Source organism: Saccharopolyspora shandongensis, from assembly GCF_900106995.1.
Taxonomy (GTDB): Bacteria; Actinomycetota; Actinomycetes; order Mycobacteriales; family Pseudonocardiaceae; genus Saccharopolyspora; species Saccharopolyspora shandongensis.
Window position 1 is genome coordinate 1 of the sequence record NZ_FNOK01000016.1, and the last position, 55,827, is coordinate 55,827.

General features: G+C 69.9%; 58 protein-coding genes (1 of these 58 only partly in view). 31 read left to right on the plus strand and 27 right to left on the minus strand.

The genetic code is table 11. The annotated features are described in order from the left end of the window. Positions 1-315, plus strand: a 315-nt coding sequence (locus BLW84_RS18410; protein WP_177226540.1) for a transposase, incomplete at its 5' end; no start/stop codon positions are given. A 148-nt stretch (positions 316-463) separates the two neighbouring features. Here the strand turns inward: BLW84_RS18410 and BLW84_RS18415 are convergent. From BLW84_RS18415 to BLW84_RS18435, 5 genes are all read right to left on the minus strand, one after another. Beyond that, the gene (locus tag BLW84_RS18415) at positions 464-1,342 is read right to left on the minus strand and encodes an aldehyde dehydrogenase family protein (protein WP_177226541.1); all 879 of its coding nucleotides are present in this window, start codon (positions 1,340-1,342) and stop codon (positions 464-466) included. Continuing rightward, positions 1,335-2,774: an aldehyde dehydrogenase family protein gene (locus tag BLW84_RS18420; protein ID WP_093266950.1), complete on the minus strand. Its 1,440-nt coding sequence runs from the start codon at positions 2,772-2,774 to the stop codon at positions 1,335-1,337. Before BLW84_RS18420 ends, BLW84_RS18415 begins: the two co-directional genes overlap by 8 nt. Further along, on the minus strand, positions 2,774-3,742 hold the full coding sequence (gene deoC / locus BLW84_RS18425; protein ID WP_093266951.1) for a deoxyribose-phosphate aldolase: 969 nt from the start codon (positions 3,740-3,742) through the stop codon (positions 2,774-2,776). The genes BLW84_RS18420 and deoC overlap by 1 nt, the downstream gene beginning before the upstream one ends. 77 nt (positions 3,743-3,819) lie before the next feature. Next, positions 3,820-4,638, minus strand: coding sequence for a transporter substrate-binding domain-containing protein (locus BLW84_RS18430; protein ID WP_093266953.1), 819 nt, complete (start codon positions 4,636-4,638; stop codon positions 3,820-3,822). A 10-nt stretch (positions 4,639-4,648) separates the two neighbouring features. After that, on the minus strand, positions 4,649-5,278 hold the full coding sequence (locus tag BLW84_RS18435; RefSeq protein ID WP_143060991.1) for a hypothetical protein: 630 nt from the start codon (positions 5,276-5,278) through the stop codon (positions 4,649-4,651). Positions 5,279-5,691: 413 nt separating this feature from the next. Here BLW84_RS18435 and BLW84_RS18440 point away from each other — a divergent pair, with 413 nt between their 5' ends. After that, positions 5,692-6,036 (plus strand): MerR family transcriptional regulator, encoded by a 345-nt coding sequence (locus tag BLW84_RS18440; RefSeq protein WP_093267143.1) that lies wholly within the window; start codon positions 5,692-5,694, stop codon positions 6,034-6,036. Positions 6,037-6,059: 23 nt separating this feature from the next. On the opposite strand, the gene BLW84_RS49120 is transcribed toward BLW84_RS18440, so the two are convergent. From BLW84_RS49120 to BLW84_RS47530, 6 genes are all read right to left on the minus strand, one after another. Then, entirely contained in the window at positions 6,060-6,455 is a 396-nt protein-coding gene (locus BLW84_RS49120) for an aminotransferase class IV (protein WP_245761226.1), read from the minus strand. A 993-nt stretch (positions 6,456-7,448) separates the two neighbouring features. Continuing rightward, positions 7,449-8,642, minus strand: a complete 1,194-nt coding sequence (locus BLW84_RS18450) for a hypothetical protein (RefSeq protein WP_093266956.1) — start codon at positions 8,640-8,642, stop codon at positions 7,449-7,451. Between the two features lie 30 nt (positions 8,643-8,672). Beyond that, positions 8,673-10,100, minus strand: coding sequence for a hypothetical protein (locus BLW84_RS18455; RefSeq protein ID WP_093266957.1), 1,428 nt, complete (start codon positions 10,098-10,100; stop codon positions 8,673-8,675). After that, positions 10,097-10,573, minus strand: coding sequence for a hypothetical protein (locus BLW84_RS18460; RefSeq protein ID WP_093266959.1), 477 nt, complete (start codon positions 10,571-10,573; stop codon positions 10,097-10,099). The genes BLW84_RS18455 and BLW84_RS18460 overlap by 4 nt, the downstream gene beginning before the upstream one ends. Beyond that, on the minus strand, positions 10,570-11,808 hold the full coding sequence (locus BLW84_RS18465; RefSeq protein WP_245761227.1) for a hypothetical protein: 1,239 nt from the start codon (positions 11,806-11,808) through the stop codon (positions 10,570-10,572). The genes BLW84_RS18460 and BLW84_RS18465 overlap by 4 nt, the downstream gene beginning before the upstream one ends. Before the next feature lie 76 nt (positions 11,809-11,884). Further along, complete coding sequence (locus tag BLW84_RS47530) at positions 11,885-12,991, minus strand: hypothetical protein (RefSeq protein ID WP_177226543.1); 1,107 nt, start codon at positions 12,989-12,991, stop codon at positions 11,885-11,887. Positions 12,992-13,289: 298 nt separating this feature from the next. Between BLW84_RS47530 and BLW84_RS18475 the strand changes: the two genes are divergently transcribed. The 3 genes from BLW84_RS18475 to BLW84_RS18485 all read left to right on the plus strand — a co-directional run bounded on the left by BLW84_RS18475 (position 13,290) and on the right by BLW84_RS18485 (position 16,144). After that, a complete protein-coding gene (locus tag BLW84_RS18475) occupies positions 13,290-13,748 on the plus strand; it encodes a helix-turn-helix transcriptional regulator (protein ID WP_093266962.1) in 459 nt (152 codons plus the stop codon). A gap of 106 nt (positions 13,749-13,854) precedes the next feature. After that, complete coding sequence (locus tag BLW84_RS18480; protein ID WP_093266963.1) at positions 13,855-15,360, plus strand: alpha/beta hydrolase; 1,506 nt, start codon at positions 13,855-13,857, stop codon at positions 15,358-15,360. A 151-nt stretch (positions 15,361-15,511) separates the two neighbouring features. After that, positions 15,512-16,144 carry a class I SAM-dependent methyltransferase gene (locus tag BLW84_RS18485; RefSeq protein WP_177226544.1) on the plus strand — a complete coding sequence of 211 codons (633 nt, stop codon included), beginning with the start codon at positions 15,512-15,514 and terminating at the stop codon, positions 16,142-16,144. A gap of 105 nt (positions 16,145-16,249) precedes the next feature. Here BLW84_RS18485 and BLW84_RS18490 read toward each other — a convergent pair whose 3' ends face one another. Together BLW84_RS18490 and BLW84_RS18495 are read right to left on the minus strand one after the other, a co-directional pair. Further along, a complete protein-coding gene (locus BLW84_RS18490; RefSeq protein ID WP_093266966.1) occupies positions 16,250-16,435 on the minus strand; it encodes a DUF397 domain-containing protein in 186 nt (61 codons plus the stop codon). Positions 16,436-16,456: 21 nt separating this feature from the next. Then, positions 16,457-17,317, minus strand: coding sequence for a helix-turn-helix domain-containing protein (locus tag BLW84_RS18495; protein WP_093266968.1), 861 nt, complete (start codon positions 17,315-17,317; stop codon positions 16,457-16,459). Between the two features lie 189 nt (positions 17,318-17,506). Between BLW84_RS18495 and BLW84_RS18500 the strand changes: the two genes are divergently transcribed. Both BLW84_RS18500 and BLW84_RS18505 read left to right on the plus strand, forming a co-directional pair. Beyond that, on the plus strand, positions 17,507-17,749 hold the full coding sequence (locus BLW84_RS18500) for an HC3 family zinc finger protein (RefSeq protein WP_093266969.1): 243 nt from the start codon (positions 17,507-17,509) through the stop codon (positions 17,747-17,749). After that, entirely contained in the window at positions 17,746-18,177 is a 432-nt protein-coding gene (locus BLW84_RS18505) for a hypothetical protein (RefSeq protein WP_093266971.1), read from the plus strand. Before BLW84_RS18500 ends, BLW84_RS18505 begins: the two co-directional genes overlap by 4 nt. Here the strand turns inward: BLW84_RS18505 and BLW84_RS18510 are convergent. Together BLW84_RS18510 and BLW84_RS18515 are read right to left on the minus strand one after the other, a co-directional pair. Then, a complete protein-coding gene (locus BLW84_RS18510) occupies positions 18,155-19,309 on the minus strand; it encodes an alkaline phosphatase PhoX (protein ID WP_093266972.1) in 1,155 nt (384 codons plus the stop codon). The genes BLW84_RS18505 and BLW84_RS18510 overlap by 23 nt on opposite strands. Positions 19,310-19,462: 153 nt before the next feature. Next, the gene (locus BLW84_RS18515) at positions 19,463-20,617 is read right to left on the minus strand and encodes an alkaline phosphatase PhoX (protein ID WP_093266974.1); all 1,155 of its coding nucleotides are present in this window, start codon (positions 20,615-20,617) and stop codon (positions 19,463-19,465) included. 210 nt (positions 20,618-20,827) lie between these two features. On the opposite strand from BLW84_RS18515, the gene BLW84_RS18520 reads away from it, so the two are divergent. Continuing rightward, a complete protein-coding gene (locus BLW84_RS18520; protein ID WP_093266975.1) occupies positions 20,828-21,961 on the plus strand; it encodes a glutathione-independent formaldehyde dehydrogenase in 1,134 nt (377 codons plus the stop codon). Positions 21,962-22,009: 48 nt separating this feature from the next. On the opposite strand, the gene BLW84_RS18525 is transcribed toward BLW84_RS18520, so the two are convergent. Further along, the gene (locus BLW84_RS18525) at positions 22,010-22,654 is read right to left on the minus strand and encodes a TetR/AcrR family transcriptional regulator (protein WP_177226545.1); all 645 of its coding nucleotides are present in this window, start codon (positions 22,652-22,654) and stop codon (positions 22,010-22,012) included. A gap of 85 nt (positions 22,655-22,739) precedes the next feature. On the opposite strand from BLW84_RS18525, the gene BLW84_RS18530 reads away from it, so the two are divergent. Beyond that, positions 22,740-23,693: a TIGR03564 family F420-dependent LLM class oxidoreductase gene (locus tag BLW84_RS18530; protein WP_093266977.1), complete on the plus strand. Its 954-nt coding sequence runs from the start codon at positions 22,740-22,742 to the stop codon at positions 23,691-23,693. 45 nt (positions 23,694-23,738) lie between these two features. Here the strand turns inward: BLW84_RS18530 and BLW84_RS18535 are convergent, their stop codons facing one another. Further along, complete coding sequence (locus BLW84_RS18535; protein WP_093266978.1) at positions 23,739-25,301, minus strand: FAD-dependent monooxygenase; 1,563 nt, start codon at positions 25,299-25,301, stop codon at positions 23,739-23,741. A 112-nt stretch (positions 25,302-25,413) separates the two neighbouring features. Between BLW84_RS18535 and BLW84_RS18540 the strand changes: the two genes are divergently transcribed. The 3 genes from BLW84_RS18540 (at position 25,414) to BLW84_RS18550 (ending at position 29,094) form a co-directional block, all read left to right on the plus strand. Further along, positions 25,414-26,118 carry a TetR/AcrR family transcriptional regulator gene (locus tag BLW84_RS18540; RefSeq protein WP_093266980.1) on the plus strand — a complete coding sequence of 235 codons (705 nt, stop codon included), beginning with the start codon at positions 25,414-25,416 and terminating at the stop codon, positions 26,116-26,118. A gap of 709 nt (positions 26,119-26,827) precedes the next feature. Beyond that, positions 26,828-27,451 carry a uracil phosphoribosyltransferase gene (upp, locus tag BLW84_RS18545; RefSeq protein WP_093266981.1) on the plus strand — a complete coding sequence of 208 codons (624 nt, stop codon included), beginning with the start codon at positions 26,828-26,830 and terminating at the stop codon, positions 27,449-27,451. Between the two features lie 290 nt (positions 27,452-27,741). Further along, positions 27,742-29,094: a glycoside hydrolase family 18 protein gene (locus BLW84_RS18550; RefSeq protein ID WP_177226546.1), complete on the plus strand. Its 1,353-nt coding sequence runs from the start codon at positions 27,742-27,744 to the stop codon at positions 29,092-29,094. A 94-nt stretch (positions 29,095-29,188) separates the two neighbouring features. Here BLW84_RS18550 and BLW84_RS18555 read toward each other — a convergent pair whose 3' ends face one another. Next, a complete protein-coding gene (locus BLW84_RS18555) occupies positions 29,189-29,779 on the minus strand; it encodes a TetR/AcrR family transcriptional regulator (RefSeq protein ID WP_093266984.1) in 591 nt (196 codons plus the stop codon). Positions 29,780-29,832: 53 nt separating this feature from the next. Here BLW84_RS18555 and BLW84_RS18560 point away from each other — a divergent pair, with 53 nt between their 5' ends. Together BLW84_RS18560 and BLW84_RS18565 are read left to right on the plus strand one after the other, a co-directional pair. Then, positions 29,833-30,039: a type II toxin-antitoxin system VapB family antitoxin gene (locus tag BLW84_RS18560; protein WP_093266986.1), complete on the plus strand. Its 207-nt coding sequence runs from the start codon at positions 29,833-29,835 to the stop codon at positions 30,037-30,039. 14 nt (positions 30,040-30,053) lie between these two features. Further along, entirely contained in the window at positions 30,054-30,434 is a 381-nt protein-coding gene (locus BLW84_RS18565) for a type II toxin-antitoxin system death-on-curing family toxin (protein ID WP_093266987.1), read from the plus strand. Positions 30,435-30,620: 186 nt separating this feature from the next. On the opposite strand, the gene BLW84_RS18570 is transcribed toward BLW84_RS18565, so the two are convergent. The 5 genes from BLW84_RS18570 to BLW84_RS18590 all read right to left on the minus strand — a co-directional run bounded on the left by BLW84_RS18570 (position 30,621) and on the right by BLW84_RS18590 (position 36,111). Next, positions 30,621-30,956: a hypothetical protein gene (locus tag BLW84_RS18570; protein WP_093266989.1), complete on the minus strand. Its 336-nt coding sequence runs from the start codon at positions 30,954-30,956 to the stop codon at positions 30,621-30,623. A 360-nt stretch (positions 30,957-31,316) separates the two neighbouring features. Next, positions 31,317-31,769: a flavodoxin family protein gene (locus BLW84_RS18575; RefSeq protein WP_093266990.1), complete on the minus strand. Its 453-nt coding sequence runs from the start codon at positions 31,767-31,769 to the stop codon at positions 31,317-31,319. Between the two features lie 2 nt (positions 31,770-31,771). Beyond that, on the minus strand, positions 31,772-33,403 hold the full coding sequence (locus tag BLW84_RS18580) for a phospho-sugar mutase (protein ID WP_093266992.1): 1,632 nt from the start codon (positions 33,401-33,403) through the stop codon (positions 31,772-31,774). Between the two features lie 122 nt (positions 33,404-33,525). Further along, complete coding sequence (locus tag BLW84_RS18585; protein ID WP_093266993.1) at positions 33,526-34,335, minus strand: purine-nucleoside phosphorylase; 810 nt, start codon at positions 34,333-34,335, stop codon at positions 33,526-33,528. 69 nt (positions 34,336-34,404) lie between these two features. Then, the gene (locus tag BLW84_RS18590; RefSeq protein WP_093266995.1) at positions 34,405-36,111 is read right to left on the minus strand and encodes a serine/threonine-protein kinase; all 1,707 of its coding nucleotides are present in this window, start codon (positions 36,109-36,111) and stop codon (positions 34,405-34,407) included. A 442-nt stretch (positions 36,112-36,553) separates the two neighbouring features. Here BLW84_RS18590 and mbhE point away from each other — a divergent pair, with 442 nt between their 5' ends. The 11 genes from mbhE to BLW84_RS18645 all read left to right on the plus strand — a co-directional run bounded on the left by mbhE (position 36,554) and on the right by BLW84_RS18645 (position 46,950). Further along, positions 36,554-38,932 carry a hydrogen gas-evolving membrane-bound hydrogenase subunit E gene (gene mbhE / locus BLW84_RS18595; RefSeq protein WP_245761228.1) on the plus strand — a complete coding sequence of 793 codons (2,379 nt, stop codon included), beginning with the start codon at positions 36,554-36,556 and terminating at the stop codon, positions 38,930-38,932. Further along, complete coding sequence (locus tag BLW84_RS18600; protein ID WP_093266998.1) at positions 38,929-39,474, plus strand: MnhB domain-containing protein; 546 nt, start codon at positions 38,929-38,931, stop codon at positions 39,472-39,474. The genes mbhE and BLW84_RS18600 overlap by 4 nt, the downstream gene beginning before the upstream one ends. Beyond that, positions 39,471-39,887: a Na(+)/H(+) antiporter subunit C gene (locus BLW84_RS18605; RefSeq protein WP_093266999.1), complete on the plus strand. Its 417-nt coding sequence runs from the start codon at positions 39,471-39,473 to the stop codon at positions 39,885-39,887. Before BLW84_RS18600 ends, BLW84_RS18605 begins: the two co-directional genes overlap by 4 nt. Beyond that, positions 39,884-41,419, plus strand: coding sequence for a Na+/H+ antiporter subunit D (locus BLW84_RS18610; protein WP_093267001.1), 1,536 nt, complete (start codon positions 39,884-39,886; stop codon positions 41,417-41,419). Before BLW84_RS18605 ends, BLW84_RS18610 begins: the two co-directional genes overlap by 4 nt. After that, complete coding sequence (locus BLW84_RS18615) at positions 41,412-41,963, plus strand: Na+/H+ antiporter subunit E (protein WP_245761229.1); 552 nt, start codon at positions 41,412-41,414, stop codon at positions 41,961-41,963. Before BLW84_RS18610 ends, BLW84_RS18615 begins: the two co-directional genes overlap by 8 nt. Positions 41,964-41,965: 2 nt before the next feature. Continuing rightward, positions 41,966-42,232, plus strand: coding sequence for an MrpF/PhaF family protein (locus BLW84_RS18620; RefSeq protein ID WP_093267003.1), 267 nt, complete (start codon positions 41,966-41,968; stop codon positions 42,230-42,232). Beyond that, entirely contained in the window at positions 42,229-42,576 is a 348-nt protein-coding gene (mnhG, locus tag BLW84_RS18625) for a monovalent cation/H(+) antiporter subunit G (protein ID WP_093267004.1), read from the plus strand. The genes BLW84_RS18620 and mnhG overlap by 4 nt, the downstream gene beginning before the upstream one ends. A gap of 152 nt (positions 42,577-42,728) precedes the next feature. Further along, the gene (locus BLW84_RS18630; protein WP_093267006.1) at positions 42,729-43,010 is read left to right on the plus strand and encodes a hypothetical protein; all 282 of its coding nucleotides are present in this window, start codon (positions 42,729-42,731) and stop codon (positions 43,008-43,010) included. A 488-nt stretch (positions 43,011-43,498) separates the two neighbouring features. Then, positions 43,499-44,749: an amidohydrolase gene (locus tag BLW84_RS18635; protein WP_093267007.1), complete on the plus strand. Its 1,251-nt coding sequence runs from the start codon at positions 43,499-43,501 to the stop codon at positions 44,747-44,749. Next, positions 44,746-46,137 (plus strand): amidohydrolase, encoded by a 1,392-nt coding sequence (locus BLW84_RS18640; protein ID WP_425441724.1) that lies wholly within the window; start codon positions 44,746-44,748, stop codon positions 46,135-46,137. Before BLW84_RS18635 ends, BLW84_RS18640 begins: the two co-directional genes overlap by 4 nt. Positions 46,138-46,284: 147 nt before the next feature. Continuing rightward, positions 46,285-46,950 carry a hypothetical protein gene (locus BLW84_RS18645; protein ID WP_177226547.1) on the plus strand — a complete coding sequence of 222 codons (666 nt, stop codon included), beginning with the start codon at positions 46,285-46,287 and terminating at the stop codon, positions 46,948-46,950. A 14-nt stretch (positions 46,951-46,964) separates the two neighbouring features. Here BLW84_RS18645 and BLW84_RS18650 read toward each other — a convergent pair whose 3' ends face one another. Next, positions 46,965-48,440, minus strand: coding sequence for an FGGY-family carbohydrate kinase (locus BLW84_RS18650; protein WP_093267009.1), 1,476 nt, complete (start codon positions 48,438-48,440; stop codon positions 46,965-46,967). 158 nt (positions 48,441-48,598) lie between these two features. Here BLW84_RS18650 and BLW84_RS18655 point away from each other — a divergent pair, with 158 nt between their 5' ends. After that, positions 48,599-49,312 (plus strand): HAD family hydrolase, encoded by a 714-nt coding sequence (locus tag BLW84_RS18655; RefSeq protein WP_093267010.1) that lies wholly within the window; start codon positions 48,599-48,601, stop codon positions 49,310-49,312. A gap of 34 nt (positions 49,313-49,346) precedes the next feature. After that, entirely contained in the window at positions 49,347-50,789 is a 1,443-nt protein-coding gene (locus BLW84_RS18660; protein ID WP_093267012.1) for an FGGY-family carbohydrate kinase, read from the plus strand. Here the strand turns inward: BLW84_RS18660 and BLW84_RS18665 are convergent, their stop codons facing one another. Further along, on the minus strand, positions 50,790-51,287 hold the full coding sequence (locus BLW84_RS18665) for a nuclear transport factor 2 family protein (protein ID WP_245761230.1): 498 nt from the start codon (positions 51,285-51,287) through the stop codon (positions 50,790-50,792). A 262-nt stretch (positions 51,288-51,549) separates the two neighbouring features. Between BLW84_RS18665 and BLW84_RS50655 the strand changes: the two genes are divergently transcribed. Further along, positions 51,550-51,765 (plus strand): WYL domain-containing protein, encoded by a 216-nt coding sequence (locus BLW84_RS50655; protein ID WP_483880103.1) that lies wholly within the window; start codon positions 51,550-51,552, stop codon positions 51,763-51,765. A 9-nt stretch (positions 51,766-51,774) separates the two neighbouring features. Here the strand turns inward: BLW84_RS50655 and BLW84_RS18675 are convergent, their stop codons facing one another. Next, positions 51,775-52,560, minus strand: coding sequence for a DeoR/GlpR family DNA-binding transcription regulator (locus tag BLW84_RS18675; RefSeq protein WP_093267013.1), 786 nt, complete (start codon positions 52,558-52,560; stop codon positions 51,775-51,777). Between the two features lie 80 nt (positions 52,561-52,640). Continuing rightward, positions 52,641-53,093, minus strand: coding sequence for a gamma-glutamylcyclotransferase family protein (locus BLW84_RS18680; RefSeq protein WP_093267152.1), 453 nt, complete (start codon positions 53,091-53,093; stop codon positions 52,641-52,643). A 201-nt stretch (positions 53,094-53,294) separates the two neighbouring features. On the opposite strand from BLW84_RS18680, the gene BLW84_RS18685 reads away from it, so the two are divergent. The 3 genes from BLW84_RS18685 to BLW84_RS18695 all read left to right on the plus strand — a co-directional run. Further along, the gene (locus tag BLW84_RS18685; RefSeq protein WP_093267015.1) at positions 53,295-54,698 is read left to right on the plus strand and encodes an NAD(P)H-quinone dehydrogenase; all 1,404 of its coding nucleotides are present in this window, start codon (positions 53,295-53,297) and stop codon (positions 54,696-54,698) included. Positions 54,699-54,826: 128 nt separating this feature from the next. After that, positions 54,827-55,225, plus strand: a complete 399-nt coding sequence (locus BLW84_RS18690; RefSeq protein WP_093267154.1) for a thiol-disulfide oxidoreductase DCC family protein — start codon at positions 54,827-54,829, stop codon at positions 55,223-55,225. Between the two features lie 235 nt (positions 55,226-55,460). Then, positions 55,461-55,827: the 5' end (the start) of a tetratricopeptide repeat protein gene (locus tag BLW84_RS18695; RefSeq protein WP_093267016.1), read on the plus strand. It continues 662 nt past the right edge of the window; the window shows 367 of its 1,029 coding nt (coding positions 1-367); it begins with the start codon at positions 55,461-55,463; its stop codon lies beyond the right edge, outside the window.

Here is a 55,827-nt window from a genome sequence, read left to right on the forward strand (position 1 = left end):
ATCCGCCAGCTCGACCGCAAGATCCACCTCATCGCCGACCGTCACCCCGTGCACCGGGCGAGACTGCTCAAAGACTGGCTGGCCCGCCACCACGACCGGATCGAGATGCATTTCCTGCCCGGATACTGCCCCGAACTCAACCCCGTCGAACTGCTCAACGGTGACATCAAACATCACGTGACCGCAACGACAAGCCCTCGCACCAAGTCCGAGCTGGCCGCAGCGACACGCACCCACCTGCGCCGTCGCCAGAACCAGCCCGACCACGTGCGTGCCTTGTTCGGCAAGGAAGAAGTCCGCTACGCCGCCGACTAGACACGCCACAATTGCCCTACCCCCCAATAAGTCAGGGCACCCACAGCCAGGCGGGCGCTGTAACTCCCGCAGGGGGGCCGCTACCGGCACCGCCACGCAGAACGAGGTTGGAAAAACCTCAATGAAATCGCGGACCTTCTTCGGTTCGTCAGGTGCCGACCGGGTGCCAGACGGTCTTGACCTCCGTGAACGCCCGGAGGCGCTGGAGGTCGGGCTCGCGGGCCCAGTCCGGCTCGCCGCGCACCGGTAGGACCCGCTTGACCGTGTCCGCCGCGGCCCGCGCGAGTTCGGTGCGCAGCTCCGCCGGGGCGCCCGTCGGGTCCAGGGCGTTGACGTCGGCGTGGGCGGCGAGCCAGGGCGCGAGTTCGGCCGCCTGGCCGGTCAGGACGTTGACCACCCCGCCGGGCACGTCGGAGGTCGCCAGCACCTCGGCGAAGGTCACGGCGGGCAGCGGCCGGTCCGCGCTGGCCACCACGACGCAGGTGTTGCCCGCCGCGATCACCGGGGCCACGACGCTGACCAGGCCGAGCAGCGCGGAATCCTGCGGCGCGAGCACGCCGACCACGCCGGTGGGCTCCGGGACGCTGAACGAGAAGTACGGTCCGGCAACGGGATTCGCGGCGCCGAGCACCATCGAGATCTTGTCCGTCCAGCCCGCGTACCAGACCATCCGGTCCACCGCTTGATCCACTGTGGACAAGGCTTGGTCGTGGGACAGGCCCTCCGCGGCGACGATCTCGGCGGCGAACTGCTCGCGCCGGCCCTCCATCACCTCGGCGATGCGGAACAGCACCTGGCCGCGGTTGTAGGCCGTCGCGCCCGACCAACTGCCGAAGGCCTTGCGGGCCGCCGCGACCGCGTCGCGGACGTCCTTGCGGGAAGCCTGCGCGGCGTTGGCGAGGAACGCGCCCTGCCCGTCGTGCACCGGGTACACCCGGCCCGACTCCGAGCGCGGGAACGAGCCACCGATGTAGAGCTTGTACGTCTTGGCCACGGCTAGCCGCTCCGGGGTGCGGTTGTCAGACATCGAGGTACGCCTCCAAACCGGCGCGGCCGCCTTCGCGTCCGAAGCCGGATTCCTGGTAGCCGCCGAACGGGGCGGTCGGGTCGAACCGGTTGAAGGTGTTCGCCCACACCACGCCGGCCCGCAGCTGCTGCGCGGCCCACAGGATCCGCGAGCCCTTCTCGGTCCAGATCCCGGCCGACAGGCCGTACGGCGTGTTGTTGGCCTTGGCGATGGCCTCCGCCGGGGTGCGGAAGGTGAGCATCGAGAGCACCGGCCCGAAGATCTCCTCGCGCGCGATCCGCATCGATTGGTGGACGCCCGAGAAGACCGTGGGGGAGAAGAAGAATCCCTTCTCCGGCAGCGGGCACGGGCTGGTCCAGCGCTCGGCGCCCTCGGCGTCGCCGCTGGCGGCCAGCTCGGTGATCTTGCTCAGCTGCTCGGCGGAGTTGATCGCGCCGACGTCGGTGTTCTTGTCCAGCGGATCGCCCACCCGCAGCGTCCGCACCCGGATCCGCAGCTTCTCGAGGAGCTCGTCGGCGATCGACTCCTGCACCAGCAGCCGCGAGCCCGCGCAGCAGACGTGGCCCTGGTTGAAGAAGATCCCGTTCACGATGCCCTCGACGGCCTGGTCCAGCGGCGCGTCGTCGAAGACGATGTTCGCGGCCTTGCCGCCGAGCTCCAGCGTCAGCTTCTTGCCGGACCCGGCCACGCTGCGCTGGATCTGCTTGCCGACCTCGGTGGAGCCGGTGAACGCGACCTTGTCGACGCCGGGATGCGCGACCAGCGCGGCGCCGATGTCACCGGCGCCCGGCAGGATGTTCACCACGCCCGGCGGGAGCCCGGCCTGCTGGCAGATCTCGGCGAACACCAGGGCCGTCAGCGGCGTGGTCTCCGCGGGCTTGAGCACCACGGTGTTGCCGCAGGCCAGCGCCGGGGCGATCTTCCAGGCCAGCATGAGCAGCGGGAAGTTCCACGGGATGACCTGGCCGGCGACGCCGAGCGGCCGCGGGTCAGGGCCGTAGCCGGCGTAGCCGAGCTTGTCGGCCCAGCCGGCGTGGTGGAAGAAGTGCGCGGCCGCGGTCGGGATGTCGGCGTCCCGCGACTCCTTGATCGGCTTGCCGTTGTCCAGCGATTCCAGCACCGCGAGCTCGCGGGCGCGTTCCTGGATCAGCCGGGCGATGCGGAACAGGTACTTCGCGCGTTCGCGGCCCGGCATCGTCGACCAGGTCCGCTCGAAAGCCCGCCGCGCCGCCCGCACCGCGATGTCCACATCGGACTCCGAGGCGCTGGAGACCTCGGCCAGCAGTTCCTCGGTCGCCGGGTTGATGCTCTTCAGCGGCTCGCCGCCGCCGTCGACGAACTCGCCGTCGACGAACATCCGGTAGCTGGGCTTGAGGTTTGCGATCTCCCGCGACTCCGGCGCCGGTGCGTACTCCCACGGGCTATCGATCATCAGTCCACCGCCACGTAATCGGGGCCGCTGTAGTGGCCGTCGAGCTGGGTGCGCCGCTGCATCAACAGGTCGTTGAGCAGGCTGGACGCGCCGAATCGGAACAGTTTCGGGGTGAGCCACTCCGGGCCCGCCACCTCATGCACGGCCACCAGGTAGCGGATCGCGTCCTTGGTGTTGCGGATGCCGCCCGCGGGCTTGACGCCGCGCAGCTCGCCGGTGGAATCCCGCCAGTCGCGGACCGCCTGGAGCATCAGGTGCGTCAACGGCAGCGTCGCGGCCTGGGGAACCTTCCCCGTGGAGGTCTTGATGAAGTCGCCGCCCGCGAGCAGCGCGAGCCAGGACGCGCGGCGCACGTTGTCGTAGGTGGCGAGCTCGCCGGTCTCCAGGATGACCTTCAGGTGCGCGTCGCCGCAGGCCGCCTTGACCGCCTGGATCTCCTCGAAGACCTGCCCGTAGCGGCCCGAGAGGAAGGCGCCGCGGTCGATCACCATGTCGATCTCGTCGGCGCCCGCGGCCACCGCGTACTCCACGTCGGCGAGCTTCACCGGCAGCGCGGAGCGGCCGGACGGGAACGCCGTCGCCACCGAGGCGACCTGGACGCCGGTGCCGTCGAGGGCCCGGACCGCGGTGGCGGCCATGTCGGAGTAGACGCAGACCGCCGCGACCTGCGGCGTGTCCGGTCGCTCCGGGTCGGGGTGGCGGGCCTTGGCGCACAACGCGCGGACCTTGCCGTCGGTGTCGGCGCCCTCCAGCGTCGTCAGGTCGATCATCGAGATCGCGGTGTCGATCGCCCAGCGCTTCGCGGCCTTCTTGATGCTCCGCGTCGCGAGGCCGGCGGCCCGCTGCTCCAACCCGACCTGGTCGACGCCGGGCAGGCCGTGCAGGAACCGGCGCAACGACCGGTCGTCCCGGATGGCATCGGCGAGCTCGGACGCGGTGAGCTTGGACAAGGGCGGCGACTGTGCCATGCCCGGAGTCTAAGCGCTGAGCCCGAGCCCACGCCGCGACTGGAATGATCACGCCAACCCGCTGCGGACCTGGGCCCTCACGGAGAACAGGCGGACTTCGCGTCGACCTGGGCCGGGCCGACGGCGTAGTCGTCGGGCTTCACGCCGGGGAAGTGCGTGTCGAAGTCGCGCTTCCAGTCGGTGCTGCTGACGTAGTTCTTGATGATCCCCATGATCTCGAGGCATTCGGCCCGGTGATTCTTGGGGATCGCGATCCCGTAGTACCCCTCCGGTCCGAATTCGGCCGCGAGCAGCGAGAACTCACCCTCGGACTTGCGGACGAAGCCCTCCAGGATGATCTTGTCCGTCATCACCGCTTTGACCTTGTGCTGCCTCAGCATGTCTATGCAGCCGCCGAAGCTCGGCGCCGTCTGCGGCTTCTGGTCGTTCAGCTCCTGCTCGATCAGATCCACCGAGGTCGTGCCGTCGGCCGTGCACACGTCGGCTCCGGAGAAGGAATGCACCTCGTCGGGTCCGTCGTAGTCGGAACGGACCATGATGCCGCTCCTCGATCGGAGGTAGGGGCCGACCATGTCGACCTCGGCTCGGCGCGGATCGGTCATCGAGTAGCTGGCGATGACCACGTTCATCTCCCCCGTTTGCAGCTTTTTCTCGCGCGTAGCGGAGGTGATGTGCTGAAAACTGGCGTCTCGATCGAAGTGCCGCGCGATCGTCCACGCGATTTGGATTTCGAAGCCATCGGGGGTGTTCGGATCCTGCGTGGGCCCGGCGAGACCGGGCTGGTCCGCCTTGACGCCGAACCTCGCGAATTTCGGATCCTGGAACAGATCGGAAGATCCGGAGCATCCCGCGACCAGCAGGAGCAAGGACAAGAGTGAAATCGCTCGTGCTTTCATCGGTTCCCCCTCAGTTGTGCAGTTCGGCGCTGGCCACGTGGACTTGCACTCGGCATTCCTGCCGGGCGTGCATCGTCACCGCGCCGTGAATTTCACGAGCATCGTGGACGGGTACGGTCGCGCTTTCCCCCGGCGGCAGCCGGATCGCGACGGGCTGGCTGTCCAGCTTGAGCGAGATCCCGGTGTCCGGGTCGGTGCGGCAATCCTGGATGCGGCTGCTCGTGGGCGCATCCGTGATTCCGAAGCCGATGGTCAGGTTGTCGCGGGACTCGTCGGTTGTGATGGTGAAGGTCGCCGCCTGGTCGTTCACCAGCTCGGTCGTTCCTTCGGGAGTCCCATCGAAGCGCACATTCGCGGTCACGTTCACGCTGCGCAGGTTGTCGTAGAGCACGTATCCGAGGGCTCCCGCCGCCACGACCAGGAATGCCGAAGCCAGCGCTATCCAGACCGAGTTCCTGCTTTCGGACGGGCTTGCGATCAGGGCGATGGTGCTGACCACCAGGCTGAGGATGGTGGCGATTTCCGGGCCGCTCTGAACCGCGAACAGCCACGCGCCGAAACCGAAGACGCACAGAAAGAACAGGAACGTCCAGAAGAATCTCCTGGACGCTATTTTCTTCAATTTTTCCAAGTTCGGCACGGCATCAACCCCCATGTGCGTTGCCGAGTCGATCTTGCTGCTGTTGAGTTGTCAACCGTCCCCCAGGAGTCGTCGGGACCGGCCGGATGGAATATTCCATCCGGCTGGCCTTCTTCGATCACGCTGACATGACCGGTGAACGAAGGTGAGCACGATCTTGTTCCGCGCGTCGAAGCATTGCGGCGAGCGGCGCGAAAAGATCGACCAACGGCCGAAAAGTCGCCCGCTTGGCCTAATCGACCCGGCTGTTCATCGAATCCGCAAAGGGCCAGCGGAAAGAAGGAGCCCGCCGATCACCTGCGATGGTCGGCGGGCCAGGCGGGGAGCTGTGATCACGACCGTCGGCTCGGCGTGCTTTGCCCGGTTGTTGGTGGCTCGGCTTTACTGGGTTCGGAAGGGGCGAGGTGGGGAACATGCTGATCGGGGAGCTGGCGCGGATCAGCGGCGTCAGTGCGCGGTTGCTGCGGTACTACGAGGCCCAGGGACTGTTGGAGGCCCGGCGTGGCTCGAACGGCTACCGCGAGTACGACGAGGAATCGGTGGTCGTCGTGCGGCAGATTCGCGCGCTGCTGGATGCGGGGTTGTCCACCGAGGTGATCCGCGCGGTGCTGCCGTGCGTCCGCGGCGAACTGCCGGAGTTCGAATGGTGCGTGGACGTGCGGGCCATCATGGACCGGGAGCTGGCGATCGCCGAGGAGCGGATCGCCGAGATGCAGCGCAGTCGCAGCAACCTCGCCGGTTACCTGGCGCAGTCCTGAGCCGGGACGGGTGCCGTCCCGGCTCACGGCGTGACGAGCGGTTCGGCTTGGTAGGCGCGGTGCAGCAGCTCCAGGAAGACCGGTGCTCCGGGCATCGGCACGGAGTCGATCCCGTGCACCGCAACACCCGGCGTCCAGGAGTTCATGACCACGGCCCCGGACAGCTCCGGCAGGTCCTCGGGCCTGATCTCCGCGGTGCGCTGGGGGACGCCGAGGCGTTCCAGCTGCCTGCGGACGATGCCCATCGTGGTCCCGCCCAGCATCTTCGCCTCGGGCCACACCACCGCGTCGCCGTCCCAGAAGGCCAGGTTCCAGATCGACGCCTCGCTGAGCCGGCCCCGGCGGTCGACGAAGGCCGCGTCGTCGAAGCCCCGCTCCACGGCTTGCCGCAGGTAGTAGGTCTTGGCCACCTCGCCCACGTGCTTCACCTCCGGGAGCTCCCCGCTCGTGCTCGACCGTCGCCAGCGTCAGCGGGCCCGCGGGGCCGTCGGTGGCCGGGGAGGTGCGGATCAGGACCTCGGGCGTCGCCTCGGGCCCGGCCACGGTGAACTCGCCCGCCGGCGAATACACGGTGACGAGCAACGAGAGGTCGGCCGGGGCGCCGTCCAGGGCCGCTCGCAGGTAGGACCGCACCTGATCATCGGGCAGCACCTGGCCGAACATCGTCAGCGAGGCGTTCCGCAGCCGCTCCAGGTGCAGGTCGAGGCCCCGCACCCCGCTGCCGCGGATCTGCATGGCGGTCATGTGGGCGAAGCCCGCGAACGCGAGCGGCGTCAGCTCCGCAGCGTTGGCCGGGCGGCCATTGCGGTGCACGACGAAAGAGTTCACGGGTCGCTCCAAGGATCGCGGGATCGGACTTGGCGGCGGTTTCGCCGACCGCCCCGTCCGGGCTTGGAAGCGACGCTAGGGCTTGACACCGGTTGGAAGGTCAACCCGCGGTGTGGTGGATCACAGCGCGGGTTCCGACGCGCAATTCCAATGAGGTTTTTCCAACCTCGTTTTGCGTGGCGGTGCGGGTGGCGGAACCTCAGCGTCCGCCTGGGCTGTGGGTGCCCAACCTGATGTATGTCCGATGCACGGCGGTTGGGCCGTCCTCGCCAGGCGAACGCTGAGAACCCGCGGCGGTGCGAGCTGCGTGGGTGGGCTATGCGCCTGCGGCGCATGCGACCGCTTCCGGGATACGGCCCGTTAGCCATCGCGGCTGCGGTCACCAGCCAAGATGAAAGACGCTCAATGGAAATTGGAGGTCCAATTTCCAATTGAAATTGCGGGAGTTTGTCCACAGGTACCGGCGTGTTGACGTCCGACACGCCGACGATCCGCAAGTTTCAATTGAAACTGCCTCCCCTGCGCCGGGGTGAGGCGGCGCGGGGGAGGCGATGTCGCTGGAGCACGGTCTGATCCGGGCGGGATCACCTGCGGTGGCCGTTGAGGCGGGCTCGCCGGGCCAGGGCCGGTTGGCGATTCCGCGCCGGGGACACCGGGCGCTCCCCTCGGGACGGTGCCGCCACTCCCGCCGGTTGCTGGCGGTCCCACGGGAGCAGTTGCTTGGAGCCCGTGCGGTCGGCCAGCCGCAGCGACTCCGCCGAGGTGATCCACTCCTCCGCCGGCTCCGCGACCTCCAGCAGCAGCGCCTCGAACTCGGAGCGGGTCGTCTCCAGGATGTGCGGCGCCGCCAGCCAGCGCAGCACGTTCCGCCCGGTCACCGCCATCCGCTGCCGCGGTGAGGTGACCAGCTTCTCGTCGAAGTAGCGGATCAGCACCTCGTCCACCACGTCCCAGGCGTTGGCCGCGCCGAAGAGGTCCTTGACGTCCTCGGAGTTGAGGATGCGGAAGCACTCGTCCATCAGCTGCATGACCTCGACCCGCAGCACGTTCAGGTGACCGTAGGAGGTGAACTTCAGGTTGTTGCGCAGGTCCAGCCCGCTGCGCCGCACCACGGCCATGCTGCCGAAGGCCATGTCGTGGGCCCGTTCCCGGATGACGTCGGAAATCCGCTTGTCCCGCCAGAACAGCGCGACCTGGTTGTTGAACTGCGTGAACAGCCGGTGGAAGTCGGTGTTCGGCCGGGAGTTCGCCGAGCCCAGCCCGCGCCCGTAGCCGAGCACCCGCCGGTAGGCGTTGATCCGGTCGCGCTTGGTGTAGCGGAGCACGTCGCGCCGGTCGAACCGGTACAGCCCGAACGCGCCCGGCCCGTCGGAGAGCCGGATCGCGCCGCGCTCGAACAGCTCCCGCAGCTTCTGCACGACGCGCGGCACGCCGATCCGCTCGTGCTGGTACAGGTAGTACAGGTCGGCGACGGCGAGGATGCGTTCGGACGCGATGGTCTCGTCGTAGGCCTCGACGCCGTGCGGCATGCGGGTCGCGCCGAGGTCGTCGGCCGCCTCACCGCCGATGCCGACCAGCTGCGCGAGGCCGCCGTCGGGCGACTTCGGCTCGTTCTTAGCCTCGACCTCGACGGCGAAGAGCATGTCGTCGATCTGCTTCAGGATCGCCTCGCCGACCTGCGGGTCGCTGCCCAGCTCGTTCGACAGGTTGCCGGCGACCTGTCTGCGCAGCGCGGCGACCCGGTCGAACAGTTCCCGGTATTGCTTTTCGGTGGCCATCATTCCTCCGTGCGGGGCGCGGGCGGGCCGCTATTCCGGCCGCGGGGCGGGCTTGGGCTCGGGACGCTTGCGCGGGCTGCGCCGCTTGGCTGCGAGGTCGGGCGACGCCTCGACCGTGGCAGCGGGTGCTCCCGGCACGGGTGCCGCGCTCGGCGGGAAAGGCCCGGGTGGCGGCGGCTCGGGCGCCGGTCCTGGTGGCGGTGAATCCGGTGGCTTGGGCCCGGAGCCGGGCGGCGGGGTCGGTGGTCCCGGCGGGTCGGCCGGTTTCGCGCCGTGCCGGATCGGCCGCGCGACGCGCACGATCTCCTGCAGGTGGTCGTGCAGCTCGTCGACCGCGCGCTGCACCCGGGAGCTGAAGAATCCCGGCGGCAGCGTCGCCCGGTAGTTGCCCGGCACGTCCTGCTCGTCGCCGTCGCCGCGCCGCGGCAGGTTGCCGACGAGCCGCTCCAGTCGCTCCGCGACCTGCAGGAACGCGCTGTCCACGCCGTCCTTGCCCGCGACCTCGATCAGCTTGCGGCCCTCGAAGCAGGTGAACTCGTACGTCCAGCGCAACAACCCGCCGAGCGACATCGAGCCGCCGTCCGGATCGGGGATGCGCAGCACCTCGCGGTCGCCCCGGTGGATGCTCACCGAGCTCAGCGCCGCGACCAGCTCCTCGGTCTGCACCGCGGCGGCCGACATCAGCTGCGACAGCGCCACGACGGCCGGGCCGAAGAACGGCGCCTGTCCGGTTTCCGGCTGGGCGAACGGGTCGATCCGGCCGCGGGCGTCCAGCCAGCCGCGGTACAGCGACAGCACCCAGTCGACCAGCGTGATGAACGAGGTCTGGATCCGCTCCTCTTCGATGGTGTTGACCAGCCCGCCGATCAGCCCGAACTCGTTGCGCAGCTCCCCGAGGTGCCCGCGCACCAGGTCCGGGTCCACCGCGGACGCCGGATTCCCCAGCAGTAGCAAGAAGAGCTGGTCCACGCGCGGCACCCGCAGCAGCGGGCTCTCCAGCTCCTTGCGGATCTCCTCCAGCTCGTGGCGCACCAGGCTGCGGAAGCCCTCGCCGTTCTCCGGATCCACGCCCGGCCGCAGCGGCTTCAGCGAGTCGAGCAGCGCGGTCGCGTCCTTGATCGCGCTGCGCGCCCGCGCGGCCAGCGATGCCTGCCCGCCGGTGACCGCGCCCAGGTCGGCCTGGATGGCGTAGCCGCGCGGCGTCCAGTTCGCCTCGGTGTGCCCCTCGACGCGCTTGAGCTCGAAGCTCCCGGTCAGCGCGGCGGTGAAGCCCTTGGTGTCGCCGTTGCGCCACTTCCACCCGAGCACGTCGCTGATCGCTTTGGCCGCGATGTCGCCGGGACGCTCGCAGCACGGCGATTCGTGCCGCGTGACCAGCGGATATGCGCTGTCTATGTCATGGGCGGGCGGTAGCGCGGCGCCCCGATCCTCGTTGACGCGGTCGTCGTAGATGGTCATCGCCTGCCCTCGCAGTTCCCCTCGATGCCGAACCGCACCGCGAGTTCGGCTGCCTCGCGCCAGCACCGCAACATGGTGTCCTCCGTGCTGCGCAACGAATCCACGCATCCGTCCACACCGGACCGGATGCTGTGCGCCCAACCGAGCCACTGCGGGCCCCGCCCGCGCACGGCGCGCATGAGTTCGGCGGTCGCGTGGTGGCACCGGAACTCGTCGTCGAGCCGCCGCTGCGTCTGCCGCAGCGCCAACGCTGTGGCGTGCAGGGCTTCGCCGTCCGGCCGGCCGCGGACCGCGATCAGCGCCGGTTGCAGCTCGGCGCTGCCGTCGATGACGACCTCGGCGAGCCGGTCCGACACGGCTGGGCTCTCGCCGCTGGGGCGGTCCTCGATCACGCTGACCTCCAGCGCCCGCCACGCGGCCGCGAGCTGCCGGAGTTCCCGCGCCAGCAACGGGAATTCGTCGCGCAAGGTCACCGCGCTCGCCTCCCCAGTTCTTCCATGAAGAACCGCACCAGCCGCTGCGGCGGTGCCATCCGCTGTTCGAGCGCGTGCCGGACGGCGCCGATCAGGAAGCGTTCCGGCACCACGCCGGGCGACACGCCGTCGGCCAGCCGCCCGGCGGCCTCCTCGATCATCCGCTGTTCCTTGGGCTCGAACCGCTCCACCTTCGCCAGGCTCCGGTTGCCCAGCGAGGGGAACGACGTGAAGCACATCGCGTCCACCACCGCGGGGATCGCCCGGTTCGCGGTCGCCAGCAGCGTCGGCGGCGCGTCGATGAGCTTCGGCCGCGGGTACAGGGCGTGCCAGGCGCGCTCGTACGCCTCGGCGCGGCGCGGGAATCCCATCCGCCGAAGCAGCTCGGTGGACAGCTTTCCCCGTAGGTAGGGCACCGGATGTACGGCGTGGCGGCTGAACCGCATCGACTTCGCCGGTGTCCGGCCGATCACGTCGAACAGCGACCCCACGATCTGCGGACCGCCGAGCAGCAGCGCGGACATGTCGGCGAAGGTCTCCCGGTTCCACCGCACCCAGATCGACACCACCGCCTTCGGCACCCCGGCCTCGGTGAGCCGTGCCGCGACCTGCAGCGGGATCGCCCGCGCCAGCCCGAGGTCGTTCTGCAGGTTGTGGCTGACCTCGTGCAGCACCGCGCCGAGGGTCCACGGGTTGACCAGCCGGTGGAACGGCAGCTGGATCAGCGGGAACGGGTTGACCCGGTTGCTGATCCGCCGCAGCGGGATGCCGCGACGCGACGTCGCCGGGCCGTGGCTGGGTTCCAGGTAGCAGAACGGCGGTGGGGTCGGGATCGAGCGCCAGCGCCCGATCCCCAGGTAGGCGTACTGGTAGCAGTCCAGGGCGATGCGGTCGGCCGCCACCAGCCACGGCGCGAACCGGCTCTGCCGCTGGTTGAACAGTTCCAGGTAGAAATCCCAGATCCGCTCGGTCTCCTTCACCCAGCGCTGCGCCCGCGTCTTCGTGCGCAGCACGTCCTGCAGCCGCTCCGGACTCGGGTGGGCGAACGCCGCCTCGGCGGCGCGGCGGGCGTCCCGGGTCGCCGAGCGGAGCGATTTGCGCAGCGTGTTCATGGTGTCGTTGACCGCGACCAGGTGAGCACGGCTCGGCCCGGTCGCCGGATCGCCGAACTCTTCCCAACCGAACGGGCGCAGCGCGTCGAGGTGCCGTTCAACGTTCGTTCCCTGGGTTCGCACCCAGTTACGGAGTTCCCGGTTCGACGCGGATGTCTGCTGCGGCGCCGGCCGCGAGCGAGACGCGACCAGCCGCAGCTCAGCCGCGGCGCCCATTGATTCTGCCGCCCTGCAGATCGCGGCGTGCGGCTGCCGTCGGCTGCGCCCTACGCCGATCGCTCGCGGTCCGGTAGCCGTTCCGCCTGGCCGGACGCATGCGGGGCTCGTCATCGGGGTATTCGAACAGGCTGCTGGCGAAGTCGCCGAGCGGCTTCAGCAGGGCGCCGGCGGCTCCGCTGATGAGCGCGTTGGAAACCGCACCCGGCATCAGCGTCAGCGGGCCCTGCTTCCGCCGCTTCCCGGTGTACTTCTTGGGACGTCCGGGCTGCCGGACCGTGGTGGTTCGCTTCTTCTGGGCACCACGGCGTTTGCGCTGGACGCTAGCGCGGCGGGAGGCGTTGGCGTTCCTGCGCCGGGCCAAGTTGGTGTTCCTCGGGCGGCGCCGCGCCCCCGTGTACTTCCGCTTCTTGAGGGGTCCCTGGGAGCGAGGCTTGCGCTTGAGCCGCTGCGCGACCTTCTTGAGCAACATCGGCATCTTGCGGATCTTGCGCCGGGCCTTGCCCTTCCAGAGCCTCCGCCCGATCTTGCCGATGCCGCGCCTCAGCATCGGCGCCGCCTTGCGGATCATCGGTGCCAGCATGGGCAGCCCGCGCGCGGCCAGCCCGACCAGCGGCGCGAGGAAGCCTTCGACCTCGTCCTCGGTTTCAGCCTGCTCGGCCTGGAAAGCGAGGTTGGCCATCAGCTCGGCGTCGGGGTAGACCCGGCGCGCCGGGTTGGCGAAACCCTCGTCCTCGTACTCCGCCTCGAACTCGAACTCGCCCTCCAACTCCCGGACGAGCGCCTCGAACTCCTCCTCGTACTCGTCTTCGTCCTCGAATTCGTCTTCGTCTTCGAGCTCGTCCTCCAGCTCTTGGATCAGGGCTTCGAGCTCGTCCTCGAACTCGGCGTCGAGCTCGTCCTCCAGCTCGTCTTCGAGCTCGTCTTCGTCTTCGTCTTCGTACTCGTCCTCGAACTCGTCTTCGTCTTCCAGCTCGTGGGCGAGGCCTTCGAGCTCGTCCTCGAATTCGTCCTCGAACTCGAACTCGTCCTCCAGCTCGCGGCCTAGCTCGTCCTCCAGCTCGCCGTCGACGGCTCGGTAGCGACTCATGGCGGATCCTCCTGTCCTGCACCGCGTCCGGCGGCTCTTTCCGTCGAGCCGGCCGTCGGTGAGCGCGTGCGAACAGTCCAGGGCAACCGGCATTCGGGTGGTAGTCGCACGTTCAAGCGCCCGCCGTCCGCCCTAGATGATCCGGGTGTCACACGAACCGACGATGCGCGAACAGACGATGTTGGTTTTGCTGGTATGCGCCGCGGCGAAGACCGTGACCGGCTCGCGAAGGGGGAGCGAGCCGATGGCGGGATGGTGCGACCCGCCGACCCGCATTCGGGACTGGGGAGGCCGGTACATGCCGAATGACTCGATCGCCACATCCGTTCCGCACGCCCGCAGAGGACTTCCCGAGCGGGAATCGCCGTGGCGGGGCCAGGAGAGGCTCGGCGCCGACCCCGGCTCGGACGAGCTGGTGCAGCACCTGGTGCAGGCCCTGGTGCGCCGGGTCGGCGAGCTCGCCGGACCGCACCGGGTGGCCCGGAAACCCCTGCTCGACATGACGGAACTCGGCATGCGGTGCCTGCTCGTGCCGGTCGCACCGAAGGTCGACGAGGTGCTCAGCCCGCGCGAGCGCGAGATCGCGCGGATGGTGGGTCTCGGTTACACCAACCGATCGATCGCGGGGGTGCTGGAGATCAGCCTGTACACGGTTTCCGCCCACATGCGACGGATCTTCACCAAACTCGACGTGGGTTCGCGCGCCGCGATGGTAGCCGCGCTCTCCGACAATCCCGACCTCTACGTCGCGGACTAGTCGAAAATTCGCGCAGGAATCCTCTTTTTGCTCCGAATGCGTCCGTTCGAGTGATCAAGTGCGCCTACGCTCGTGATCGTTCAACGGTTCATCACGAGGAGAACCTGTGCTCAAACGCCCGTTACTCGTCGCGGCCTCGGCCGCGCTCGTGCTCTCGTCCCTCGCCGGCGCGCAAACCGCGTTCGCGGGGCCGACCGGTCCCACCTGGGAACCATGTGGCGACCGGCAGGGGGAGTGCACCACCGTCGAGGTGCCGATCGACTGGAACAACCCAGACGGCGCGAAGACGAACATCGCGATCGGCCGGTTGGCCGCGACCGAGCCGCAGAACCGGATCGGCGTGCTGTTCGTGGCGCCGGGCGGTCCGGGCGGCTCCGGCATCGACAGCTACATCGAAGGCGCGAACAAGCTGCAGGACGGCGAGCTGCGCAAGCGGTTCGACATCGTCAGCTGGGACCAGCGCGGCGTGAAGCGCAGCAACGAAGTCCGGTGCAGCAGCGACCTGCTCGCACAAGCGCCCAAGGACTTCCCCGCGAACGAGCAGGACTACCAGGACCTGCTGGCGTACAACGCGAAGCTGGGTGCGGACTGCCGCAAGAACACCGGGCCGGTGTTCGACTTCGTCGACACCACCAGCGCGGTCCGGGACCTGGACGCGATCCGCGCGGCGCTCGGTGAGGAGCAGCTGAGCTTCTACGGCGCGTCGTACGGCACGCAGGTCGGGCAGCAGTACGCGGAGCTGTTCCCGAACCGGGTCCGGGCGATGACGATCGACTCGAACATGGACCACAGCATGAAGTCCGGCGGCCGGTACATCGAAACGGCCAGCGAAGACCTGGAAGGCTCGTTCAACACCTTCGCCGACTGGTGCGAGCGGACCGCGAACTGCCCGCTGAACGGCCAGGACGTCCGCGCGGTGTGGGACGACGTGCACGCCAAGGCCGAAGCCGGAACCCTGATGGACCCGGCGACCGGCACCGCGCTGAGCGCGAGCTCGCTGCGCGGCGAGTTGATGAACGCCATGTACCGGCCGGAGGAGTATTGGTACCCGCTGGCGGACCGGATGAAGGCGCTGTCCGAAGGCAACCCGACGGTCAGCGCGCTGGCCGCGCCGGAGGAGCTGGTGCAGAACTCCTACCAGGCGATTTGGTGCGATGATTGGAGCTGGAAGGTCCGCGACTTCGCGGAGCTGGAGCGCTACCGGGAGCAGGCGGAGAAGGTCGCGCCGCACACGAAGCTGTCGCCGTTCTGGAGCGACGTGACGTCGTGCCTGGGCTGGCCCGCGGAGGTCAGCAACCCGCAGCACGAGCTGTCGATCAACGGCGCGCCGCCGATCCTGATCGTGAAGGGCAAGTACGACGTGGCGACGCCGACGGCTTGGAACCTCGCGGTGGCGGACCAGATCGACAACTCGGTCCTGCTGGAGCACGACGGCATCGGCCACGGCCAGTACTACCGCAACGCCTGCATCGCGGGCCACGTCGAGAAGTACCTGACGACGCTGGAAACCCCGGCCCCGGGCACGCGCTGCGAGGCCGTCTACCCGACGCAACCGCCGGTGGCCGCGACTTCGGCGGGCGGCCCGGCCGTCCGTCCGGTCCACGCGGCCTGATCTGAGGCATTTCACTCGTGAGCGGTGGTGGTCGTGCCAGCGACCAGCACCGCTCACGAGCTTTTCGGCCGCAGTTTCGGGGCACCCCCAGCCGAGTAGCGTGGTCGAGGGCGTCGCACTCCTGGTGGGGCAACCAGATGGGGAGGTTTCGTTGTTTCAGTTGCCTCGGGCGTTGTTGTGGGATCACAACGCGCACTTCCACCCGTGGTTGTTGCGGCAGGTTCCGCAGCGGTGTTCGCGGGTGCTCGACGTCGGGTGCGGGACCGGCGCATTGGTTCGGCGGCTCGTCGAGCGCGCGGATTTCGTTGACGGCCTGGACGTTTCGGCCGAGATGATCGATCAGGCCTCGGCCAGGACGTCCGCGACGAACGTGCGGTGGCTTCGCGGCGACGTGCTGGATGCCGACCTGCATCCCGAGGGCTACGACGCGGTGACGGCCGTGTCGAGCCTGCACCACATGCCGCTGCGCCCCGGCCTGACCCGGCTCGCTTCGCTGCTCCGTCCGGGCGGAGTGCTCGCCGTCATCGGTCTCTACCGGGAGGAGTCCGCGGCCGACTTCGCCATGGCAGCGGCCAGCTTCCCCGCGAACGCCGCCGTCGGCGCGTACCTGGCCACGCGCGGCCGCGCGGGCAAACCGCACGACGAAGGCATGCCGGTCCAGGATGCGAATGCGACCTTCGCGGAAATTCGGGACGCGGCAGGGGAAGTCCTCCCCGGGGCCCAGGTGCGCCGCCATCTCTTCTGGCGTCATTCCCTGCTGTGGCGCAAGCCCGGCGGTCGGTGATCGACGCAGCTCACGGCTGCCCGTTGTCGTGCGCGGGGCCGTGTCCAGGCACGGTTGTGAGTGTTGAAGCCGGTTCTTACCGGCTTCAACACTCACGACATCTGATCAGGCGCTTTGCCGCAGCGCGGAGAGAAACCCGGCCCACTGGAGCCGGCTGAAGGTGAGGGTGCCGCCGGTGCGGTCCTTGGTGTCGCGGACTCCGACCACTCCCGGCGTCACCGCCACCTCGACGCATGAGGCGTTGCTCGCGCTGTAGCTGGACTTGCGCCAAGTCTTCGGGGTCGAGCTCATGCATGCCACCTTAATGTGGCATCACAACGATCTGAAGATACTCCGGATGAGTTGGAGAGAATCTTCCCTGCTCAGTGCTGCTTTCGCTGCCTCGGCATGGGCAAGTGCGTACTCGCGGACCGTCAGCGAATCCGTGATCAGATTCGTCGAGGTCACAGTCTCTTGCCAGAGCAGCGTTGGCAGCCGCCCGCTCGGAAACGTCATGATGTGGAAGGCGGACCCGCCCATCGCGTGATGTCCGGTCGCTTCGAAGGGCACGACTAGAACTTCCAGGGTGTCTTGTAGCTCGTCCACCAAGTCGGCAAGGTGTTCAAGCTGCGCCTTGAGAACCGCGGCTCCGCCTACTTGCTGGCGGAGTACGGCTTCGCTCATGACTGCGGAGATGCGAAGCGGGTCTTCGCCGCGCAGTCGGCGTTGCCGAGTGAGTCGGGCTTTGATTCGCCGTTCAGCTTCGGCCAATCGGACATTGGGACTGCCTGATTCGATAACGGCTCGCGCGTAGTCTTCGGTCTGCAGCAGGCCATTCATCAGGCCGCTGTCGTAGGTGTGCAGGCTTTCGGCTCCGTGCTCGTATCCGAAGAATCGGAGCAGCTCATCGCTGAAGATCGCCGAGTAGCTGTTCCACCACCCTCGTTGACTGGCGTCGTCTCGTAGCGCCCGAAGCTCGTCGGCTTCCTCTTCGCTGAACTCGTACGACTCGATCACAGCGCTCATACGATCCGAAGACAGGTTCTTCTTGCCCTTCTCGACTTCGGACAAGTACGCGCCGGTGATCCCGATGTACTTGGCGGCGGCGATGCCGCTGAGGCCTGCCTCCTCACGTTTCTCCTTCAGCCGCAGGCCCAACGCCCAGTTGGCGACTGTTGGTGAGCTCGGTGCCATCGGGTCCTCCGCCGGTTTCGACTACACGTCCGAGTGGACGAGCTGGCTAATTAGCGAACAAGTCTCTACCTTGATCTCAGGCGGTAACGATAGCAATACGGACTGTTACTGCCCGACGGTGGCTCCGGTCTCGCCCCCCGAACCCCCGGGCCGGGGTCACCGTCTCTCCGACAACGGTTGGGAGGCAACGTGTTCGAGCTGTTCCAGCGGCGGGGCTTGGTCGCCTACTGGCGGCCTTTCGGCGGCATCCGGCACGGCCTGTACCCGGACCAGCCGCCGCAGCCCGGTCAAAGGCGGGAAACCCTGTGCGGGATGACCTTGACTGTCGGCGAGCCCACCGAGGTCGAATGGCTCGCACCCACCTGCGAATCCTGTTGGGACGAAGCGCGATCCCGCCGCGATGCGCAAGCCGGCGAGGAGAATGCGTCGTGATTCTCCTGAATCTGATCCAGAACCCGGTCGGATACCTCGCTGTGCTCGGAGCTTTCGCCGTCGTGGCAGGAGCTCTCGCGGTGATGCCGATACGCGGCGGCACCGGTCAGCACGCCGGTGCCGGGCCGGGCGAGGTGATGGTGTGGCAGCTCAGCGAGGCGCTGGAAGCCGAACGCACCGCCCGCATCGCCGCAGTCTCAGTTGAAACTGCGGACGATCCGCTGGAGGAGGAGATCCGGTGGCCGGAGGAGCCGGTGGCGGAGTACGTCGGCCGCCACCGGCTCTGGTGGGACATCGACGTGCACCCCCAGCCGCCTATCGACATCTGGCTGGGGTCACGTTTCCCCTGGTCAGGTCCCGTGCGCACTTTCTGCTGCCACAGCAACACGAAGTACGCACGGGCACCTAGTGGCGGAAGGGGCCGCTGATCTCGTAGGTGTAGCCGTCGGAGAACTCGCCGGACGGGCCGTACTGCGAGGAGAAGTACATCCGGTCGCCGGCCGGGTTGAACGCCGGTCCGGTCAGGCTGGAGGAATCCTGGCCGGTCATCCGCAGCATCGGGGCCACCACGTCGTCCGGGGTGATGATGCAGATCTCCAGGTTGTCGCCGTCTTCGGCGACGTAGAGGTCACCGAAGGAGCTGCCGGTCAGGTTGTCGACGGCGCCGAGTTCGCCGTCGCCGTCGTAGGCGAGACCGAAGGTGTCGTCGGCGACGTTGAACTGCCACACCCGGCTGTCGCCCGTCGTGGTGAACCAGCACCTGTCGGAGGCGTAGTAGCAGCCCTCGCCGCCGTCGAAGTGCTTCGCCTCGGAGACCTGTTCGCGCGTCGGGGTGTCACCTTCGGAAGGCGTCGGCTCCGGAACCTCCACCCACGACGCCTTGCCCGACGTTCCATCCCCGGCGACCAGGACCTCCAAAAGCCCGCCCGCGCCCAGATCTCCCCATTTGTTCGGGCGGAACCGGTAGAAGCAGCCGTCCGGCTCGTCCTCGGTCAGGTAGATTACCTTCCGGACCGGGTCGCAGGCCGCGGCCTCGTGGTTGAAGCTGCCCATCGCGTCCCGGCGCACCGCCTCCTTGACACCCCAGGGGTCGGTCTCGAACACGTACCCGTAGCTGACCTCTTCGCAGGAAAGCCAGGTGTTCCAAGGGGTTGCGCCGCCCGAGCAGTTGCGCCGCGTGTCCTCCAGGATCCGATAGGCGTCGGTGACGTTGCCGCCGGAGTCGAACTTGATCGCCCCGACGCCGCCGCCCGGCTCGACTTCGGAGTTGGACACGTAGATCCAGCCGTCACCGTCGACGAAACAAGCACCGCCGTCGGGCGCGTCGTGCCAGGTGTAGGAGGTGCCCTTCACCTTGTCGCTGGAGTGCGCGACGACGCGGCTGGTGAATCCTTCGGGCAGTTCGAGCCCGTTGTCATCAGCGGGAAGCAGTGGCCCGTAAGGGCTTTCGGCGATCCGCCGGACGGGCCCGCCCACGGCGGCCCCGGTCCACAACCCGCCGGTGAAGGCCGCAACACCGCCACCGATCACGGCAGCACGGAGAAAAGAACGACGCCGCACAACGACTCCTTTCAACGACCCGTCGGCGGCGGACCCCCATCGTGTCGGAACCGATCGGGCGCCAACTACCGCTGTTCGGGGGCAAATCCGCGAGCTTGTGGCTCACCGGCCGGTCATCCCGCCGACCGCGGGATGACCGGCCGGTGAGCCGGGTCAGTGGCGGAACGGGCCGGTGATCTCGTAGGTGATGCCGCCGGAGGAGGAGCCGGAAGTGCCGCGCTGCGAGGAGAAGTACAGCCGGTCGCCGGCCGGGTTGAACGCGGGCCCGCACAGCTCGGACTCGTCCTGGCCGTTCACCCGCACCACCGGCGCCACCACGTCGTCGGGCGTGATGATGCAGATCTCCATGTTGTCGCCGTCCTCGGCCACGTAGAGATCGCCGAACGAAGTGCCGGTCACGTTGTCGACGCCGCCGAGTTCGCCGTCGCCGTCGTAGGCGAGTTCGAAGGTGTCGTCGGCGGCGTTGAACTGCCAGACCTGGTTCTCGCCCTTGGCGGTGAACCAGCACTTGTCGGCGGCGTAGTAGCAGCCTTCGCCGCCGTCGAAGTGCTTCGCGTCGGCGACCTGCTCGCGGGTCGGGGTGTCGCCGTCGTCGGGCGTCGGCGTGGGAACCTCCGCCCAGGTGGCCTTGCCCGACGTTCCGTCTCCGGCGACCAGCACCTCCAGCAGCCCGCCGGCGCCGAGGTCGCCCCAGTTGTCCGGGCGGAACCGGTAGAAGCAGCCGTCCGGCTCGTCCTCGGTCAGGTAGATGACCTTGCGCACCGGGTCGCAGGCCGCGGCCTCGTGGTTGAAACTGCCCATCGCGTCCCGCCGCACCGCGTCCTTCGCGCCCCACGGATCGGTCTCGAACACGTACCCGTAGCCGACTTCCTCGCAGGAGAGCCAGGTGTTCCACGGTGTCGCCCCACCGGCGCAGTTGCGCCGCGTGTCGTCCAGGATGCGGTAGGCGTCGGCGATGCCGCCGCCGGAGTCGAACCGGACCGCGCCGACGCCGCCGCCCGGCTCGATCTCGGAGTTGGACACGTAGATCCAGCCGTCGCCGTCGACGAAGCAAGCACCGCCGTCCGGCGCGTCGTGCCAGGTGTAAGAGGTGCCTTCGACCTTCTCGCCGGACTGCGCGACGAGGCGGCTGGTGAATCCTTCGGGCAGTTCGATCCCGTTGTCATCGGCGGGAAGCAGCGGCCCGTAAGGGCTATCGGCCACCCGGCGGATCGGCCCGCCCACGGCGGCCCCGGTCCACAGCCCGCCGGAGAAGGCGGCAACACCGCCACCGATCACGGCAGCGCGGAGAAAAGAACGACGCCGCACAACGACTCCCTTCAGTCCGTCGGCGGCGGATCCCCATCCTGCCGGAGCCGGCCGGACGCCAACTACCGCCGTTCGGTCCCACCGCGGGCACTCCGCGCACGGCCCTCGTTCGGGTGACGCCCAGCCGTGTCTTGTGGCCTCCGGAGCGGGGTAATCCCTGGTCGGCAGCCAGATGGAATTCGCGCGTCTTCCACTCGGAGGTGGTCAACGATGAAGGCAGTCGTGTACCAGGAGCCCTACTCGGTCGCGATCAACGAGGTGGACCGGCCGACGATCCAGCACCCCAACGACGTGATCGTGCGGATCACCTCGACCGCCATCTGCGGCTCCGACCTGCACATGTACGAGGGCCGGACCGCCGCCGAACCGGGCATCGTGTTCGGGCACGAGAACATGGGCATCATCGAGGAGACCGGCTCCGGCGTCGCCGGCCTGAACCGCGGCGACCGGGTCGTGATGCCGTTCAACGTGGCCTGCGGGTTCTGCAAGAACTGCATGGCGGGCAACACCGGCTTCTGCCTGACCGTCAATCCCGGCTTCGCGGGCGGCGCCTACGGCTACGTCGCGATGGGGCCCTACACCGGCGGGCAGGCCGAGTACCTGAGGGTGCCGTTCGCCGACTTCAACTGCCTGAAGCTCCCGGCCGACGGCAGCCACGAAGCCGACTTCGTGCTGCTGGCCGACATCTTCCCGACCGGCTACCACGGCTGCGAGCTCGCGCAGGTCTCGCCGGGCGAGAGCGTCGTCGTGTACGGGGCGGGACCGGTCGGGCTGATGGCCGCCTACTCGGCGCTGCTGCGCGGTGCGGCGCGGGTGTTCTGCGTCGACCGGGTGCCGGAGCGGCTGGCCAAGGCGGAGGAGATCGGGGCGATCCCGATCGACTTCTCCGCGGGCGATCCGGTCGAGATGATCAAGGAGCAGACCGGCGGCGAGGGCACCGACAAGGGCGTCGACGCGGTCGGCTACCAGGCGCAGGTGGGCGACGGTTCCAAGGAGGAACCGGCCATCGTGCTGAACTCGCTGATCGAGACGGTGCGCCCGACCGGACGGCTGGGCGTGCCCGGCCTGTACGTGCCGTCCGATCCCGGTGGGCCCAGCGAGGAGGCGAAGAAGGGGATGCTGCTCGTCTCGGTCGGCCGGATGTTCGAGAAGGGCCAGGTCATCGGCACCGGTCAGTGCAACGTGAAGCGCTACAACCGGCAGCTGCGCGACATGATCATCGCGGGCCGGGCCAAGCCCAGCTTCGTCGTCTCGCACGAGCTGTCCCTGTCCGAGGCGCCGGACGCCTACCGCAAGTTCGACCAGCGGATCGAGGGTTACACCAAGGTCGTCCTGCACCCGTGAGCCCCAGGGGTCGTGAGTGGCTGTGGTCGCCATGACGACCACAGCCACTCACGACCCGGACGCGCCGCAGATGCCGTCGAGGCCGGTGCGCAGCATGTCGAAGGCGCACTCGGCGGCCGCGACGGCCTCCGGGTGGAGCTCGTCGGGGGAGTGGCCGTCGGCGACCTGGCGGACGTTCTCCTCGGCGAGCACTCGGAGCGCGGTGACCACTTGGTGCGCCGCGATGCGGGTCGGGATGCCCGCGGGCGCGCCTGCTTCGACGAGCGCGTCCGCCAGCGCCTCGGCCCTCCTTTCGGCGAAACCGAGCAAGCGCGCCGACAGGCTGGGCGTGCCGCCGATCAACCGGTGGAGGCCCTGGGCTTCCGGGCTGTCGTTCAGGCCGGTGATCGGGTCGCGCGCGGCGAGCGCCGCCAGGTAGTGCCGCCGCAGCGCGGCGAGCGGATCTTCGCCCGCCGCCCGCTCCCGGACCACGGCCGCCGCTTCGCCCTCGTGGTCGGCGATGCGGTGCAGCACCAGGTCTTCCTTGGCCGGGAAGTACTTGAACAGGGTCGGTTTCGACACCTCGGCCCGCGCGGCGACATCGGCGCAGGACACCGCGTCGAAACCGGATTCGAGGAACATCGCGATCGCCGCGTCCGCGATCGCGGTGCGGGTCCGCTGCTTCTTCCGCTCCCGGAGTCCGAGTTCTGCCACGTAGCCGAGGCTACCACGGTCCCTGACTTGGTTAATTTTTTAACTGGGTTAAGCTTTCCGCTCCGGAACCGATTGGAGCACGAGAATGCGCATCGGCGTAGCCCTGCCCACCGACCACACGTCGCTCTCCGGCGAAGCGAACTCCGTGGACGCCCTCATCGACCAGGTGAAGGAGCTCGCCGTCGCCGGGCTGGCGTCGGCCTGGTTCACTCAGCGGTTCGACCACGACGCGATCACGATGGCCGCGCTCGCCGCGCGCGAAGTCCCGGGCATCGACGTCGGCACCGCCGTCGTACCGATCTACCCGCGGCACCCGATCGCCCTCTCGATGCAGGCCCAGACGGCGCAGGCCGCCGGCCACGGCCGCTTCGCGCTCGGCGTCGGGCTGTCGATCAAGTCGTTCGTCGAGCAGACCTACGGGATCGCCCCGCATCCCAGGGTCCGGCACCTGCGCGAATACCTCGCGGCGCTGCGCGAGCTACTCGAATCGGGCTCGGTGGATCTGAGTGGGGAAACGCTGGTCGCCAGAACGACGCTCCCCGCGAGCGTGCCCGGAGCCCGGCCGCGCGTGCCGGTGCTGGTGGCGGCGGCCGGTGATCTGACCCTGCGCGCCGCGGCCGAACTCGCCGACGGCGCGCTGCCGATCCTGTCCGGGCCGCGGACGCTGGCCGAGTACACCGTCCCGACCCTCCGCCGCTACGCCGAAGCCGCCGGGCGGCCGGAGCCCAGGATCGCCGTGATCGTCTCCGGCGTCGTGACCTCCGACGTGGCGGGCGCCCGGGCCCGCGCCGAGCAGAACATGGCCTACTACGGGACCGTTCCGTCCTACCGTGCGGCGCTGGACCGCGAGGGGATCGACAACCCCGCCGACCTGGTCGCGATCGGGGACGAGGAGTCGATCGCGAAGCAGGCGGCCGAGTACTTCGAGGCGGGCGCGACCGAGCTCATCTACACCCAGACCGCGATCGGTTCCGCGGCCGACGAGCGCCGGACCTGGAAGCTCCTCGGCGAGCTGGCCGCGAACCACGCTCCGAGCTGACGACGGGTGTGCAGTTTCAATTGAAACTGCACACCCGCGCGGCGTTCAGCGGTCGAGGATCGTGCGGAGCGCCTTCTCCAGGTCGGCGGCGGTGCCGGAACCCCGGCTGCGCCAGGCGATGAAGCGGTCCGGGCGGACCAGCACGGCCCCGTCCGCGCCGACCCCGTACGGCCCGGTCCAGTCGCCGGTCACGTCGCCGCCGATCAGCCGAGGCTCCAGCCGGACCCCGAGGCCGGCGGCGACCTCCTCGGCGGCATCGACCCACGCAGTCGACCCGGTCAGCAGCACGAAACCCCGGCCGAACAGGTCGATCGTCGACACCTCTCCGTCCGGAGTGGACAGTCGGACGTGCGGGGCGCGTGAACCCGGGCGGCCCGTCGGGCGGGTCGCGTCCTCCAGGAGCTCGCCCTCATCGCCGGGCTCCCGGACGACCGCGCCGTTGTGCCGGTAGCCGAACAGCAGCACGGCCGGGTCCTCGATCGGCAGCGCGTCGCCTTCCCGGGCCAGATCGGGCCGGTTGCGCACGATGGCGTTCCGGTACTGGTTCTCCGCGATCAGCTCGCCCACCGGCCGCCGCTCCGCGTCGTGGCTGTCGAGCAGCCCCGGCCCGGCCTCGCCGCGGAGCACCGCCGCGAGCTTCCACGCCAGGTAGAAGCCGTCCATCACGGCGGTGTTGCCGCCCATCCCGCCGTGCGGCGGCATGGTGTGCGCGGCGTCGCCGACCAGGTGCACCCGGCCGTCGCTGAACCGGTCGGCCACCTGCATGGTCGTCACCGTGCTGTCGGTCGCCAGGATCTCGGCGTCGAGCTCGGGCACGCCGGCGGCCAGCCGGATCTGCGCCAGGCTGCGCTCCTCGGTGAAGTCCGCCGGCTCCTCGTGCGCCGGGTCGTAGCCGACGCCGACCACGAACTGGTCCGGGTGATCGGTGCTGACCAGCACGCCGTTGCCGCCGGAGAGCTCCGGGTTCTGCAGGTAGTACATGACCTGGCGGTCGCCGACGACGGCCGACAGGTCGGCGCGGACCTGCCAGTGGATCGAGTGCCCGAGGGCGCCCCGGCCGTGGGCGCCGATGCCGAGCCGCTCGCGGATCGGGCTGCGGTGGCCGTCGGCGGCGACCAGGTAGTCGGCGTGCACCTCGCGGGTTCCGGTGGCGTCGGCGAGCACCGCGCGGACGCCGTTCTCGTCCTGCTCGAAGGATTCCAACCGGGTGGAGAAGCGGATCTCGGTGCCCAGTTCGCGAGCCCGCTCGGCCAGGATGCGCTCCGCGCTCGCCTGGCTGGCGTCGGCCGCCCCCGCCGGCGTCAGGTGGTCGAGCGGCTGGAAGGTGTCGTGCAGGATCTCGCGGAACACCGGGCCGTTCGCGCTTTGCGCGATGCGCAGCAGGAATCCCTGGCTCTTTGGCGACGCATCGAGCATGGCGGATTCGAGGCCGGCGAGGCGGAGCGCCTCCATCGCGTGGTGCTGCTGACCGCGCGCCTTCGGGTGGGTGGAGGTGCCCGCGTGGCGCTCCACCACCAGTGACGGCGTGCCGTGCAGGCCCAGGAAAACGGCGGTGGACAGGCCGGACAGGCCCGCGCCGACGATCAGGACCGGAGTTCGTTCGGACATCGGTGACCCCTCTTCGCGAACGATGTTCGTGACTTACGAACGCTGTTCTACTCGCGAACGGTGTTCGAGTCAAGTACGGTGTTCGAAGCACCGATCGAGGAAGTGGTGAGCGATGTCCGTGCCCGTTCCGCCCTGGCAGCAGCGCGCCGCGCGCGACCGGCCGACGAAACGGCCGCTGAGCCTGGAGCTGATCGTGCGCACCGCGCTCGAACTGCTCGACAGCGAAGGCCTGGACGCCGTGAGCATGCGGAAGGTCGCGCAGCGGCTCGGCACCGGCGCGGCCTCGCTCTACGCCTACGTCCGCAACAAGGACGAGCTGCACGAGCTGATGCTCGACCTCGTGATCGGCGAGATCCGGGTGCCGGAGCTCGACCCGGAGAAGTGGCAGGAGACGCTCAAGGACCTGATCCGCCAGCAGGTCGAGGTGCTCACGGCCCACCCGGGCATCGCCCAGGTCGTGATGCGCACCCCGGCGCCGGCCGGGCCGAACGCGCTGATCGTCTCCGAAGCGATGATGGCCATCCTCCGCACGGCCGGATTCTCCGATCGCGTGGTGGCGTTCTCCGTCGACACCCTCGCCCTGTTCGCGACGGCGGTCGCCATGGAGCGCAGCGCGGACTTCGGTCTCAGCGACGCGGAGCGGGGCGAGCGGATGGAGATGATCGGCCGGTACTTCGCGGAGCTCCCGGCGGACCGGTTCCCGACGATCGTCGGAATTCTCCCGGCGCTGATGTCCGGCGACGAAGACGAGCGCTTCGAGTTCGGCCTCGACATCCTGATCCGGGGCATCGCCGCCCACGCCACCGACTCTGTCTGACGCGGTTTGAATGAGGTTTTTTCATCCTCGTTGTGCGTGGCGGTGCGGGTGGCGGAACCTCAGCGTCCGCCTGGCTGTGGGTGCCCTCCATGCACGGTGGTTGGGCCGTCCTCGCCAGGCGAACGCTGAGAAGCCGCGGCGGTGCGAGCTGCGTGGGTGGGCTATGCGACTGCTTTCGGGACATGGCCCGTTAGTTGTCGCGGCTGCGGTCACCAGCCAAGACGAAAAACGGTCAATGGAAATCGAAGAAGTTGTCCACATCCCGATGTGTCGGGTCACGACACACCGGTGACTGTGGACAATCCGCGCGTTCCATGGAGCGTTTTTCATCCTGGTCGGCCCGCAGCCGCGGGTCGCAAAGGTGCACGTCGATGGGGTGTCGCATGCGCCGCAGGCGCATAGCCCACCTACGACACTTGCACCGCCGCGGGTTCTCAGAGGCTTCCTGGCGAGGACGGCCCCTCCGCCGTGTATTGGACATACATCAGGAGGGGCACCCACAGACCAGGGAGCCTCTGAGGTTCCGCTACCCGCACCGCCACGCAGAACGAGGTTGGAAAAACCTCATGGAAATCGAACCTTCGATTTCCGTGGAACTCGCGGTCGGAGACCGCGGGCCGACGCTCGGGGATGGGGCCGGTGCGACCGGCGACACGTTGTTGAGCAGCGGCAACGTGCATCGCGATGCGGGCGGTTACTGTTCTCGGTCATGGACGTTCGGGTCGTGGACCACCCCCTCGTGAAGGCAAGGCTGTCCACAATGCGCGATGCGCGCACCAACAGCGCCGCGTTCCGCGCCGCGCTGCAAGAGCTCACGCTGATGCTGATCTACGAGGCGACGCGGGACGCCGAGGTCGCGGTGGAGCCGATCCACACCCCGGTGGCGCGCACCAACGGCTACCGGCTGGCGAACCCGCCGCTGCTGGTGCCCGTGCTGCGGGCCGGTCTCGGCATGGCCGACCAGGCGCACCGGCTGATCCCGGAGGCGCAGATGGGCTTCGTCGGCCTGGCCCGGGACGAGGAGACGCTGCAGCCCACGCCCTACCTGGAGTCGCTGCCCGCCGACCTGTCCGACCGCCCGGTGCTGGTGCTGGACCCGATGCTGGCCACCGGCGGCTCGATGGTGCACACGATCAGCCTGCTGACCGATCGCGGCGCCACCGACGTCACGGCGATCTGCACGCTGGCCGCCCCGGAGGGCGTGCGCCGGCTGGAGGAGTCCGGCCTGCCGGTGCGAGTGGTGACCGCGAGCGTGGACGAGCGCCTCAACGAGTCGGGATTCATCGTCCCCGGCCTCGGCGACGCGGGAGACCGCGAGTACGGCGCGGTGTAGCTCCACCGGAGCCGGACGCCCAATTCGGCACGATCTTCGCCGGGTCGCAGCGGGGAAATTCCCAATTTTGCCTGAAATCGGGACGCCCGCCGCAGCCCGGCGCGTCGTCTTGGCCACCGGTTCTACCTGGACATGCACGGGGTGCGCGGGCGCCCCGGCGGCGCCTCGGGCGGTTGCGCGAGCCGCCGGCAGCAGCGTTATTGGGCCGAACAGGCGCTACCTGGTCTAGACCTGACCCGAATATGGTCTATACCACATTGAGCGATCCCCCCGATGACGCAGGAGTCGCCATGTCCGCTCGACGACGCAGCTTCCCGTTCCGATTGCCCGTGCTGCTCGCCTCGATCCTCGCCCTGGGGCTGCCCGCGCTGGCCGCCCCGGCCGGGGCCTCCGACAGCCCGGCCGCCCCCCAACCTCAGGCCGCCGCCCGCAAGGTCGGCTACTTCACCCAGTGGTCGATCTACGACCGCAACTACTTCGTCAAGAACCTCGACACCTCCGGTGCCGCCGGTCAGCTGACCCACCTCAACTACGCCTTCGGCAACCTCGACGCCGGCGGCAAGTGCTTCCAGGTCAACCAGGCCGGCGAAGGCGACGCCTGGGCCGACTACCAGCGCCGCTTCACCGCCGAGCAGACCGTCAACGGCACGGCCGACGCCTACGACCAGCCGCTGGCGGGCAACCTCAACCAGCTCAAGCAGCTCAAGGCGAAGTACCCCGGGCTGAAGGTCTACATCTCCTTCGGCGGCTGGACCTGGTCGAAGAACTTCCACGCGGCCGCGGCGACCCCCGAATCCCGCGCCGCGCACGTCAAGTCCTGCATCGACATGTGGATGCGCGGCAACCTGCCGAAGATCGGCGAGCCGCAGGGCGGGGACGGCGTCGCCGCGGGCATCTTCGACGGCGTCGACCTCGACTGGGAGTGGCCCGCCTCCGAGGGCGGCCCCGGCAACGTCGTCGACCCGGCCGACAAGCAGAACTACACCGCGCTGCTGCAGGAATGGCGCACCCAGCTCAACGCCGCCGGCCAGGAGCTCGGCAAGACCTACGACATCAGCGCGTTCCTGCCCGCCGACCCGAAGAAGATCGAGGCGGGCTACGAGGTGCCGAAGGTCTTCGACCTGCTCACCTTCGGCACGATCCAGGGCTACGACCTGCACGGCGCCTACGAGCCGACGACGAACCACCAGTCGGCGATCTACAGCCCGGAGGGCGACCCGTCGCCGGAGAAGTGGAGCATCGACCAGACGATCAACGCCTGGCGCACCGCCGGGGCGCCGAACGACAAGATGGTGCTCGGCGTGCCGTTCTACGGCCGCGGCTGGACCGGCGTGCCGAACCAGAACAACGGCCTGTTCCAGAGCTCGACCGGTCCCGCCCCGGCCAAGTACGAGGCCGGCATCGAGGACTACAAGCTGATCAAGGCCAAGGCCGGTTCGTCCGCAGTGCATCGCGACGAGAAGGCCGGGCACGCCTGGATCTACGACGGATCCACGTTCTGGACCTTCGACGACGCGACCGAGATCACCCGCAAGGTCGAGTACCTAAAGCAGCAGGGCCTCGGCGGCGCGATGGTGTGGTCGATGGACGGTGACACGCCCGAAGGCGAGCTGATGACCGCCATCCACAAGGCCCTCGGCTGAAGGATTCCCCGAAGCAGTCGTGGGCGGTCATGGCCGCCAGTCAAGACCGCCCACGACGCGCTGGCCCCGAGGAAACTCCCCCCGTCGCTCGGGGTCAGCGCCTCCAACCCGCAAAACCGTTGCGCAGCGCCCGCTCATAGCGGGCGCTGCCTTCGTCTTCGGCCGGTGCCGAACCGCTCAGCTCCAGCGAGACCAGGCCGTGCACCAGCGCCCACGCGGCGAAGACGACCTCCGCCGGATCGGCGTCGATCAGCTCCCCGGTCTCGATGCCCTTGGTGATCGTCTCCCGCAGCGGCTCGATGCTGCGCAGCGCCTGCTCCCACGCCTGCTCGTCGGGCGTGAAGTCGGGCACGGCGTGCCCGAACATGATCGAGTAGAAGTGCCGGTTGGCCAGCGCGCTGTTCCGGTAGGCGTGGCCCAGCGCGGTCATGTCCTGCTCCGTGTCGCCGGTGCGCGACACCCGCTCCATCCGGTCGCACAGCCGCTGGAAGCCCTCCACGTACAGCTCACGGACCAGCCCCGGCTTGCCGCCGAACAGCGAGTACACCGCGGTGGTGGAGGTGCCCACGTCCGCGGCGAGGCGCCGCAGGCTCAGCCCGTCCGGGCCGTGCGCGGACAGCAGCTCGCCGGCCCGGTCCAGCAGGCGGGTGCGGAGGGCTTCGTCGTGCGCTCGCGGTCTCGCCATTGACCGAAAGTAGCGCCTTTGTCGGGTGGTATCAGCGCGATACCATCTACCGCATGGCCATGACCCTGCGTCTGACCGAGGAAGAGAACCGGCGGCTCGCCGAGCTGGCGGCGACCGAGGGGCGGTCCAAGCAGGAGGTCGTGCGCAGTGCGCTGGCCGAACGCTGGGCGCGCCAGCAGAAGGAACAGCAGCTGGACGACGTGATGCAGCGCGTTCTGCCGCGATACCGGGGATTGTTGGACAAGCTCGGCCCTTCATGATCGACTATTGAGCGGTGACCGTATATCTCGACACGTCCGATCTGCTCCTGCTCGCGACCGCGGTATCCGACGGTGACCTGCTGGTGCGGGACAGCGGACTGCTTGACGCGGCGGCGTACCGGCCGCGCGCGAAGGTCCTCGGGGTGCCGGCGTACGAGACGCTGTGGCTGAAGTCGGCGGCGCTGCTGGATTCGATCGTGCGCACCCGGCCGCTGGCCGGCGGCAACTGGCGGCTGGCCTGGGTGGCAGCGGTGGCGATGTGCGACGTGAACGGCTGGTGGGTGGAGGCCGACGACGACGAGGCGCTGGTGCTGGTCCGCGAGGTCGGCCGCGACCAGCGGGAGCTCCCCGAGGTGGCTGATCACCTGGAGCGCTGGGCCAAGCCCAAGATCTGACCCGGTCGCGTCGCAAACCCTTGGTGTGCGGTGAGGTTCGCGGCGGTGGGCCCGGAACGGCGATGGCCCGCCCGGGAGCCCGGGCGGGCCATCGCGCTCAATTCGTTCGGTCTTCGGCCGAGGTCAGGTGTTCTGGCACTTGCTCGCGGTGGTCGGCCGACCACGCGGGAGTGCCGCTACCAGGCCCTAGCCGACGGCTCCGCTCTCGAGCTTCCTCATGGCAATCGGTGCGCCTGCCAGGTCCTCTTCGTTGCAGAGCAGCTTGAGGTCGTAGTAGGGCGAACCTTCGCGATCGTCGTAGTCCAGGTGGACTGCGATGACATCGATGGGTTCACCCAGCCAGTTCTGGGCCTCGCGAAGCCATTGGGCGGACCGCTCCAGGGCGGCTGGTAGGTCGTCGTCGCGGAACTCGACAGGTCGGTACGGAACGCCCTGAACCTGATCCTGCGGACCGGAGGGCTGTGGGAGATCCACGGAGACGCCGGAGTCGTCGAGTTCGAGTCGGATCGCTTCCTCACTCACTGTCGCAGGGTAACCCCTCCGGCGGTCCAAATGCTGCCGGAGGGCCTGCTCAGTTCCCTCGGATCGGGCTGCTGAGCTGGCCGGACTAGTCGGCCGATTACGATGCGCAAGGTGCGGGGCGCCCTGGGCATTGCACGTTGATGAGGGAAGGCGGGCTTTGCCCAGGGCGCCCCGTTGCCGTCAAGGGGCGCGCCCCGACGACACGATCAGGTTACTCCGGTCGTGTCGACCAAGATCAACTGGGGTTGGTCGCGGAGCGCGCCGTTTTCGCGCGAAAACGTCACATCCCACGCGTGGCGAGCGCCGTTTTCGCGCGAAAACGGCGCTCGCGAGGCCGCCGTCGCCGCGGCGGATCGCCGTTCAGGGCATCAGCCCGGCCGCGACGGTCGCACCGAGCTCCCAGCAGGCCTCCAGCGCGTCCTTGTCGGGCTGGCCGAGCACGGTGACCGGTTCCGCGACCTGCTGCCACGACAGGCCGGTCGTGATCGACCGGATCGCGCGCAGCGCGCCCTCCACGCCCTCGTTGCCGTGCACGTAGCAGCCGTACGGCCGGCCGATCGTCGAATCCAGGCACGGGTAGTAGATCGTGTCGAAGAAGTGCTTGAGCGCGCCGCTGATGTAGCCGAGGTTCGCCGGCGTGCCGAGCAGGTAACCGTCGGCTTCCAGGACGTCGCTGGCCGTGGCGCTCAACGCCGGTCGCCGCACCACTTCGACGCCTTCGATCTCGTCGGTCGTGGCGCCCGCGACGACCTTCTCGAACATCGCCTGCATGCCCGGCGACGGCGTGTGGTGCACGATCAGCAGCCTCGGCATCGTCAGTCCTCCCGCACCAGGTCGGAAACCGCCTGCTTCAGCGCGTCGAGCCGGTCCGCGGCCCGCTGCTTCGCCGCCGCCAGCGGGAGTTCGCCGGCGTGCTCGACGACCTGCAGGTAGCACTTGAGCTTGGGTTCGGTGCCGGACGGGCGGATGACGACCCGGAGCCCGCCCGCACCGGTGATCACCAGCGCATCGGTGTCCGGCAACAGGTCCTCGACGTCCACAGTGGTCGCCGCGAGGCTGGTCGGCGGCCGCTCGCGGAGCCGCGCCATGATGCGCGGGATCACGCTGAGGTCCGCGACTCGCACGGAAACCTGGCCGGTCTGGTGCACGCCGTGCTTCGCGGACAGCGCGTCGAGCAGCTCCGGCAGGCCGCTCCCGGACGCCTTCAGGGTGGCGGCCAGGTCGCTGCCCAGGACGGCGGTGGAGATGCCGTCCTTGTCGCGCACGGCATCCGGGTCGACGCAGTGCCCGAGCGCCTCCTCGTAGGCGTAGACCAGGCCGGTTCCGGCGCCGTCGCCGGCGCGCACGAGCCACTTGAAGCCGGTCAGCGTCTCGTCGTAGCGGACGCCGAACTCGGCGGCGATCGAGCGCAGCATGGTCGCGGACACGATCGTCGTCGCCACCAGCGGATCGGCCGATTTATCCACAGTGGACAGGATGTGCTGGGCGAGCAGGACGCCGGTCTCGTCGCCGCGCAGCATCCGCCAGGCGCCGTCCTCCCGGACGCCGAGCGCGCACCGGTCGGCGTCCGGGTCGAGCGCGATCGCGAGGTCCGCGCCGACCTCGGCGGCCAGCGCCAGCAGCTCGTCGGTCGCCCCCGGTTCCTCCGGGTTCGGGAAGCCGACGGTGGGGAAGTCCGGGTCCGGCTTCTCTTGGGAAGCAACGAGATGCACGTCGTCGAAACCGGCGCGATGCAGCGCCTGCCGGAGCGTCTGCGCGCCGACGCCGTGCAACGCGGTCGCCGCGATCCGCAGCGTTCGCGCGCCGCCGCGCGGCAGCGTCGCCACCCGCGCCAGGTAGGCGTCCAGGGCGGAGTCGAGGATCGACCAGCTTTCCTTACGCGGCACCGCGTTCGCCGCCGGAGCCGCGGCGATCGCCGCCTCGATCTCGGTGTCGACGGGGCTCACCAGGTGGATGCCGCCCCGCAGGTACAGCTTGTACCCGTTGTCCTGCGGCGGATTGTGCGAAGCGGTGATCTGGATGCCCGCGACGGCGTCCAGCGCGCGTGCGGCGTGTGCCAGCACCGGCGTCGGCAGCGGCTCGGGCAGCATCCGCACGTCGAAACCGGCGGCCGCCAGCACCCCGGCGGCGTCGGTGGCGAAGTCCTCCGAGCCGTGCCGCGCATCGCGGCCGACCACGACGACACCGCCGCCGTGACCACGCTCGGTCAACCAGGCCGCCACACCGGCGGTGGTGCGCACGACCACGGCGCGGTTCATCCCGTTCGAGCCCGCGCGCACCGCCGCGCGCAGGCCGGCGGTACCGAACTGCGGCATGCCGGACATCCGGTCCGCGAGCTCCGGGTCGTCGGCATCGAGCAGCAGCTGCAGCTCGGCTTGGGTCCGAGGGTCCACGTCGCCGGCGATCCACTGCCGGGCGGCCTCGCGCAGCTGCGCGTCGAGCGTCACTTCGCCTCCTGAGCTCCGTCGCGTCGTGCGCGATTTTGGTCGCTGCAGCAACCAAAACCACTCACGACCACCATCATCACGCCGACTTCAGCACCCGGCCACGCGCGAGGCAAGAGCGCCGCTCACGCCGCCTCGACGAGGGACCGCAGCAGCTTGCCCATCCGGCTGGCCGAGGCGCGACCGGCTTCCAGGACCTCCTGGTGGTTCAGCGGTTGCCCGCTCAACCCGGCGGCCAGGTTCGTCACCAGCGACAGCCCGAACACCTCGGCGCCATCGGCGCGGGCCGCGATGGCCTCCAGCACGGTCGACATCCCGACCAGGTCGACGCCGAGCCCGCGCAGCATCCGGATCTCCGCCGGCGTCTCGAAGTGCGGGCCCGGCAGGCCGGCGTACACGCCTTCCTCCAGCGAGGAATCGATGCCGCGGGCCAGTTCCCGCAGCCGCGGCGAGTACAGGTCGGTGAGGTCCACGAAGTTCGCGCCGACCAGCGGCGACCGCGCGGTCATGTTGACGTGGTCGCTGATCAGCACCGGCTGACCGACCTGCATGCCCTCGCGCAAACCGCCGGCGGCGTTAGTGAGCACGACCGTCCGGCAGCCGGCGGCGATCGCGGTCCGCACGCCGTGCGCCACCGGATCGATGCCCTTGCCCTCGTACAGGTGCGTCCGCCCGAGCATGACCATCGCGCGCTTGTCGCCCACCTGCAACGACCAGATCTTGCCGCTGTGCCCGATCGCGCCCGGCGCGGCGAAGCCCGGCAGGTCGGACATGCTCAGCTCGGCGGTCGGCCGGCCGATCTCCTCGGCGGCGGGTTGCCAGCCGGAACCGAGCACGACGACCAGGTCGTGGCGGTCGGTGCCGGTGATCTCGGCGAGCTTGGCGGCGGCCGCCTGCGCGGCGGCGGAAGGATCGGAAGCAGTCGTAGACGTCACGCCCGCGCAGCTTAGTCCGTACCAGGCCAGGACGAAGCTCGTTCAACGGCACTCCGTGCCCTGCAGCGCTCAGCTGGTCTGCAGGCTCCCCTGCACCTGGTCGAGGATTTGCGCGCCGATCTCCGGGTGGCCGCCCGGCACCGTCACCCGCACGATCCACAGGTCGTTGCCGTGGCGGCTCAGCTCCGCCGAGGTGCTGAGCTGTCGCTTCGGGTTCAGCTGGCTGAACTTGGACTTCTCGACCGTCGTGTACATCAGCCGCTCCCGGTCGCTTCCGTCGGGGGAACTGGAGTTGACGGTCACCTGGAGATCCTGGTCCGCGCCGGACTTCCGCATCTCCTGCTCGTAGTCCGACATCTCGTAGCCGACGTCGAAGAAGTTGCCGTAGCGCTGGACGGCGATCTCGGTGGTGCCGTCCGGGGACACGAAGGACACGACCGCGCTGTTGGCGAAGTCGTTGCGCTCGCTGAGGAACAGCCGCCAACCGGGATCACTCGGAGCCATGATGCTGAACTCGCCACCGGTCGGCGCGGCGGTGTGCTTCGCGACGTTGCTGTGCTCGGACAGGTTCAGCTGCACGTCTGCCGGTGTGGGCTCGACGGCGTTCGCGGCGGCGCCTGGCAGCACCGGCTTGTCCGCGATCAGCCGGGACGCGGCGAAGCCGCCGGCCAGTGCGGCGGCGAAGAGCACGACCGCGGCGACGCCGAGCGCGATTGCCGCGAGCGGCGAGCTGCGGCGCGGCTGCGGTGGCGGTTCCTTCAACGCGAACGGCGGCATACCGGGATTGCTGGCCAGGGGAGCCGAACCCTGCGCCGGCGCAGGCGCAGGCTTCGGTGCCGGTGGGGGCGACGACACCTGATGCCGCACCTTCACCGTCGCCGCGTCCGGGTCGAGCAGCATCGAGAAGGGGCGGACGCCGGGCTCGGGCAGCAGGTGCTGGATCCGGCGGCGCGCCTCGGTCAGCGGCATCCGCTGCGACGGGTCCTTGACCATCAGGCCGCGGACGATGTCGCCGATCGGGCCGGGCCGGGTGGCCACCGGCACGGGGCCGCGCACCACCTCGGTCACGGTGGCCAGCGGGTCGTTGCTGACGTCGTAGGGCGTGCGCCCCTCGGCCGCGGCGAACATCGTCGCGCCGAGCCCCCACAGGTCGGCGGCGGCGGTCACGCCCTGGCCCGCGGCGACCTCCGGGGCGATGAACGCCGGGGTGCCGAGCAGGATGCCGGTGCTGGTGAGGGTGTGCTCGGCGATGTTGCGGGAGATCCCGAAGTCGCTGACCTTGATCCGGCCGTCGTCGCCGATCAGCACGTTGCCGGGCTTGACGTCGCGGTGCACGATGCCCGCCCGGTGCGCGGCGTCCAATCCGGAGGCGACGCCGTCGGCGATCACCGCGAGCTGGTGGTCGTCGAGCGCACCGTGCTTGCTGAGGACCGCGGCGAGGCTCTGCGACGGTACGAGCTCCATGACCACGAACGGTTCGCCGTTCTCGCGCGCCACGTCGTAGAGCGTCACGACGTTGGGATGCGACAGGACGGCGATGGCGCGAGCCTCCCGGAGCGCGCGCTCGCGCAACTCGGCGGCCTCCGCGTCCGGCATCCCCGGCGGGAGCTTGACCTCCTTGACCGCCACCTGCCGCCGCAGCAGCTCGTCCGTGCCGGACCAAACGGTGCCCATCGCACCGCCGCCGAGCTTTCCGTCCAAGCGGTACCGGTTCCCGATCAACCGCCCGGCGCCGGCCTGGGTATCGGGGTCGTAGCTATCCGTGGGCACGACCATATTTTCCATGGTCGACTACCCGGCATTGGCAGAACCGGCCAGTATCGTTGCCCAGCTGCGATGAATGCCGATCCCACCGGGACGATCACCAGGGATATCCGTGCATCGGCGTTACGAAAAGTGAACAATCCCACGCCGACGGTCGTCCCGGCAGCACCCCCGATGCCGCCAAAGGCCATTTCGTCGCAACGAAAAACGACCTCCCATCGGCCAATATGCCGTCTGGCGCTGACTGGCTCGAACTCGTGCGTTTCGGATAAGTTGGGCTCCGATCGGACCTCGCTGTACATCGGTGGCCCGAGCCTTCCTCAAGCCGATACGCGCAGCGGTTGCACTGCCGCGACGTCGATCGTCGCGGTGCGGCTGCGTTAACGGTGACGAACAATCCCGGTGATCGGGAGTCGGCGGGTCCGGGTGACCACGACCAGTCGTCGTCGAGGAGGTGCCCTTGCTCGCGTTCGTCATCGTGCACCTGCTGGTTGCTCTGGCGCTCCCGTTCCTCGCCCGGCGCAGCACCCGAGCCGCGTTCCTGACCGCGGCCGTCCCACCGGCCGCAGCGCTGGTCTGGGTGCTGGCGCAGGCGCAACCGGTGCTGACCGGACAGGTGATCACCGAGACGGTCGCGTGGGCACCGCTGATCGGGCTGGAGCTCAGCTTCCGGCTCGACGCGCTCGGGATGCTGATGACGGTGCTGGTCGCCGGCATCGGCTCGCTGGTGCTGATCTACTCCGACTCGTACTTCAGCCGCGGCGGGGGCGACGCGCGGCGGTCCGCGCCGCTGCTGCTGGCGTTCGCCGGCGCGATGCTGGGGCTGGTCTTCGCCGACGACCTGATCACCGTCTACGTCTTCTGGGAACTGACCACGATCTGCTCGTTCCTGCTGGTCGGACAGGCCGGGATCAGCCGCGAGTCGCGGCGGTCCGCGCTGCAGGCCCTGATGATCACCAGCCTGGGCGGGCTGGTGATGCTGCTGGGCTTCGTCGTGCTCGGCGAGTCCGCGGGCACCTACCGGATCTCCGAGCTGATCGCGAACCCGCCCGGCGGCACGCCGGTCGCGGTGGCCGCGGTGCTGATCCTGGTCGGTGCGTTCACCAAGTCCGCGCAGGTGCCGTTCCACAACTGGCTGCCCGCCGCGATGGTGGCGCCGACGCCGATCAGTGCGTACCTGCACGCCGCGTCGATGGTCAAGGCCGGTGTGTTCCTGGTGGCCCGGCTGGGGCCGGTGTTCGCGGGCGTGCCGCAGTGGTGGCTGCCGACCGTGGTGTTCGGCCTGGCCACCATGCTGATGGGCGGCTGGCGGGCGCTGCACGAGTACGACCTGAAGAAGCTGCTCGCCTACGGCACGGTCAGCCAGCTCGGCTTCCTGATGGTGCTGCTCGGCACCGGCACCTACACCGCGGCGGTCGCCGGGACCTCGATGCTGCTCGCCCACGGCCTGTTCAAAGCGACGTTGTTCCTGGTCGTCGGCATCATCGACCACCAGACCGGCACCCGCGACATCCGGGAGCTGTCCGGGCTGGGCCGCCGGATGCCGTGGCTGGCGGTGATCGCGACCCTCGGCGCGGCGTCGATGGCAGGACTGCCGCCGATGCTCGGCTTCGTCGGCAAGGAGGCGGCGTTCAGTGCCTACCTCGACGGCACCGGCCCGGAACCGCTGGTGGACGCGGTGCTGGTGGTCGGCTCGATGCTGACCGTCGCCTACAGCCTGCGGCTGCTGTGGGGCGCCTTCGCGGACAAGCGCGACATCGCGTCGACCGAGGCGAAACCGGCCGGCCCCGAGGCACTGCTGCCCGCCGCACTGCCCGCCGCCGCGGGCGTCTTCCTGGGCCTCAGCTACTCGGTCGTCGACAGCCTGACCAGCGCTTACGCCAGCGCCTTCCCAGTGGACGCCGACCCGTACCACCTGGGGATCTGGCACGGCTGGACGCTGCCGCTGCTGCTGTCGGCGGTCGCCGTGACCGGCGGTGTCGCGCTGCACCTCGGGCGCACCCGCCTCACCGCGCTGCGCAGCCGGCTGCCGCGGCCGCTGGACGCCCAGCGCGGGTACGAGCGGATCATGGCGCTGCTGGAGCGGGTCGCGGTCGGCGTCACCGGGCGCCTGCAGGTCGGTTCGCTGCCGACCTACCTCGGCATCATCCTGCTGACCGTGCTGGCGATCCCCGGCTCGGCGCTGGTGGTGCGGGCCAGCGTGCCGGAAGACCTGCGCGCCTACGACAACCTCCTGCAGCTGCCGCTGGCGATCGTGGTGATCGTCGCGGCGGTCGCCGTGCTGCGCTCGCGGCGGCGGTTGACCGCGGTGCTGCTGGTCGGCGTCGTCGGCTACTGCATCGGCGGGCTGTTCATCGTGGACGGTGGCCCGGACCTGGCGCTGGCGCAGTTCCTCGTCGAAACGCTGACGCTGGTGGCGTTCGTGTTCGTGCTGCGCCGGTTGCCGGTGCGATTCACGCAGACCGAAACCCCGACCACGAAGGCGCTGCGGGTGCCCAAGGCGATCATCGCGGGTGCGGCCGGCGTGTTCATCTCGCTGGCCGCGGTCATCTTCAGCGCGGCCCGCCAGGCGCCCCCGGAGGCCAGCGCCGAGTTCATCGCGAACTCCGAGAAGGGCGCCGGCGCGACCAACGTGGTCAACGCGATCATCGTCGACTTCCGCGCTTTCGACACCGTCGGCGAGATCGCGGTGCTCGCGGTCGCCGCGACCGGCGTCGCCAGCCTGATCCTGGCCTCCCGGCACGAACGCCGGAAACGCAGCACCCGCGCGGCGACCATGCCGCGGATCAAGACCCCGACCCTGGCCAAGCAGCAGGAGGAGGTGCGCGAATGACCTCGCCGACGAAGCCGAAACCGGCCTGGACGACCTGGGACGCCCCGAGCGAGCGCTGGCTGCTCTCCGGTTTCCCCCGCGAGGGGATGCAGCGGACCGTGCTGCTGGAGCTGGCGTCCCGGATCATCTTCCCGACGGTGCTGGTGCTGTCGATCTACCTGCTGTTCGCCGGGCACGACCGGGCGGGCGGCGGGTTCAGCGGAGGCCTGGTCGCCGGGCAGGCGTTCGTGTTGCGCTACCTGGCCGGTGGCCGGATGGACGACAGCGCCATCGTCTCGATGCGCCCGCCGGTGCTCATCGGCATCGGCCTGACCATCGCGACCACCTCCGCGTTCCTGCCGCTGCTGTTCGGCGGGCAGATCCTGGAGACCGCGATCTACAAGTTCGCGGTGCCGCTGCTCGGCGAGATCAAGTTCGTCACCAGCGTGCTGCTGGACACCGGGGTGTACGTCCTGATCGTCGGCGTCGTGCTGGACCTGCTGCGCACCCTGGGCGCCGGCATCGAAGCCGACGTCGAGGCGGCGGCCAGGGGGCAGCGATGACGATCAACCTGACCATGGCGCTCGTGCTCGCAGTGCTGTACTCGGTCGGCTTCTACCTGCTGATGCAGCGCTCGCTGATGCGGATCCTGCTGGGCATCGTGATCCTCGGCCACGGCTCGAACCTGCTGCTGCAGACCGCCGGCGGCCCGCCCGCCGGCGCCGCGATGATCGGCACCACGCCGCTGGACGAGATGGCGGATCCGCTGCCGCAGGCGATGGCGCTCACCGCGATCGTGATCACCTTCGCGCTGACCACCTTCCTGCTGGCGCTGGCGTACCGGTCCTGGACGCTGCTCGGCCACGATGAGGTCCGCGACGACGTGGAGGACCGGCGCATCCAGCGGATGGAACGCCGCCTGGCGGAATCCGAAGACGACAGCACCGAGGAACTGGCGAAGGAGGCCGCTCAGTGACGGTCCTGGTGGCCCTGCCCGTTCTGCTTCCGCTGGCCGCTGCCGGACTGTCGTTGGCGCTGGGCCGGTTCGCCGACATCCAGCGCGCGCTCGGGCTCATCGTCCTCGGCGGGATCATCGCCGATGCCGCGGTGCTGCTGTACGTCGCGGACCGCTACGGCCCGGTGGTGCTGCAGATGGGCGCCTGGTCGGCGCCGTTCGGCATCACCCTGGTCGCGGACCGGCTCTCGGCGCTGCTGCTGGTGGTCTCGTCGGTGGTCACGTTCGCGGTGCTGATCTACTCGATCGGTCAGCGCATCACCGACTACGGCAGGCAGCGCTCCAGCACCACGTTCCACCCGATGTACCTGATGCTGTGCGCGGGCGTGTCGCTGGCGTACCTCACCGGCGACCTGTTCAACCTGTTCGTCGCCTTCGAGATCATGCTGAGCTCGTCGTACGTGCTGATCACCCGGCGCACGACGGCCACCCGCATCCGCGCGGGCATGACCTACACGATCGTCAGCCTGGCGTCGTCGCTGCTGTTCATCACGATGATCGCGCTGGTGTACGCCTCCACCGGCACGGTCAACCTGGCCGACCTCGGCGAGAAGGTGCACCAACTGCCGGACGGGCTGCAGATCGCGCTCGCGCTGCTGGTGGTGATCGTCTTCGGCGTGAAGGCGGCGATGGTGCCGCTGCACTTCTGGCTGCCGGACAGCTACCCGACGGCGCCCGCGCCGGTCACCGCGGTGTTCGCCGGCCTGCTGACCAAGGTCGGCATCTACGCGCTGATCCGCACCCAGACGCTGGTCTTCAGCCATTCCGAGAGCTGGAACCTGATGCTGGGCATCGCGCTGATCACCATGATCGTCGGCGCGCTGGGCGCGCTGGCCCAGAACGACCTCAACCGGCTGATGTCCTTCCTGCTGGTCAGCCACATCGGGTACATGCTGTTCGGCCTCGGCGTCTACGACGTCATCGGGCTGACCGGGGTGATCCTCTACGTGGTGCACCACATCACCGTGCAGGCCACGTTGTTCCTGGTCAGCGGTTTGATCACGCGGCACACCGGCACGGTGGCGCTGACCAGGATGGGCGGGCTGGCCAAGGCCGCACCGCTGATCGCGGTGCTGTTCGCGCTGCCCGCGCTGAGCCTGGCCGGGGTGCCGCCGTTCTCCGGCTTCGTCGCCAAGCTGGCGCTGCTGCAGGCCGGTGTCGGCGCGGGCACCTGGATGGCCTACGTGGTCACCGGCGGCGCGGTGCTGACCAGCCTGCTCACCCTGTACGCGATGGCGCGGGTGTGGACCCGGGCGTTCTGGGGTCAGGTCAAGGCGCCGGAGCCGGACCCGGATCCCACCGACGAGCTGGTCGTCGGCACGGCCACGTCGAACCGCCCGATGGTCGTCGCGACCGGCGTGCTGGTGGCGGCGAGCGTGGTGATCGCCCTGGTCGCGGGGCCGCTGGCGGACGTCAGCGGCCGGGCGGCGACGGACCTGATGCACGGCGAGACCTATCGGACCGCGGTGCTGGGAGGTGCTGCCGGTGAGTGAGCAGGCGATCGGCCGCAGGCGACGGCTGCTGCAGCGGCTGCCGCTGGTGGCCTGGCTGACCCTGGTCTGGGTGATGCTGTGGGGCACCTTCGACCTGGGCACGCTGTTCTTCGGCTTGGTGGTGGCGCTGCTGGTGTCCACCATGTTCCCGCTGCCACCGATCAACACCAACATCGTGGTGCGCCCGCTGCGGCTGCTGCTGCTCGCCGCCTACCTCGCGTGGGACCTGGTGAGCTCCACGGCGCGGGTGTCCTGGCAGGCGTTGCGGTACGGGCCGAACGCGAAGTCGGGCATCGTCGCGGTCACGCTGCAGACCGACTCCGACCACATCACCGCGATGGTCGCCAATGCGGTGTCGCTGGCGCCCGGCAAGTTCGTCCTGCAGATCGACCGGGTCAACCGGATCTGCTACGTCTACGCGCTCGGCATGCGGGCCGAAGACGTCGAGTCGGTGCGGCGCGAGGTGCTGACCCTGGAGCGGCGGGTGGTGCAGGCGGTCGGCTCGGCGAACGAGGTGGCGCTGGTGAGCGGACAGGAGGGGTGAACATGGCCTGGGTCTTCGCGGTCACCTTCGGCCTGCTGTGCGTGGCCGGCCTGCTGGTGGTCGTCCGGCTGCTGCGCGGCCGCACCACCCTGGACCGGATCGTGGCGGTCGACGTGTTCGTCACCCTGATCGTCGCCGCGACCTGCGTCGGCATGGGCTGGCTGGGCGACGGCTCGAACATCGCGTTGCTGGCCGCGTTCGCGCTGCTCGCGTTCATCGGTTCGATCAGCGCGGCGCGGTTGATCGAGAAGAAGGAGCCGTACCGATGAGCTGGTTGGACGTGTTCTCCGCGGTGTGCCTGATCGGCGGCGCGTTGTCCTGCCTGCTCGGGGCGATCGGATTGCTGAGCTTCCCGGACGTGACGGCGCGGCTGCAGGCGGCGACCAAGCCGCAGACCCTCGGGCTGATCCTGATCCTGATCGGCACCGCGGTGCAGCTCGACTTCGTCTACGCCTCGGGGCTGATCCTGGTCGGCCTGTTCCAGATGCTCACTGCGCCGGTGCTGGCACAGCTCGTGGGCCGGGCGGCGTACCGTGCGGACAGCGTCGACCGGGATTCCCTGGTGGTGGACGAGCTCGGCGATCGCATCGAGCGGGAGCGCCGGGTTCGCTGATCCGTTCGGCACTAAGCCGATCCGGCACAAGTCGCGCATGGCTGGTCACTCTCGGCGTCTAATATGATCAAATGGACCTGCACGAGTGACCACGCAAGAGTTACCGCTGACGTGTGATTGACGAACGCGGCGTAGGAGGGTGTGGAGCCATCATGTGGCGGACCGGCCGCGTGTTAGCTGGCCTTGCGATCGCGTTGTTCCTCTTATTGGCGCCGCCCGCGCTGGCGACGGGCGAGACCCCACCGTCCGGCACCCCGGTCGTCGTGCTCGCCCAGGATCCGGGCCAGCCGCCGGCGCCGCCCGCGCCGCCACCGGCCTACGACAAGCAGCGCCTCGCCATCGGCGCCACCGGAGTGGTGTTGATCGCACTGGTGCTGTTATCCCGCAAGGCGCGCAAGAAGCCGGTCTTGTTCGTCACGTGGAAGAAGAAGTAGTCGGCGATAAAACCGGCAGGGTGGTCGGTTTTTACGAGATTATTTCGGTGGCAATTCTCGCCATGGACTAGACCTGACGCCGAACCTGTGGGATTTTCACAACTGACTGAGTGCGCGGACCGCATCCCCCGCCTGGGTAGCGATGGGTCCAGCGCGCCTGCGACGGGGTAGTAGCCCCCCACTGACGTGGGCCGGCACCGGGAAGCCCCCCGACCGGTGCCGGCCCACACCCTTTCCTGGTACGGCCTGCACGGCACGCGCTCCTCGTCTTCCGGATGCGATCACGCTGCGGTGCCGTGATGTCGGGTTCGTCGCCCGGTTTATCAATCGAAAGTGTGAGAAATAGGTTAGTCGGCTGCGGTCGATCTCCAATTTCTTCGGTTCTGCCGAATCCGAACCACCCGTTCGTCGCAGTGTGACGACCGGTGGGCTCCCGGCCTCGCGCCAGGCCCGCGCCGACGATCCGGATGATGCAGGATGGGGCGCAAATGAGTACCGCTCCACACCCCGCCGCCGATCGTTCTGCCGCGGCGCGTGCCCACTGCCGCGACCGGGTGCAACACCACGAAGCGGAGCTGGTCGAGCTCTCCCGGAGCATCCACGCCGAGCCGGAGCTCGCGTTCGCCGAACACCGCAGCGCCGCCAAGGTCGCGGACCTGCTCGCCCGGCACGGCTTCGCCGTCCGAACCCCGGTCGCCGACCTGGACACCGCGCTCGTGGCCGAATCGGGCAGCGGTGAACTGGTGGTCGGCATCTGCGCGGAGTACGACGCGCTGCCGGAGGTCGGCCACGCCTGCGGGCACAACGTCATCGCCGCGGCCGGCGTCGGTGCCGCGCTCGCACTGGCGGGGATCGCCGACGACCTCGGCATCACGGTGCGGCTGATCGGCACCCCGGCCGAGGAGACCGGCGGCGGCAAGGTGCTGATGCTGGAGCGCGGCGTCTTCGACGACGTCGCGATGGCGATGATGGTGCACCCCGGACCGGAAGAGGTCTGCCGGCCGACCTCGCTGGCCATCGCCGATCTCGAGGTCCGCTACACCGGCCGCGCGGCGCACGCCGCCGCGGCCCCGCAACTCGGCCGCAACGCCGCCGACGCGCTGACGGTCGCGCAGGTCGCCATCGGCCTGCTCCGCCAGCACCTCGAGCCCCGGCAAATGGTGCACGGTATCGTTACCGCAGGTGGCGCGGCGCCGAACATCGTTCCAGCGCACACCGCGGCGGTCTATAACCTGCGTGCAGCCGAAGCGCGCTCCCTGCAGCGCCTGGAGAACCGTATTCGGGCCTGTTTCGAGGCGGGCGCGACGGCGACCGGATGTGAGCACGAAGTCGTGCAGATCTCTCCGGTGTACGCGGAGCTGAACCCCGATGGCTGGCTGTCGGAGGTGTACGGCCGCGCGATCACCGAGCTCGGGCGCGAACCGCTCGACCGGGGCGATGAGCAGGGCCCGGTAATCGGCAGCACCGACATGGGCAACGTGACCCAGGCCTTGCCCGCGATCCATCCGATGATCGCGGTGGACTGCGGCGACGCGGTCAACCACCAGGCGGAATTCGCCGCGGCCTGCGCAACGCCGGCCGCGGATCGCGCGGTGCTCGACGCAGCGTTGGCGATGGCCTGGACAGGAGTGGCCGCTGCTTTGGACGGCGCGCAACGCGATCGCCTGCTGGCGGCCGCGCGCGACCGGTCGGCTCGGAGCTCGTCGGAACAGATCTGCACGTCGGGAGGCGTGGCGTGACCGTGGTGGATTCTCGTGGCCCGGACCCGGGTCAGTCCCCGAACGGCAGTTCGGCGGTGGAAGACGTGGATTGGGAAGCGGCGGAGCGTTCCGCCGTGGCCCAGGGAACTCTCGTGGCGGCAGGTGCGGACGGGCCGAGTGCGCCCATCGGCAGCACCATGTCCAGCGTGGGGTCCGGTGCGGAATCCGCCGTGGTCGACCTCGGCGCTGGTCGTGGACCATCCTGGCTGGATGCCTGGCTGGACACCAACGCGCATCGAGTGGTGGCCTGGCGGCGGCACATCCACGCCTACCCGGAGCTCTCCCGCGCGGAGCACGAGACCACCGCGTTCCTCGCCGAGCAGCTCACCCGAGCGGGCTTGCGCCCGCGGATGCTGCCGGTGGGCACCGGCCTGGTCTGCGACATCGGGGAGGCGCGGCCCGGCCAGCGCACCGTGGCGCTGCGGGCGGACATCGACGCGCTGCCGCTGAGCGAAACCACCGGACTGCCCTACGCCTCCACAGTGGACGGTGTCGCGCACGCCTGCGGGCACGACGCGCACACCACGGTCGCGCTGGGCGCCGCGCTGGCGCTGGCCGCCGCGCCGAGCCTGCCCGGCCGGGTGCGGATGGTCTTCCAGCCGGCCGAAGAGGTGATGCCCGGTGGAGCCCTGGACGTGCTGGCCGCCGGTGCCCTCGACGACGTGGACCGGATCTTCGGGCTGCACTGCGACCCGCGGCTGCTGGTGGGACAGGTCGGAACCCGGGTCGGGGCGATCACGTCGGCGGCCGACCTGCTGGAGCTCCGGCTGACCTCGCCGGGCGGGCACACCTCGCGCCCGCACCTGACCGCGGACCTGGTGCACGCGCTGGGCACCGTCATCACGGGCCTGCCGACGTTGCTGTCGCGCCGCGTCGACCCGCGCACCGGAACCGTCCTGACCTGGGGCGCGGTGCACGCGGGCGAGGCGCCGAACGCCATTCCGCAGGACGGCGTGCTGACCGGGACGTTGCGCACAGGTGACCGCGACACCTGGGCCAAGCTGGAACCGTTGGTGCACGAGCTCGTGCACAACCTGCTGGCGCCGCTGGGCGTCGGGTTCGACCTGCAGCACCGCCGCGGCGTGCCACCGGTGGTGAACGACGCGGAGAGCACCGAGCTGCTGCGGGCCGGGATCGCCGCCGGCGTCGGCGAAGACGCCCTGGCCAGCACCCCGCAGTCGTCCGGTGGCGAGGACTTCGGCTGGTACCTGGAGCACGTGCCGGGCTCGTTCGCGAGGCTGGGCGTCCACTCCGGGGTGGGTCGGGTCAAGGACCTGCACCAGCCGACGTTCGCGCTGGACGAGCGGGCACTGTTCGTGGGCATCCGAGCGATGGTGAACACCGCCCTGATCAGCCTGGAGCGCTGAGGTCGAGGCCGTCCGGCGGGCACTGTCCGCCGGACGGCCGCAGCGCCGGATCAGCACCCTCCTGCACGTGGTTCGCTGAGTCCACCCGAACGAGGTGTATCCGCTCGCCGCTGTATCTGTTCGCGGGGTTCCCGCCTCTTTAATGGCATGACCGCGAACATCATCTCCCCCGAAATGCGGCCGCCGGTGGCCGTCGAACCCGACGTGCCGGGCGGCTGGCCGCAGTCCTCGCTGCACGGTGCCATGACCCGCCGCGACGCGGAGCGGGCGCTCGGTCGCGCGGAGGTTGCGACCGGACTCGCCGAAGGCGACTGGGTGGAGCCTTGGTACGGGGTCATCGTCCCGGTCACCCGCGTCCACGATCCGCTGACCCGAGCGGCGGCCGCGTTGCTGCGCGCCGGACCGCACGCCGTGCTGTCCGGCGCTACCGCGGTGGCGATGCACGGGTGCGATTTCGCCGCCGACGGCGTGGTGCACGTGACCATTCCCTACGACCGCGAGCTCCGGTCCCAGCCGGATCTCGTCATCCACCAGGCCTGGGTCAGGGAGTGCGACGTCGTCGAGCTCGACGGGCTGCGCACCCAGGCGCTGGACGTCGCCATCTGCGAACTGCTGTGCACCGGCGAGCAGCGGTCGGCGCTGGACTGCCTGGAGCAGGCGCTCGCCCAGCTCGGCGAAGCCGCCGAGCGCTTCCGGGCGTTGGTCGCCGAGCGGCTCGCCCGGCGCAGGGATCGCCGGGGCACCCGGCGAGCCACGGCCCTGCTCCAACTCGCGTGGTCCAGGCCTCGCGGCGTGCTGGTCGGAGGTGTGTGATGAGCAGCCGAACGTCAGTCCGCGCGCCGGAACCAACCGGCGGCCTGGGCGGCTTCGCGCACCTCGACGAACCGGGCGTATGCGTCGTCGTACAGCGCGCGGTTGCTCTCGGTCGGCCGCAGCGGTTCCGACGTGCCGACCAGCTCGCGGGCGACGTCGGTGATGTCGCGTCCCGCCAGCAATGCGTGCGCGGTCACCGCCGCGCCCCGCGCCCCGGCCTGCTCGTCGGTGGTGCGAACGACCGGCAGGCCGGTGACGTCCGCGATCACCTGGCGCCACAACGGGTTCGCCGATCCGCCGCCGGTGAGCCGCAGCTCGGTGGGCTGCGCGGTGCTGGCGACCAGGCAGTCCCGGATCACCATGGCCAGCCCCTCCAGGCAGGCCCGCGCGATCTCGGCGGGGCCGTGCTCCAGGCTCAGGCCCTGCAGGCTCCCGCGCGCGGCCGGGTCGTAGAAGGGCGCGCGCTCTCCGCCGAGCGAGAGGTAGGGCAGCATCAGCAGGTCCTTGCTGCCCGGCTCGGCCTGTTCGGCGAGCTCGGTGAGGTTCTCCGGGTTGGGCAGGCCGAGCATCCGGCAGGCCCATTCGACGACCTCGGTCCCGGCGAGCGTGGCGCTGGCGAGCATCCAGCGGCCGGGCATCGGGGTGCGCAGCGACATGCCGACGGGAGCGCGCTCCAACCGGGGCTCGTCGCTGATCACCTCGGTGCAGATCGTGGTGCCGAGGATGGTGCAGGCCTGCCCGGGCTCGGTCACGCCCGCGCCGATCGCGGTGGAGATCACGTCGTAGGCGCCCAGCACGACCGGCGTGCCTTCCGGAACGCCCAGCCGCTCGGCCGCGGACCGCTGCAGCGGAGCGATCCGCTGCGCGCCGTCCACGGCGTCGGGCAGCAGCCGCTGCGCCCAGTCCAGGCCGAGTTCGCTGAGCACCGCGTCGGAGTAGCGGCCGGTCCGGGCGTCGAGGAACGGGTTGGAGGCCTCGGAGACGTCCCAGGCGAGGCGGCCGGTGAGGCAGTTGAACAGCCAGCCGCCGCAGGTGAGCACCTTCGCGGCGGTAGCGATCCGGTCCGGCTGGTGCTCGGCGAGCCAGCTGAGCTGAGCGTGCGGCAGCCCGGCGAAGCCGACCGAGCCGTTGATCTTGAACAGCTCGGCGAGCAGTCCGGAGTCGGCCCAGTTCGCGGCGATCGCCGAGGCGCGCACGTCGTTCCAGAGCAGCGCGGGACCGGTCGGTCGGCCGGCCTCGTCGACGAGCCAGCAGCCGTCGCCCTGCGCGGTGATCGCCAGCGCGGCGACCTCGGCGCCGAGTTCGCGGACGAGTTCGGCGACGGTGTCCGCGACGGCCGACCAGACCTCGGGCATGTCCTGCTCGGCCCAGCCGGGCCGGGGGCGTTCGACGCGGGTCGGGCGGCGGACGACCGCGAGCTCGGTGCCGTCCGAGGCGTAGGCGACGCTCTTCACCACCGAGGTGCCGGCGTCGATGCCGATGGTGATCACGGGCGTGTCCTCCTGATCCCCCCTGCGTGGTCGACCCGGTCGGCTCGACCCGAGAACATCACAACATTTGGTGTTAAAAATTTCAAGATAGGTGTTATGTTTGCGATGGGATGTGACACCAAGGTCCCGGTTGCGGACCACGACCGGAAGGACGCCACGTGCCGCCTCAACCCCACCCCGGTTCGGAGAACGACCGCATCGAGCTCGTGCTGCTCGACGTCGGCGGCCCCATCTACGACGACAAGGCCTACCGCGACGCGCTGCTGCGCGCCGCGCGAGAACTGGCGGCCGAAGACGGCCGGAGCGTCGACGAAGCCGAGTTCCAGCAGGTCTACGACGAACGCCGCCAAGCCCAGGGCGGGTCCCTGCGCACCGCGGTCGCCGAGCGGTTCCTGACCGCGCAGGACCGGCAGCGGCTGTCCGACCGCGCCGAGCGCTACTGGGAGTACCTGCCGTCGGCACTGCACGCCGACGTGCTCCCGACGCTGCGCGAGCTCGCCGGTCGTTACAAACTCGCGGTCGTGGCGAACCAGCGAGCGGTCGTCGTGGACGCGCTCCGCCGGGACGGCGTTGCCGACTTCATCGACATCTGGGCGGTTTCGGAGGTCGTCGGCGCGGAGAAGCCGGACCCGCGGATCTTCCAGCACGCCCTGCGGGAAGCCGGCGTCGAGCCGAAGAACGCGGTGCACGTCGGCAACCGGCTCGACACCGACGTGCGCGGCGCGCACCAGGTCGGGCTGCGCACGGTTTGGGTCGTGCGCGGCGAGGCGCCGCCGGAGCCCACGCCCGAGCAGCTCGCCGAGCCCGATGTGGCGGTGTTCTCGCTGGCCGAGCTGCCCACCGCGTTGGAACGCCTGCAGGGGGCCGAATGAGCGAACAACTCTCGAAAGCGCTGGAGGCTTGCCGATGACAGAGCTCGTCGCGGGCGTCGACGTCGCGACCGCCAACGTCCGGGTGCAGATCCACGATCCGGCGGGCCCGGTGATCGCCGCGGCGTCCCGGCGGTTGCCGCAGCCGGTGCGATCACCGGGCGGACGCTCCGAGCAGGACGCGACCACCTGGTGGCCCGCGGTGCGCGACAGCCTTGCCGAGTGCACGGCCGCATTGGGTTCGCGCAGCAGCGAAATCCGATCGCTGGCGATCTCGGCGACGTCGGGCACCGTCGTTCCGGTCGACGGTGACGGCGAGCCGCTCACGGCAGCGCTGATGTACGACGACCGCCGTGCCGATGCGGAAGCCAAGATCGCCGCCGAGGTGGGTGCGAGCCGCTGGCGGCGCACCGGCATCACGCCGTCGGCGGGCTCCGGCCTGGCCCGGATCGGTTGGCTGGCGCGGCACCTCCCGGACGGCACGGCGCGGGTGTGCCACACGCCCGACGTCATCGCCTGGAAGCTTGTCGGGCATCCGGTCGCCACCGATTCCAGCCACGCGCTGAAGAGCGGCTACGACGCCGTCGACGGCGAGTGGGCCAATGAGGCGTTCGAGGCCTTGGACGTGCCGGGCGGGCTGCTCCCGGAGGTCGTGCGTCCGACGGCGGTGCTGGGCACCGTCGATGCGAACGCCGCGGCGCTGACCGGACTCCCGGTCGGCTGCGAGGTGCGTGCCGGGATGACCGACGGCTGCGCCGGGCAGCTGGCCTGCGGAGCGGTCGACGTCGGGCAGTTCGTGACGGTCCTCGGCACCACGCTGGTGCTCAAGGGAGTGTCCAAGGAGCTCGTGCACGATCCGGCCGGCGCGGTGTACAGCCACCTGCACCCGGACGGGATGTGGCTGCCCGGCGGCGCGGCGAACATCGGCGGCTCGGCGCTGTCCGATGTGGACCCGGCCGAGCTGTCGAGCCTGGACGCGGCGGCGACCGAGCGCGGACCGGCGAGCGTGGTCGGCTACCCGCTGCGCGGCGAGGGGGAGCGGTTCCCGTTCCTCGCCGCGAACGCCACGCGGTTCACGCTCGGCACGCCCGCGGACCGGGTCGACGAGTACCGCTCCCGCCTCGAAGGCGTCGCCTTCTGCGAGCGGCTCGCGCTGGAGCGGCTGGCCGAGCTCGGTGCGCCGGCAGAAGGCGCCGTGCGCACCGCCGGCGGCGGAGCCCGCAGCATCGCCTGGTGCCAGATCAGGGCATCGGTGCTGGAGAAGCCGGTGCTGCGCGTCCAAGGCGCGGGTACGGCGTTGGGTGCGGCGCTGCTGGCGGCCAGCGGTTCGATCTACCCGAACCTGAGCTCTGCGGCGGCGGCGATGGTGCCCGGTGGCGAGCTCGTCGAGCCGGTGCGGGCAGAAGTGCGGCAGCTGGGCGACAGCTACCGGCGCTTCGTCGACGAGCTCCGCGCCCGGGGCTGGGGCTCCGCGTCCTGATCAGGAGCCGGAGAGGGCTTCCGCGACCGTGAGGCTGTCCTCGTAGACGGCGTAGCGCGTGATCAGGCCGTCCTCGATGACGAGGTGCAGCGCGCACAGCGCGGTGTACGGCTTGCCGGTGGCCTTCACCGTCTGGCGGATGTCACCGAGCACGACCGCCTCGTTGCCGTCCACGAGGATCCGCGGTGCGGATCCGCCGGCCTCGCCGGGCACGTGGAACTCGGCGATCGCGCGGAAGTGGTCGGCGACGTCGGCCCGGGTCGAGCGGGGCCGGATCCAGGGCACCGCCGGATGACCGCCGGCCGGCCAGTCCAGCACCCAGTCGACCTGCTCGGCGAACAGCTCGGCGATCCGGTCCGCATCGCCTTCTCCGAGCCGGCGGAGGAATTCCTTCGCAATGGCACGGGTTAGCGCGCTTCCGCGTGCAATCGGTTCGGGGAACTGGTAGTCGGACCGGATCCGCTCGTCCTCGTCGACCTGCGCTGGGCCGAGCCCCACGAGACGACCCGGATCGTGCAGCCGTACGGGCTGGTCCTGAAAGCGGCCACTGGTACCTCGTGGCCGGTGCGGCCGAACGGATCCGTTCCTACCGCATCTCCTGGATCGTCGACCTGCACGTCCTCGACGAGCGCTTCACCCGGTCGGGTTCGACCTGGCTGCCTACTGGCAGGCCTACCTGGAGCAATTCGATGCGCGACGGCATCGGGGCGAGGCGATCATCAGGCTTTCCCCGCAGGTCCTCGACCGGTTGCCGCACCTGGTGGAGCCGGCCGTGGCGCAAGCGGTACGACGAACCGCAGGAACCCCCGATGCCGACGGCTGGACCCGGGTGACGATCCCCATCGAGTCCGCCGACCAAGCCCTCCCGGAGCTGCTCAAACTCGGTGCCGACGCGGAAGTCCTCGCTCCCGCCGAGCTCCGGGAGCGGCTCACCAGGACGCTCGACGCCCTGAACCGCATCTACGGCACGGCATGACGCGGGTGATCAACCTTCGGCGACTTCCAGTGCCACGCCCGCCGCCCGCAACTCGTCGCGCAGCGGTGCCGGGGTACCCGCGTCGACCACGACGACGTCGAACTCGGTCAGCGGCGCCAGCTCGTGCACGGCGCGCCGGTCGAACTTGGAGTGGTCCAGCAGCAGCACGCGCTTGCCGGTGGTCTCCATGAGGGCGCGCTTGACCTGGATGGTCTCCTGCGAGCGGTGCAGGCAGTGCCCGTCGACGACCGCGGTGGTCGACATGAACAGCACGTCGGAGCGCATCGTGCGGGCCATCCCCGCGGTGTGCAGGCCGAGGAACGCGTCGTAGGACGGCTGGTAGTCGCCGCCGAGCCCGATCAGGTGCAGCCCCGGTTCGCCGCTGAGCAGGTTGATCACGGACAGGAAGTTCGTCACGACGGTCAGCGGACCCAGCGGCGCCAATCGCTCCGCGACCGCGAGCGCGCTGGTGCTGTCGTCGAGAGCGACGACCTGACCAGGGGAAACGTGTCGAATGGCGTGCTTCGCGATGCGTGCTTTCTCGTCGGCCGCGTCGGCGATCCGAGCCCGCACCGAGGTCTCCAGCAGCGCGGTCGGAGTCGACGTCGCACCGCCGCGAACCTTGCGCAGCCAGCCCTGCTGTTCGAGGACGTCCAGGTCGCGGTGGATGGTCATCCCGCTGACCCCGTGCTCGGCGGCCAGTGCCTCGATGCGGACGAACCCGCTGGCCAGCACTTCCTGGCGGATCTGCTCGCGCCGGTCCTGCTGGTTGACCGGCGTGCCGGCGTCGGCCATGGACTCCCTCACCTCGCGTGTGCAACCAGAGTGATTATCACACGAGAGACGTGATATTCGGTCCGGATGTCACGCCGGGTTCACGGGCCGACGTTGTGGCACGGGCGTTTGCGCAGCTTCTCGACGTAGTCCTCGGGAGCACCGGCCGCTTCGGCCGCATCGGCCATCACGCCGAGATAGCGCGCCGACGGCAGCCCGCCTTCGTAGGCGTCCAGCACGTACAGCCAGGCCAGCGCCGATCCGTCCAGCGTCTGCACCCGCAGCCGCAGCTTCTTGTGCATGCCGAGCTCGGCGCCTTCCCAGTTGTCGAGCTGCTGCTCGTCTTCCGGGCTGACGTCGTAGAGCACCGTGAAAACCTGGGAGCCCGGCTGCTCGACGATCGTGGCGAGGGCCCCTTCCCAGCCGTAGTCCTCGCCGCCGAAGGTCAGCCGCCAGTCCACCAGCCAGCCCGTTCCCGCCAGCGGGGAATGCGGGGCGCGCTTCATCATCTGGGCCGGGTCCATGTTGGACCCGTACGCGGCGTACAGAGGCACGCCCAACAGGGTAGCGATCGACAGCCCGGGTGGCGGAGCGGACTACGTCACGAATGTGGGTGGGGTCCCGGCCTGGAACGCCGGGGGGTGGCCTGCGCCACGGTGGTCAACTCGCGCGGCACCACCCGAAATGCCTGGACTCGTCGCAGCGTACGGTGAGTTCGGCGCCCACAAGGCAGGCGGACCGAGGAGGAGCGCGAAGTGACCCGCATCGTGATCATGGGAGGCGGCCCCGCGGGCTACGAGGCGGCGCTGGTCGCGGCTTCGAACGGGGCGGATGTCACGCTGGTCGAGCCGGAGGGCCTCGGCGGCGCGTGCGTGCTCTACGACTGCGTCCCGTCGAAGACCTTCATCGCCTCCGCCGGCGCGCGCTCCGCGTTCCGCGACGCCCGCGAGCTGGGCATCCGCACCAAGACCGAGGACTCCGACGTCGACGTCGCGGTGGTGCACGGCCGGGTCAAGGGCCTGGCGCTCGCGCAGTCCGCCGACATCCGCTCCCGGGTCCGCCGCGAGGGCGTGAAGATCCTGCCGGGCCGCGCGCGGTTCACCAACCCGACCAAGGGCATGGCCGTCCACCACATCGGGGTCGACCTGGCCGACGGCAGCTTCGAGGAGCTGTCCGCCGACGTCGTGCTGATCGCCACCGGCGCCACGCCCCGGATCCTCAAGGACGCCGAGCCCGACGGGGAGCGGATCCTGACCTGGCGGCAGCTCTACGACCTGCCCGAACTGCCCGAGCACCTGGCCGTGATCGGCTCCGGTGTGACCGGCGTGGAGTTCGCCTCCGCCTACACCGAGATGGGCGTCAAGGTCACCATGATCTCCAGCCGCGACCGGGTGCTGCCGCACGAGGACGCGGACGCCGCGGCGGTGCTGGAAGAGGTGTTCGCCGAGCGCGGCACCGAGGTCGTCAAGCACGCCCGGGCCGAGAAGGTGGAGCGCACCGACTCCGGGGTGCTGATCCACCTCGCCGACGGGCGGCAGGTCGAGGCCAGCCACGCGCTGATGACCGTCGGCTCGGTGCCCAACACCACCGACATCGGCCTGGAGCGGGTGGGGATCGAGCCCGACCGCGGCGGCTACATCCCGGTCGACCGGGTGTCGCGGACCTGCGTGCCCGGCGTCTACGCGGCCGGCGACTGCACCGGTCTGCTGCTGCTGGCCTCGGTGGCGGGCATGCAGGGCCGCATCGCGATGTGGCACGCGCTCGGTGAGGGCGTCACGCCGATCAAGCTCAAGACCGTCGCGGCGAACGTCTTCACGCACCCGGAGATCGCCACGGTCGGCATCAGCCAGCAGGCGATCGATTCCGGGGAGGTGCCGGCGCGGACCGTGACGATGCCGCTGGCGACCAACCCGCGGGCGAAGATGGAGGGCCTGCGGCGCGGCTTCCTCAAGGTCTTCTGCCGCCCGCAGACCGGCGTGGTGGTGGGCGGCGTCGTGGTGGCGCCGAACGCCAGCGAGCTGATCCTGCCGATCGCGCTCGCGGTGCAGAACCAGGTGACCGTCGACAACCTGGCGAACACCTTCTCGGTGTACCCGTCGCTGTCGGGTTCGCTGACCGAGGCCGGCCGCCTGCTGATGCGCCACGACGACCTGGACTGATCCGCGCCGACCCGTCGGCTCGAACGCTGGCGCGAGCCTCGCGAGGCGGTGCACCGTGTTACCGACCGTCTGGCCGCGCCCACTGGTGGAGGCGGCCGGCGGATCGGGCTGAGAGGGGCGTGCGCGACATGGCAGACCTGCCGGTGCTGATCTACGACGGGGACTGCGGATTCTGCACGCGCAGCGTGCGGCTCGCGGAGCGGCTGCCGGTGCGCATGCGCATCCTGCCTTGGCAGGAGGCGGATCTCGCCGCACTGCGGACCACATCGGACCGAGCCCGGCACGAGGTGCTGTGGGTGGACAGGTCGGGCCGCGTGTTCGGCGGCGCGGCCGCGGTCGCGGAGCTGCTCAAGAACTGCCGCACGCCGTGGCCGGTGCTCGGCCTGTTCATGTCCGCCCCGGTGCTGCGGCTGCTGGCGGAGTGGGCTTACCGGTGGGTCGCGGCGAACCGCTATCGGCTGCCCGGCGCCACCCCGGCCTGCCAGCTGCCGCCTGCTGAGCGCCCTGGCCATTCGGACCGTTCCTGACCGCCACCGGCCTCGGCCAAAAGTACTAGAAGCACTGCCTCCTTCCTGGCCGATCGGTTGAGCCGGGCTGCCAATTCGGCTGAGCCGCCGACCCCTCGCGACGCAATAGCTTTGAAGTCGTTCGGGGGTTCGGAGTGGCCCGCCCTCCGCTTCAGGGGATCGGCGGAGGGCGTGGCCGCGAATCAAATTGGTGCGTCTTGGGCACCAACTCGGTGGAAAGGCCAGGTGGCTCGAGATGTACGGCAAGGCATTCGCTCCGGAGTACCAGGGGAAGCTTCGGGAGATGTCGGTGAACGCGGCCCTCGGGGATGTGCTGGCGGCAGCGTTGGAGCGCGAGTCCCAGGCCGCGGAGGAGGGCGTCGGCCTGGCGCTCGCCCAAGCGCGGCTGGCGGTCGCGGAGGCGTACCGGCGCCTCGGCAGGCTCGACGAAGCGGATGCGGCGTGGCGGGCGAGCTACCGGACGGCCCGCAGCGCGGGGGAGCGGGGCGCGATGGCGTGGGCGCTGTGGAGCGGCGGCACCCTGGCCCGGCAGCGGGGGCAGATGGCCGCCGCGGTGCGCTGGCTCAGCTACGCGCGGGATCTCGCGAAGCAGTCCGGCGAAG

Bases quoted from the DNA above. Each gene is read 5' to 3' on its own strand.
- BLW84_RS18415 (WP_177226541.1), bottom strand. From the start codon at position 1,342: ATGTCTGACAACCGCACCCCGGAGCGGCTAGCCGTGGCCAAGACGTAC.
- BLW84_RS18420 (WP_093266950.1), bottom strand. From the start codon at position 2,774: ATGATCGATAGCCCGTGGGAGTACGCACCGGCGCCGGAGTCGCGGGAG.
- deoC (WP_093266951.1), bottom strand. From the start codon at position 3,742: ATGGCACAGTCGCCGCCCTTGTCCAAGCTCACCGCGTCCGAGCTCGCC.
- BLW84_RS18430 (WP_093266953.1), bottom strand. From the start codon at position 4,638: ATGAAAGCACGAGCGATTTCACTCTTGTCCTTGCTCCTGCTGGTCGCG.
- BLW84_RS18440 (WP_093267143.1), top strand. From the start codon at position 5,692: ATGCTGATCGGGGAGCTGGCGCGGATCAGCGGCGTCAGTGCGCGGTTG.
- BLW84_RS18450 (WP_093266956.1), bottom strand. From the start codon at position 8,642: ATGGCCACCGAAAAGCAATACCGGGAACTGTTCGACCGGGTCGCCGCG.
- BLW84_RS18455 (WP_093266957.1), bottom strand. From the start codon at position 10,100: ATGACCATCTACGACGACCGCGTCAACGAGGATCGGGGCGCCGCGCTA.
- BLW84_RS47530 (WP_177226543.1), bottom strand. From the start codon at position 12,991: ATGAGTCGCTACCGAGCCGTCGACGGCGAGCTGGAGGACGAGCTAGGC.
- BLW84_RS18475 (WP_093266962.1), top strand. From the start codon at position 13,290: ATGCCGAATGACTCGATCGCCACATCCGTTCCGCACGCCCGCAGAGGA.
- BLW84_RS18490 (WP_093266966.1), bottom strand. From the start codon at position 16,435: ATGAGCTCGACCCCGAAGACTTGGCGCAAGTCCAGCTACAGCGCGAGC.
- BLW84_RS18495 (WP_093266968.1), bottom strand. From the start codon at position 17,317: ATGGCACCGAGCTCACCAACAGTCGCCAACTGGGCGTTGGGCCTGCGG.
- BLW84_RS18520 (WP_093266975.1), top strand. From the start codon at position 20,828: ATGAAGGCAGTCGTGTACCAGGAGCCCTACTCGGTCGCGATCAACGAG.
- BLW84_RS18530 (WP_093266977.1), top strand. From the start codon at position 22,740: ATGCGCATCGGCGTAGCCCTGCCCACCGACCACACGTCGCTCTCCGGC.
- BLW84_RS18535 (WP_093266978.1), bottom strand. From the start codon at position 25,301: ATGTCCGAACGAACTCCGGTCCTGATCGTCGGCGCGGGCCTGTCCGGC.
- BLW84_RS18540 (WP_093266980.1), top strand. From the start codon at position 25,414: ATGTCCGTGCCCGTTCCGCCCTGGCAGCAGCGCGCCGCGCGCGACCGG.
- upp (WP_093266981.1), top strand. From the start codon at position 26,828: ATGGACGTTCGGGTCGTGGACCACCCCCTCGTGAAGGCAAGGCTGTCC.
- BLW84_RS18550 (WP_177226546.1), top strand. From the start codon at position 27,742: ATGTCCGCTCGACGACGCAGCTTCCCGTTCCGATTGCCCGTGCTGCTC.
- BLW84_RS18555 (WP_093266984.1), bottom strand. From the start codon at position 29,779: ATGGCGAGACCGCGAGCGCACGACGAAGCCCTCCGCACCCGCCTGCTG.
- BLW84_RS18560 (WP_093266986.1), top strand. From the start codon at position 29,833: ATGGCCATGACCCTGCGTCTGACCGAGGAAGAGAACCGGCGGCTCGCC.
- BLW84_RS18575 (WP_093266990.1), bottom strand. From the start codon at position 31,769: ATGCCGAGGCTGCTGATCGTGCACCACACGCCGTCGCCGGGCATGCAG.
- BLW84_RS18590 (WP_093266995.1), bottom strand. From the start codon at position 36,111: ATGGTCGTGCCCACGGATAGCTACGACCCCGATACCCAGGCCGGCGCC.
- BLW84_RS18600 (WP_093266998.1), top strand. From the start codon at position 38,929: ATGACCTCGCCGACGAAGCCGAAACCGGCCTGGACGACCTGGGACGCC.
- BLW84_RS18605 (WP_093266999.1), top strand. From the start codon at position 39,471: ATGACGATCAACCTGACCATGGCGCTCGTGCTCGCAGTGCTGTACTCG.
- BLW84_RS18620 (WP_093267003.1), top strand. From the start codon at position 41,966: ATGGCCTGGGTCTTCGCGGTCACCTTCGGCCTGCTGTGCGTGGCCGGC.
- mnhG (WP_093267004.1), top strand. From the start codon at position 42,229: ATGAGCTGGTTGGACGTGTTCTCCGCGGTGTGCCTGATCGGCGGCGCG.
- BLW84_RS18630 (WP_093267006.1), top strand. From the start codon at position 42,729: ATGTGGCGGACCGGCCGCGTGTTAGCTGGCCTTGCGATCGCGTTGTTC.
- BLW84_RS18635 (WP_093267007.1), top strand. From the start codon at position 43,499: ATGAGTACCGCTCCACACCCCGCCGCCGATCGTTCTGCCGCGGCGCGT.
- BLW84_RS18645 (WP_177226547.1), top strand. From the start codon at position 46,285: ATGACCGCGAACATCATCTCCCCCGAAATGCGGCCGCCGGTGGCCGTC.
- BLW84_RS18660 (WP_093267012.1), top strand. From the start codon at position 49,347: ATGACAGAGCTCGTCGCGGGCGTCGACGTCGCGACCGCCAACGTCCGG.
- BLW84_RS18675 (WP_093267013.1), bottom strand. From the start codon at position 52,560: ATGGCCGACGCCGGCACGCCGGTCAACCAGCAGGACCGGCGCGAGCAG.
- BLW84_RS18690 (WP_093267154.1), top strand. From the start codon at position 54,827: ATGGCAGACCTGCCGGTGCTGATCTACGACGGGGACTGCGGATTCTGC.